This window comes from Candidatus Effluviviaceae Genus V sp., assembly GCA_014728125.1.
GTDB lineage: Bacteria > Joyebacterota > Joyebacteria > Joyebacterales > Joyebacteraceae > WJMD01.
Genome location: WJMD01000134.1, coordinates 1 through 42,559, shown reverse-complemented (window position 1 = coordinate 42,559; position 42,559 = coordinate 1). Strand labels below are relative to the sequence as shown.

Below are 42,559 nucleotides of genomic sequence, written 5' to 3'. Positions count from 1 at the left end.
GCGACCTCGTAGAGTTTTCCCTCGTCGATCGTGATCCTGATGACGACCCGCTGACCCTCTTCCTCGAACTCGAGGTCGTAGCCGGTCGCCCTCGCGTTGATGTAACCCTCCGCACGATAGCGCTCCGCGATGCGCAGAAGGTCTTCCTCCAGCACATCCTCATCGAGGAACGCGTCGGTGCGCCACCAGCGGTCCTCCTTCGTCTCCATCGCCTTCTCGAGATCTGCCCCCTCGAGGGCCTCGTTGCCGACGAACTCGATGCGGCGGACGACGACACGCGTGCCCTCGTCGACGACCACGCGGAGTCTGACGGCGTCGGCCGCCGTCCGGTCCGATTCGATCTCGACCGTTCCCGACACGAACCCCTTCTCCCGAAGGAGCTCGACGATCGCAACGCGGGAATCCTCGACGCGCCCCCGGTCGTACGGATCGCCCTCGGTGATCGCCATCTTCTCGAGGACCTCGTCCTCGGACAGGTCGTCGACGCCCTCGACCTCGATCCCGGCGACCCGCGGCCGCTCCTCGACCGTGACGATCAGCCTGAGACCGTCAGCCGCCTGCTCGGCGTAGACGTCGACGTCGGAGAACTGCCCTGTCTCGTAGAGTCTCCGGATGCCCTCGCGGAGACTTTCGGGCCGCAGTTCCTCGCCCGCACGAACGCCGAACGTCAGGAGAACGCGGTCTCTGCTGACGCGCGAGTTCCCCTCGACATCGACGACCGACACCGTCTGAGCGAACGAGAGGACGGTGGTCGCGAGCAGGAGCCCCAGAACGAGAGCGGGCACGATGTAGCAGCGTGTTCGCATACAGTTACCCCCGTGTGACCGGCTGGTCATCCGCGAATGCTAGCACAGCGTTCCGAACGTGTAAACCCTGAGTTGGAACGCGCAAATCAAGATGTGATAAGGGCTTCCGGCCTTCGGCGGGTCAGAACTCGTAGCGGTTCTCGATGGAGAGCCGACGGTCCCAGTCCTGGATGACCGGGTCGTACACGACCCGCATGGAGAGAGACGTATTGCGGGACACCTCGTATTCAATGCCGAGCTCGTGACGGAGCCCGAGGCTCTGCTCGGCGACGTCGTCCTGATAGGCTCTCGTGGTGCCGACGTACGACATGAGCCAGTCGCGCGATAGGTACTTGCCGAGCGTTATTCTCGACCTTACGAGGAACGGCAGGTACTGCGCACTCCCCTCCTGTGCACGCCACAGATCGAGCTGGGACAGGAAGTGCTCGACGAAATCGACGTCGATGCGCACGAGATCGAGATTCAGGTTCCTGCGGATCCGGGTCTCGACCGGCGCGAGGATCGGCCGAACAACCCTCATCGAGAGCTGCCCCCCGACCACATCGAGCGCCTGTCGCCGCTCCAGCGCGGCCTGTTCCTCGCCCTCGAGCAGGGCGAACCCCATGCCGTACTGGAGGCGCGAGAGGATCTCCTCCTCCGAATCGTCCTCCGGCGCGTCGGACGCGAGCGTGATGGCGCTCTCATCGAGCGTCGCCCCCGTACCGGCGAAGGTGAGGGCCGGCTCGTACGAGTCCATCGTCAGCGTGACGGTCGTCCCGTCCTCCACTCGCGTCTCCGCCTCCACGAAGAAGCGTGGCGGCTCGCAGAAGAACGGGAAGTCGACGAAGGCCGTCCGGAGGTCGAAGTCCCTGTTGAGATAGGTCACTGTTCCTCGGGTCGACTCGAGACGCCCGCGAACGCAGAGGGTCCCTCCGTCCGGGCTGCCCCTGAACTCGAGAGAGCCGCCCTCCTCGACCTTCACATCGGCGTCCGCCCTCCTGTACCAGACATTGCGCCCGGCCCGCATCGTGATGGCCCATTCGGCGTCCATGATCGGGTTCGTCCCGCCGTCTTCATCCCCGTCGTCATCTTCGAAAGGGTAGATGAACGATAGGTCGGAGAACTCCACCTGCCCGAGAAGCGTCGCCCGGCTCCCGGGGCCCGTGAAGTAGAAGTGGTCTCCGCCCGCCGGCCCGGCGACATCCAGTCTGCCGTACTCCCCCTCGGTCATGAGCCCCGGGATGTTGACGCGGACACCCCCGTCCGTGCCCAGCGCGAGGACACCGGCATCGACGCCGCCGATGTCGAGCGGCGGGAGTATGCGGCCGTCCACGACCCGCCGACGGACGCTCTCGAGTGTCCCAGTGCGGCCGTCGATCGTACCGGAGACGGACCCGTCGACGACGGCCCCGTCGACGATCTCAAGCTCGAGCGACACGTCGCGCAGCTCCTCGATGATCTCGGACGGCCGCACGAGCGTGGCCGTCGCGTCGACCTCGGCGTTCGCCACCACCATCTCATCGGGTTCTCCCACGAGACTGGCGTGGAGCGAGCCGCGTCCTCCGTGGCTCGTCCCGAGTCCCGACGCCTCGACCAGGAGGGCGATGGGGTCACCATCGACGGTGATGTCGAGCGTCGCTTCCCCGTCGCCCTCCCCCTCTCCGAGAAGCTCGAGCGGCATGTTTCCCTCGGCGGAGAGCCTGTAGGCGTTCCGCCGCTCGAGAGCGAGCGGGTCGAGTGTCAACGTCCCGCGGGCCCCCGTCACGCGCGCGACCAGATCGTCGAACGGGATCCCGAGGAACGTGCCGCCCTCGGACTCGAGGCGCGCGTCCACCGTCGGGTCGGACGTCGTTCCCCCGATGCCGACCGTCGCATCGAATCGCGTCCGTTCTGTGCCCCGCAGAAGCTGTCCAGGCACGCCCTCCCCGGCGATGGAGAACGACAGCGGGCCGTCGGCTACGGCCGACCCCGCACCCCGCAGGAACACGTTCCCGCCTTCGCGGACGGTGAGTCCCTCGATGCGCAGCGAGTCACCCTCGATCGCGACCTCGCCGCTCGCAGAGAGGTCGCCTACCGCGCCTACAACGGCGTCCGCAATCTCAAGCTGCCCCGTGACGACCGGCCTCTCGAGAGTTCCGGACGCGGACGCCGAGACGAACACGAAGCCTGCGAGCCCGGGGGGCGGGACCCCGCCCGTGGCGACGGCGAAGACGTCCTCGAGACGCGCCTCGGAAACGACGAGACCGGCCGAGAGCGTCCGGCCGGGACCCGGCCCCACCTCGGCCTCGACACGACCGAGGCGGTCGACCGTCGCCCAGCCCCCGAGACCACCGTCACCGTTGATCTCGAGACGTCCGCGGAGCTCGGTCTCGAAACCTCTGATCTCGAACGGTACTGCAGCGAAGGCGGCTGCCAGACGCCGCTCCGCACCCGCCAGGTCGGCCTCCCCGTCGAGGTCGATGTCCGCGGCGAACCATGGGCTCAGGGCTCTGAGTGTCCCCGAGAGGACCAGGCTGTCGGCCGGCCCGCGGAGGCCGGCCTCGCCGTCGAGCACCGTTCCCGAAAGTGCAGGCGGAAGCGGGGCCAGAGAGTCGACCGCGAAGTTCTCGAGAGCAGCGGAGAGCGCGACGTTGGGTTCCGCGCCTACGAACTCGACCTCCGCGGTCACGCGCCAGTCACCCGAGCGTGACTCCAGCGTGGCCGCCAGGAGTTCGTCGGCCAGGACGACCCCTCCGGCGCCCGCACCGGGACGGAGCTCTCCGACTCGCAGATCGCCCCACGCGACGAGCGCCTCACCTTCCAGACGTCCCCCCTCGTAGCGGGCGAAGAGGTCCCTGACATCGACCGAGCCGTCGGCCTCGACATCGCCCACAAGCTCCGCGAGCTCACGGGCGTCGACGCCGAACGCGCCGCCGGTGAGACTCACTTCACCGGCGTCGAGGTCGGCCGTTCCACTGAGCATGAGGTTTCCGCCGAGTGCCGCCGACGTCAGTTCCCGGACCGTCAGGACGCCGTCGCGGAACGCCAGCTCGGCGCGCAGCTCCGAGAACGCCACGCCGCGCGCCCTTCCGCGGGCCCGCCGGACGACCGCTGCCGCCCCCGCGTCGTCGAACGGCCCGTCGAGCACGACGGTGGCGTCGGCGACGCCGCGGACTTCGAGGCTCTCGGCCCCGGCCAGCGTCAGCAGCCGATCGATGGCGACGCCGTCCAGTTCGACCTTGAAGCCTGCGAAGCGGCCCCGGGCGACGTCCGCCTTTCCCCGGAGGGCGACCGCCGTCCCGTCGAGATCGCCGTCGAACCTCCCGACCGTCAGCGTGTCGCTGCGGTAGGACGCCTCCGCGGAGACGCCGGTCAGGCGCGCCTCGGGTCGTTCGAACTCGAGAAGGCCCTCCTCGAGCGTTCCCGAGACCGCCAGATCGAAGCCGGAGGTGTCGACGGCGGCAGAGGCCCGGACCGTCGCGACGCCGTCCGTGACGTCGAGCACCATCCCCCGCGGCAACGGGAGTCCGGGACGCAGGGCGGCTTCGTCGACGCTGAGCGTCACCGTGAGCCCCGCCGCGCCGGACACGATGTCGCCCGTCAGGTTCCCCTTGCCCCCGAGCAGACTGCCGCTGAAGCTCCCCGTGACATCGCCCGAGGCATCCCTGGACGCAAGCGCATCGAACGAGCTCAGAAGCAGCGTCCCGCCTGACCGCGACGACAGCCTGAGCTCGCCGTCCGACACCGCGACGTAGTCCGGAATGAGCTCGTCGAGTTCCCTTGGGGACGGAGCGGGAGCGGTCGAATCGGCGTCACCGGCGTCGATGACAAGCTCGGCGCGTGGAGAGTCGATGAGGATGGAGCTGACGGCGCGGCGAACGTCGAAGCCGCTCGTCAGGAGCTTCTGGATGCTGACGTCGACCGACGCGCGCGGTACGCGCAGCGACCCGCGCTCGCCCAGGTCGACGACGATGTCCGACATGGTGAGAGAGGCCAGTCCGAGCGAGAGGTCCCCGACCGACAGCTCGGCGCCCGATTCCGGGAGGATGCGCGCGAGCACGGCCTCGCGGAAGCCGGGCCGCTCGGAGGCGACCCTGACCGATACGACTGCCATTGGAGGAAGCAGTATCAGCACGAGGATGACGAAGATCACCCAGCGGCGGTGACGCATGCGTGCCGCGCTCCTCGGTCGGCGGGAACCCTCCGCCCGGCGCCCCTCGCGCCGGAGGCGGAGGTGCGGGACGGCGGCCCTAGCGGGCCGCCGTCTCCATCTTCTTGCGGGACGTCTTGAACGCCAGTTCCTCGCCCCGGCGTTCGACGAGGATCAGACCGCCCTCGTCGTGCTTGCCCTTGAGGACCTCCTCGGACAGAGGGTCCTCCAGGTAGCGCTGGATGGCGCGCCTCAGCGGCCGCGCTCCGTACGCCGGGTCGAAGCCCTTCTCGATCAGAAGCTCCTTGGCGCTCGCGCTGATCCTGAGCCTGATGCCGGCCTCCTTCAGGCGGTTCTCGACATCCCGGAGGAGGATCTCGACGATGCTGCCCATCTCCTCGACGCCCAGGGCGTGGAAGACGACGGTGCCGTCGACGCGGTTCAGGAACTCGGGATTGAAGACGCGCTTCAGGGCCTCGGTCGCCTGCCCCTTCATCCTCTCGTAGATGTCGATCTCCTCGCCCAGCTTGAAGCCGATGCCGGGACCCTGCGCGATGTCGCGAGCTCCGACGTTCGAGGTCATGATGATGACGGTATTGCGGAAGTCGACCGTGCGGCCGAAGCTGTCGGTCAGCTGACCGTCCTCCAGCACCTGAAGGAGGATGTTGAAGACGTCGGGATGAGCCTTTTCGATCTCGTCGAGCAGCACGACGCAGTAGGGCCGCCGCCGGACCTTCTCTGTCAGCTGGCCGCCCTCCTCATACCCGACGTAGCCGGGGGGCGCCCCGACGAGTCGGGACACCGCGAAACGCTCCATGTACTCTGACATGTCGAGCCGGATGAGAGCCGTCTCGTCCTCGAAGAGGAACGACGCGAGTGTCCTGGCGAGCTCCGTCTTCCCCACGCCGGTCGGACCGAGGAAGATGAACGACCCGATCGGTCTGCGCGGGTCACGGAGTCCGGCGCGGTTCCGGCGGACGGCCTTCGACACGATGTTGAGGGCCTCGTCCTGTCCGACCACGCGCTTCCTGAGCTCGTCCTCCATGTGCAGGAGCTTCTCGCTCTCCTCCTGAGCGAGCCGTCTGACCGGAATGCCGGTCATGCTGGAGACGACCTCGGCGACGTCCTCGGTGTCGACCTGCGCCTTCCTCGTGTGCTTCGACTGGACAAGATCCTTCCGCGCCGTCTCGAGCTTCTCCTGGACCTCGCGTTCCTCGTCACGAAGCTCCGCCGCGCGTTCGAACTCCTGGTCATCGCTCGCCGTCCTCTTCTCACAGGAGATGCGGTCGAGTTCCCTCTCGAGCTCGCGGACCTCGTTCGGAATGGCACTCATCTCGAGGCGGGCGCGCGCGCCGGCCTCGTCGATCACATCGATCGCCTTGTCCGGGAGAAAGCGGTCCGAGATGTAACGGTCGGCGAGCTTCGCCGCGGAGACGATCGCCCCGTCCGTGATCTCGGCGGAGTGATGCTCCTCGTATCGACAGCGAAGCCCCTTGAGGATCCCGATCGTCTCATCGACGCTCGGCGGATCGACGATGATCGGCTGGAACCTGCGCTCCAGCGCTCCGTCCTTCTCGATGTGCTTCCTGTACTCGTCGAGCGTCGTCGCGCCGATCGCCTGCAGCTCGCCCCTGGCGAGAGCCGGCTTCAGCATGCTGGCCGCGTCGATCGCACCCTCGGCGCCGCCCGCGCCGACGATCGTGTGCAGTTCGTCGATGAAGATGATGACGTTGTCGCTGTCCCCTATCTCGCTGATCAGTGTCTTGAGACGCTCCTCGAACTGTCCGCGGTACTTCGTGCCCGCGACCGTCGAGGACAGGTCGAGCATCACGAGCCGTTTGTCCTTGAGCGTCGTGGGAACGTCGCTCGCGACGATCTTCTGCGCCAGCCCCTCGACGATAGCGGTCTTCCCGACGCCCGGCTCGCCGATGAGCACCGGGTTGTTCTTCTTGCGGCGCGAGAGCACCTGGATGACGCGCTCGATCTCCCGCTGGCGGCCGATGACCGGGTCGAGTTCGCCGCGCCGAGCCAGCTCCGTCAGATCCCGCCCGAACTGGTCGAGCGTCGGCGTCTCCGCGGCCCGCTCCGCCGCCTGCTCCGTCGTCTCGCCGCCGGTGCCGCCGCCCAGGACGCGCATGACCATTTCGCGGGCCGTTCGGAGATCGACATCCAGATCGCGCAGGACCTTGGCCGCGACCCCCTCACCCTCGCGGATCAGTGCGAGAAGGAGATGTTCCGTGCCGATGTACTGGTGGTGGAGGATCCGGGCCTCCTCCCGCGCGAGTTCGAGGACGGTCTTGGCCCGGGGGGTCCACTGGCTCTCCTTCATGGAGGTCCCGTAGGAACCGCGAGCCACGTACGACTCGACCATCTCACGGACCGTGTCGAGATCGATGCCGAGTTCGCGGAGAACGGTGGCGGCCACGCCCTCGCCCTCGCGCACGATGCCGAGGAGCAGATGCTCCGTCCCCTGGTAGTCGTGGTGGAGGCGGATCGACTCCTCCCTCGCGAAGTAGAGAACACGGCGAACCCGCGGCGTGAACTCCCTCTGTCGTCTCTGCATCCGTCCCCTCCCTGGGAACCTCGTCGCGCCGAAGGCGCAGAGTGACCATCAGTTCGGTTCGGAGAGCTCGCGTCTGACCAGCTCGGCTCTGGCCGCGTCCCATGCGGCCGACGCGTCCGAGCGGCCGTGGGTCATCATCAGGTGTCCGGGCTGCGTGACAACGAGCAGTCTGTTGACCGTGCCGAGCGACACCTCGTCGATGAGACCGAGCGCCACGCCGAGGCGGAGCACCGAGCAGAGCTCCATGACCTCCTCGGCCTTGAGAAGCCGCGCGTTCCTGAGCGCCCCGTAGGCGCGGAACACCTCGTCCTCGAGGCGGCGCGGCTCCCGCTCCAGGAGGTCCTCCCGGGCCTCCTCCTCGAGGGACACCAGCTGGCCGGCGACCCGCTCCACCGTGTACGCGATGTCGTCCTCCGACTGACCGAGCGTCGTCTGGTTCGATATCTGGAAGAAGCTGCCGGTCGCCTGGCTGCCCTCGCCGTAGAAGCCCCGGACGGACAGCCCGAGCTTCGAGATCCCGGCGAGCACCGACGTGGCCCTCCTCATGCGTGCGAGGGCCGCCAGGTGCGCCAGCACCGACACACGGATCCCCGTGCCGACGTTCGTCGGACAGGCCGTGAGAAAACCCCAGTCGCTGGAGAAGGCATAATGCAAGTTCCGGTCCAGCTCGGAGTCGACTCTCTCGAGGAGCCGCCAGGCATCGACGGGTTGAAGTCCCGAGCGGATGCAGTGCAGCCTGAGGTGGTCCTCCTCGTTGATCATGCCCGAGACGACCTCGCGCTCGCCGATGATGCAGGCCCTTCCCTCGCCGCACGCCGCGAAGGCGGGACTGATGATGTGACGTTCGACCAGCGCCTGGCGACCTGCGGAATCGGCATCGTCCATCACGACGACGCGGGCGTTCATCAGGTAGTTGTTCCTGGCGACCGCGTCGAGCACGCGCTCCCGGACGCGAACGAGCGCGTCGTTCGAGGCCCGCTCGGGGAACGGGACGTTGTCGAGGTTCCGCGCGACGCGCACGCGCGTCGAGAGGAAGACCTCGGAGTGCGGCCCGGCGCCTGAGAGCCAGGCGGCTGGGCCGCTCATGATCGCGTCAAGCCTGGCTGCTGCCATCGCCCTCTTCCCCGGATGCGCGCTCGATCGACCGGATAGCGTCCCTGAGCTCGGCGGCGCGTTCGTACTCCTCCCGGAACACGGCCCTTCGGAGGTCGGCCTTCAGACGCCGGAGTTCCTCTCTTCTGACGGACTGAGCCTCGAAGCCCGACGGCATGCGCCCGAGGTGCTGGGTGCTGCCGTGGATGCGGCGGAGGAGCGGAGCCAGCTCCGATGAGAAACGGTCGTAGCAGGCACCGCATCCAAGCCTGCCCGTTCTCCGGAAGTCCGCGTAGCTCATCCCGCACTCGTCACACGCCGCGTCGGGGGGCGTCTCCTCGAGAGAGTCGTCCTCGAGAAGCCCCATCAGGATGCCGACGAGCGGACCGGCGAACGACGGGAGGGTCGTCGCGACGCCGCGTTCGTGCGCGCACGTCTCGCAGAGCGCCCAGACGGACAGCCGCCCGTCCACGACCTCGGCGTAGTGCACGGCGGCCGGCGCCTTCCCACATCTGTCACACGGCTGCGGCACCGGAGACCTCCCTCTCGGCGTCGACCACCAACCCGTCACGGAGCACGACCACGCGGTCGGCCCGGGACGAGAGCGACCGGTTGTGCGTCACGATGACGAACGTCTGCCCGAAGGAGTCCCTCAGTTCCCAGATGAGATCGTGCAGCTCCTCGCTCCCCGCTCGATCGAGGTTCCCCGACGGCTCGTCGGCGAGCACGACCAGGGGGTCGACGGCGAGCGCCCGGGCGACGGCGACACGCTGCTCCTCTCCGCCGGAAAGCTCGCCCGGGAGATGATCGGCCCTCTCGGAGAGCCCGACGCGTCCGAGGAGCTCCGAAGCGCGCTCGCGGGCCTCGGGCCTCGACCTCCCCGCGATCAGACACGGCATCATGACGTTCTCAACGGCCGAGAGCTCTCGCATCAGATGATGGAACTGGAAGACGAACCCGATGGTCCTGTTCCGGAACGCCGCCACACGGGCGTCGGGCAGATCGAAGACGTCGACGCCGTCGATGCGGACCGACCCTGTCGTCGGCCGGTCGAGCGCCCCCATGATGTGGAGGAGCGTGCTCTTCCCGACCCCGGAGGGCCCGACGATGGCGATGATCTCACCGGCGCCGACGTCCATGCTCACGCCGCGAAGAACCTCGAGACGCTTTCCTCCCGTCTCAAAGCTCTTCGTCACGTCGGCGACCTCGAGCCGTGCCCTCACCTCGTGCACGCGACTACTCCCTCCTGATGGCCTCGACCGGCTCGAGACGCGAGGCCTTCCAGGCTGGATAGAGGGCCGCCGCGAAGCTGATGGCGATGGCGGCGGCCGCGACGACGACGAAGTCGATGGGACGCATCTCGACCGGCAGGGTCTCGATCGGGTAGACGTCGCCCGGCAGCGTCACGAACTGGTAGCGGTCGATGAGCGTCGCGAGTACCCAGCCGCCGACCAGCCCGAGAATCGTACCGAAGAAGCCGACGACCAGCCCCTCGAAAACGAAGATCCTGAGGATCGACCCGGCCCCCGCGCCCATCGACTTCATGATGCCGATGTCCTTCGTCTTCTCCATCACGACCATGATGAGCGTGCTCGCGATATTGAAGGCGGCCACCATGATGATGAGCGACAGGATCCAGAACATCACCTTCCTCTCGGTCCGCATCCAGGTGAAGAGGTTCCTGTTGAGCTCGATCCAGTTGTTCGCTCTGTACGGGAAGCCGCCGAGGGCCTCCACGGCCGACCGCGCGACCGACGGCGCCTCGTACGGATCGTCGATGCGGGCCGAGACGCCCGTCACGCCGTCTCCCAGCCTGAAAAGTGACTGGGCATTCGCCAGGTCAATGTACACGAGCATCTGATCGTATTCAAACATCCCCGAGTTGTAGAGCGCGGCCACCTCGAAGGACCGCACAGAAGGCATGATGCCCATCGGCGTGACCCGGTAGTCGAACGGCGACGAGATCGCCACCGTGTCGCCGACGGTCGCGCGGACGCGCTCCGCGAGCTCGTCGCCGAGGACGATCTTCGGCGTCGCTCCCCCGGGTGCCTCGAGCGTCTCGATCCTCGGCTCGACGTTCGCGTCGAAGTCGGTCACCTCAGACTCCAGCGCGACGTCGATGCCCCGCACGACGACGCCGTCCGAGCTTCCCGGACCCTTGAGAATGGCCTTCGAGTACGTGAACGGGGACGCGGCGACCACGCCGTCGACCGCGGCGAGTCGCTCCGTGACGCCTTGATAGTCGCGGATGGGATCGCTGCCGTACCGCAGCAGGATAACGTGAGCGTTGATCCCGATGATGCGCTCGTGGATCTCCTGTTCGAACCCGTTCATCACCCCGAGCACGACGACGAGTGCCATCACGCCGACCATGACCCCGACGATCGAGATCACCGTGATGATCGAGATGAACTTCGTCTGACGCTTCGCCCGGAGGTACCTCCAGGCGACGAACCACTCGAACGACATCCCCGTCTCCAGGTCCCTTGCCGTACGTCGTTTAGTCCCCCGCCTCGTGCCGCATCGCGGGGAAGAGGATCACGTCGCGGATGTGTGCGGAGTCGGTGAGCAGCATGACGAGCCGGTCGACGCCTATCCCTAAGCCCCCCGTCGGCGGCATGCCGTGTTCGAGGGCCATCAGGAAGTCCTCGTCGATGCCCTGAGCCTCCGCGTCGCCTCCTGCGCGCTGCTTCTCCTGGAGCTCCAGCCTGGCGCGCTGCTCCACCGGATCGTTGAGTTCCGTGAAGGAGTTCCCGATCTCGATCCCTGCGATGAACGGCTCGAACCTCTCGACGATGCCGGGCGTCTCCGGCTTCTCCTTCGCCAGCGGCGAGATCTCCTTCGGGTAGTCCATCAGGAAGGTCGGCTGCACGAGGTTCGGCTCGACGAGTTCGGAGAGAGCCTCCTCGATGAGCCCGGCGCGGTCTGCGTCCTCCGGCATCTCGACGCCTGCCTTCCGGAGCGCGCTCCTGAGGTCGTCGGCCGGGGCGTCCGCCCCCACCCCGAGGGCCCCTCTGAGCGCGTCGTCGACGGTCAGCCTCCGCCACGGCGGCGACAGGTCGATCTCGGTGCCCTGCCAGGACACCGTCGTGCCGCCGGTCGCCTCCGTCGCCGCCGCGACGATCATCGCCTCGGTCAGCTCCATCATGTCCTCGTAGTCGGCGTACGCCTGGTAGAGCTCGAGCTGGGTGAACTCGGGGCTGTGGGTCCTGTCCATCCCCTCGTTCCTGAAGTCCTTGCCGATCTCGAAGACCCGTTCGAGCCCGCCGACGATCAACCGCTTGAGATAGAGCTCGTCCGCGATGCGGAGGTAAAGGTCGGCGTCGAGGGCGTGATGGTGGGTCACGAACGGCGACGCGAAGGCGCCCCCGTAGATCGGCTGGAGGATCGGCGTCTCCACCTCAAGGAAGCCGCGCTCGTCGAGGAAATCGCGGATCGACCGGACGACGGCGCTCCTCGCCAGGAAGACGCGCCGGCTCTCCGGGTTCGCGATCAGATCGAGGTACCGGCGCCTCGACCGGACCTCGACGTCCTTGATGCCGTGCCACTTCTCGGGCAGCGGCCTGAGCGCCTTCGACAGGACGACGACCGACTTCACGCGGACGCTGATCTCCCCCGTCCGCGTCTTCATGACCTCGCCCTCCGCACCGACGTGGTCTCCGACGTCGAGGAGCTTCCACACCGCGAACGCCTCGTCGCCCACATCGTTCTGCCGAACGAAGAGCTGGACCTTCCCTCCGGCGTCGGCGATGTCGGCGAAGCCGGCCTTCCCGTGCGACCTGATGCTCATGAGCCGTCCGGCGACCGTCACGCGCTCCCCCTCGAGCTCGTCGAACGCGTCGACGATCTCACCGGTGAAGTGCGTTCTGGCGAAGCGCCGCGGGTACGGGTCGACGCCCGCCTCCCTCAGTTCCTCCAGGTGATGCCTCATCTCGGCCGTCACGCCGCGTTCGCTGCTCTCCACGGAACTCCCTCCCGCCCGCGCGGCCGACCGACCGGTTCCGGCGGGCGCCTTCTGACCGGAGCGTTCGCTAGCCGGTCGCCTTCAGATACGCCTCGATGAACGCGTCGATGTCACCGTCGAGGACGCCGTCGACGTCCGACGTCTCGGCGCCGGTGCGTGTGTCCTTCACGAGCTGGTACGGGTGCAGAACGTACGACCGGATCTGGCTTCCCCACGCGATCTCCTGCTTCTCCCCGGCCGCCTTCTCCTGCTCCTTGCGCTGTTCCTCCTCCTTGAGCGCGTACAGCCGGGACCTCAGGACCTTCATCGCGTTCTCGCGGTTGCGGAACTGCGATCGCTCGGCCTGCGAGGAGACGACGATCCCGGTCGGCTCGTGCGTGATGCGCACGGCCGTCGAGCTCTTGTTGACGTGCTGTCCGCCCGGGCCGCTCGCCCTGAAGAAGTCCAACTTGATGTCGGCGTCCGAGATCTCGATCTCGACGTCGTCCTCGACCTCGGGATACGCCGCCACCGACGCGAACGACGTGTGCCGGCGGTGCGCGGCATCGAACGGCGAGATCCTGACCAGACGGTGGACGCCCGACTCCGCCCGAAGGTAGCCGTACGCGTACGGCCCCTTGACGAGGAGCGTCGCGCTCTTGATGCCGGCCTCGTCCCCGGGCTGCAGATCGATCACGCTTGACTCGTATCCGCGGCCGTCGCACCACGCCGTGTACATCCTGAGCAGCATTCCCGCCCAGTCGGCCGACTCGGTCCCGCCTGCGCCGGGGTGGATCGCGAGGATCGCGTTCCGGCTGTCGTTCGGTCCCGACAGCATCTTCCGGAACTCGAGCTCGCTCAGGAGCTTCTCCACCTTCTCGGTCTCGGCGCGGGCCGCCTCCTCCGCCTCTCCGCCCTCCTCCTCGGCCATCTCAGCCAGCGCGGCGGCGTCCTCCAGCCGTCCGGCGACCTCGGCCAGCGGCTCGAGCCACGCCTTGACGGCGTTGAGCTCGTCGAGAACGGTCTTGGCCCTCTCCTGGTCGTTCCAGAAATCGGGCTCCGCGGTCAGAGCCTCGAGCTCGGCGCGGCGCCTCTCCTTGTCGGCGACGTCAAAGATGGTCCTCGAGTTCCTTCAGCCGCCGAAGAAGCTCTTCGTTCCTGCGCGTGTGCTCGCTGCTCATGCCTCCTCCTTCCGGGCGAGGGCGAGGATGCGGCGCCAGACCTCGTCCGCGCGCTCCTCGAGCTCGGCCAGCGTCCCCTCGTTCCTTATCACGATATCGGACATGTTCGCCACCGCTTCCGGGTCCATCTGCCGCGCCATGCGGGCCAGGACGTCCTCACGCGTGTACCCGGCGGCGACGAGCCGCTTCACCCGGTCCTCGACCGGGGCCACGACCGCGACGACGACGTCGAACGCGTCGAGGATGCCCCATTCGGCCAGGAGCGCGGCGTCGACGACCACTATCTCTGCGTCGTTCTCGCGGAGCCGGCGCAGGAGCTCATCGACGAGCGGCGGATGGACGATCGTGTTCAGCCGGTCGGTCGCGACCTCTGAGGCGAACGCGAGCTCCGCCAGCCGGGCGCGGTCGAGCGTTCCGTCCGACCGGACGATGTCCTCCCCGAACGCCCCGACGAGGCGGTCGAGGAGCGGACCGCCCGGTTCGAGAAGCTCGCGGGCGATGTCGTCGGCCGTCAGAACGTCCGCACCGTGCGAGGCGAAGCGCGCCGCGACGACGCTCTTCCCGGCGCCCATGCCCCCTGTCAATCCCACCGCGAATCGGGTCATCGGTCAATGCGCCTCGTACCAGTTCGGGCCGGTGAACGTGTTGACGACGATGGGGACGTCGAGCTCGAAGCCGGCCGGCGCCTCCATCTCCTCGCGGACGGCCGCGTCGACGTGCTCGACGGCGTCTGCGTCGACCTCGAGCACCAGTTCATCGTGCACCTGAAGCACCATGTCGGCCGGGAGACCGTCCGACGCCAGCCGTTCGTCGAGTCCGATCATGGCGACCTTGATCATATCGGCGGCGCTCCCCTGGATCGGCGTATTGACCGCGGTCCGCTCGGCGAGGCCGCGGATCCGGGCGTTCTCCGAGTCGAGTCCCGAGATCGGCCTCTTCCTGCCGAGGATCGTCGTGGCGTACCCCTCGGCGGCCGCCCGTTCGACGACCTCGTCGGTATACTCGGCGACGCCGGGATACGTCTCGAAGTAGCGCTCGATGAAGTCGGCCGCCTCGTCGACGTCGATCGAGAGCTGTCTCGCGAGTCCGTACGGGCTCATGCCGTACATGATGCCGAAGTTGACCGTCTTCGCGAGGTCGCGCTCGCCCGGCTCGACATCGCTTTCATCCTTGGCCAGGATGAGGGCGGCCGTCGACAGGTGGACGTCCTTGCCCTCTCTGAAGGCCCTGATGAGCGTCTCGTCGCCCGAGAGATGGGCCATCAGCCTGAGCTCGATCTGCGAGTAGTCGGCCGAGAGGAGCACGCGTCCGCGCTCCGCGATGAAGGCCTTCCTGATCTGCCGTCCGAGCTCGGTCCTGATGGGGATGTTCTGGAGGTTCGGGTCCGAGCTCGACAGCCGCCCTGTCGACGCGACCGTCTGATTGAACGTTGTGTGCACCCGCCCCGTCTCCGGGTGGACCAGCTTCGGAAGCGCGTCGAGGTAGCCGCTCTTGAGTTTGATGAGCTGGCGGTACGAGAGAATGAGCTCCGGAACCTCGTGAAGCCCGCGGAGTCCCTCGAGAACCCGGACGTCCGTCGAGTATCCGGTCTTGGTCCGCTTCCCCTTCGGAAGTCCCAGTCGCTCGAACAGGACCTCTCCGACCTGCTTCGGTGAATCGATGTTGAACTCGACCCCGGCGCAGTCGCAGATCCGGGCCCTGAGGTCGTCGAGCTCGCCGCCGAACCGCTCGCCCAGCTCGTCGAGGAAGGCCGCGTCGATCAGCACGCCCCGCTGCTCCATGTGCGCCAGCACGGGCACCAGCCTCAGTTCGACGTCACGCAGGAGCGGGCCCAGCCCCTCGTCCTCGATCCGGCCCCGCAGGAGCTCGGTCAGACGATAGGCGACGTCGGCGTCCTCGCACGCATAGTCGCGCGCTCCGTCCGACGGGACGGCGTCGAACGAGAGCTGGTTCCTCCCTTTTCCGATGAGCTCCTCGATCGGCGTCACGCGAAGCGACAGGTAGTCCATCGCCAGCGCGTCGAGTCCGTGCTGCCTCCGACCGGGGTCCAGCAGGTACGAGGCGATCATCGTATCGAAGCTGATCGGGGCAAGGGTGACGCCCGCCGCCATGAGGACGCGGTAGTCGAACTTGAGATTCTGACCGTACTTCTCGACCGTCGGGTCCTCGAGGAGCGGCCCGAGACGGTCGAGCACCGGAGCGCGGTCGAGCGACACGCCGCTCTCGTGACCGATCGGCACGTACCAACCCTTTCCGGCGCTCGTCGAGACGGCCACTCCGGCGATGTCGGCCGAGATCGGGTCGAGCGATGTCGTCTCGAGGTCGACCGCGAACCCGCCGGACGAACCGAGCTCGCCGACGAGCCGGTCGAGCGCTTCCAGCGAGTCGACGAGACGGTAGTCGTCGTCCCGCTCGCCGCTCCCGGGGGCGACGCGGCGGACGAGCGAATTGAAGCCGTACCGCCTGAAGAAGTCCGCCGCGCGTCTCCCGTCGAACGGCCCGAGCTCAAGCTCGTCGAGCTCGACCTCGACGGGCGCGTCGGTCGCGATGGTCACGAGCGACCTCGAGCGGAGCGCGTCGTCGGCGTGCGTCGTGAGCTTCTCGCGCCGTTTGGTCCCGCCGACGCTCTCGATGTTCTCCAGGATGTCCTCGACCGCCCCGAACTCCCGAACGAGCGAGACGGCCGTCTTCTTGCCGATTCCCGGAACCCCGGGAACGTTGTCGGAGGTGTCGCCCATGAGGGCCAGGACATCGACGACCCGCTCGGGCGACACGCCGAAGCGCTCGACGACCGTCTCCGGATCGTACGTGATGTCCTTCCGGGGATCGACCACGCTGACCTCGTCGCTGACGAGCTGAAGGAAGTCCTTGTCGCCCGAGACGATGACGGGCCGGAAGCCGCGTTCGACACCGGCGACAGCCAGCGTCCCGATGACATCGTCCGCCTCGTACCCCGGAAGCTCAAGGACGCGGAGTCCCAGGGCACCGACGAGTTCCTGGATGTCCGGGAGCTGGTCGATGAGTTCGTCGGGCGGCGCCTCGCGTGTCGCCTTGTAGTCCTCGTACTCCTCGTGACGGAACGTCGGCTCCGGCCGGTCGAATGCGACGGCCGCGTGCGACGGCTCGAGTTCGTCGAGTATCTTCAGGAGCGAGGTCGCGAACCCGTACAGGGCGCTCACGTTTCTACCGGAGTCGTCCGTCAGTGGGCGCCGGATGAAAGCGTAATGAGATCTGTAGGCCAGAGCGGTCCCGTCGACCAGCGCCAGAACGGGGCCGCCGCGGCCGCTCGTCGCGGGGTTCGTCATGAGTAGAGGCTCTTCTCTCTTATGTAGGACTCGACGGAGGCCGGAACCTGGTAGCGGATCGTGCGGCCCGCGCGGACCCTGCTGCGAATGTCTGTCGCCGAGACACCGACGAAGGGCATGTCGAGCATAACGGTGCGCCCGAGAACGCGTGGATCGGCGTCACCCGGATCGACGCCGGGCCTTGGAACCACCGCGAAGCGGCACTCCTCGAGCAGGGCCTCGGGGTCCTTCCAGGTGAGGAACTGCGTGAGGCTGTCGGCGCCCATGACGAACCAGAGGTCGTCGACGGCGTACCTGGTCCTGACCTCGCGGACCGTCTGGATCGTGTAGGAGGCGCCGGGACGCGACGCCTCGAGATCGGAAGCCTCGAGCGCGGGGTTGTCCGCGATCGCCAGCCGGACCATCTCGAGACGGTCCTCGAACGGTGAGACCGACTCGCCCTCCTTGTGCGGAGGGCGCGCTGCCGGGATGAGAACCACGGAGTCGAGGCCGAGTTCGTCGACGGCCGTCTCGGCGGCGATCAGGTGAGCGACGTGCACGGGGTCGAACGTACCCCCCAGAATACCGAGTGCCAGACCGATCGCCTCCCTCTCGAGGGCCAGCGCGCTATGAACCGGACCCGCCGCCGTCCTGAGGGCTCGGTTCGCCGGCCTCTTCGGGGTAGAGTTCGTCCAGCCGGCCGCGGACCTCGTCGGCCCGCGCCGTCTCGCCCGCCTCCCTCAGGCTCCGCTCCCACGTCCGGAGCGCGCGCGGCGCCCAGGGGGTGTCGGGATAGTCCTCGACGACCTGCTCGAAGTAGACACCCGCCGCGTCGACGTCGTTCAGCGACAGATAGAGCTCGGCCGAGAGAAAGAGCTTCTCCGCCAGACGGGCACGCAGCTCGTCAACGAGTTCCTCGGCGTCCGAAGCGAACGCGCTGGCTGGATAGGTCGCCAGGAAGCTGTTGAGCTGCGAGAGCGCCCTCCGGGTCATCGTCTGATCGAGTGACGCGGGCAGCGACTGCTCATAGTAGGTGACCCCGAGCTTGTAGCGGGCCTCCGGCACAAGCGGCGACTCTGGATACTCCTGCGTCAGGCGAAGGTACTCGTTCTCGGCGAGGGCGTACTCCCGGACCGCTCTGTGCGCGTCTGCGAGACCGAGCAGGGCGTCGTCCGCCTCCGGCGAGAGCGGGTACGTGTCCGTCACGCGCCGGAAGGCCTCGACCGCGATGAGATAGTCCTCGGCGGCCATCGCCGCGACGCCTGCCTCGTAGGCGCTCTCGGCCGTCGCCTCGGACAGGTCGGGCATCGGCGAGCACCCGAAGAACGCCGCTACGATGAGACCGAGCGACAGGGCCACTGTCAGCCTTCTGGATGGTGTCGTCACACGTCCCCCCGTGCTAATCGGACGATCTGCTTGTGTAGAAGAGGTAGATCAGGCCCCCGACGATACCGGCCACGACGACGGGCTCGAGCACCTTGTCCCATCCGCCGGCTTCGAGGGGCGGCGTCGTGAACTCCTGCCCGGGCGTCACAAGCTCGGGGATCCTCGACCCCCGGACGACGTCCCGTCGCTCCCGCTTCGCGCTTCCGGCCCAGAGCACGGACTGCGAGAGATCGGAGAGCTGAAAGTGGATGTCGACGGCCGCGCGACGCTCGACCTTCCTCGTTCCGACGAGCCACTCTCTCCAGACCCTCGGATAGGACATCTCGCAGGCGACGATGCGGTACGAGACCTGATAGGTCACCTCCGGGTCCTCCGAATCGTCGGCGTTCCCGCCGGTCATCTTGCCCGAGCGAACGGGATGCCCGCGGTCGGTCAGCTCCGCCGTCAGAAGCGACTGCACGAGCCAGCCCGCCCCGTGCGACTCCGACTGCTGAATGTAGACGGGGGCACCCTCCGGGATGTTCATCCGGTCGACCGCTTCCTCGATCGTCTCCGCGACGAGGTCGCTGAGCACCGTGAGGTTCGTCTTCGGTACCGGTGGCTCGCTCAGACCCTCCCCTTCCTCGGTGACGGAGCCCATCGCGGCGGGTCCGCCGAAGGCCGCCGACAGAGCGACCTGGTGCGTGGCGCCGAGGTCCGACGGCCGGTAGGCGTAGTCGAGCATCCAGCTCTCGGACCAGCTGAAGCCGACGCCCGCCGAGTACGGCGAGAGCGCCGAGTCGGCGCCTCCGGTCAGGCCGGCCCGCAGGTCGAGGTACGGCAGCGGCGAGTACTCCACGCCGAACCGCACGCCCGCATCCATGTCGTTCTGCTTCTCGACGTCGAGCGCCAGCAGAACGTCGCGCCAGCGATACGAAGCGCCGCCGACGAGCGTCACCGGGAGCGGGTCGCTCTCGTCGCCGAACTCCATTCCGGGACCGAGGTGTCTGACGGCCGCGCCGAACGACAGCCTGTCGGTTGGAAGGTAGACGACGCCGGCGTCGAGCGCATACGACGAGGCGTCGTCGTCGCCGAGCGTGCTCGCGATGTACCTGACGTCGGCGCCCACCGCGAGGTTCGCGCGAAGCAGGTGCGAGTAGCCGACGGCACCGGCGAAGTCGCCCGCCTCGAACGAGCCCTCTCCCGTGTTGTCCCAGGACAGCGAGCCCTGTTCGAGCGCCACTCCGACGACCCCGCTCGATCCGAGCGGGCGGGCGTAGGTCGCGTACTGGTACGACGCGTCGTCGAGCCAGGAGGCGTGCGCGACCGACACGAGCTGTCCCCCCACTCGGGACAGGCCCGCGGGGTTCCAGACGAGGGCGGCTCTGCCGTCGACGATCGCGGCGGATGCTCCGCCCATCGCCGCCGACCGTGCCCCGAGACCGACGCCGAGGAACTGCGCGCCCGATGTTCCCGCCGACACGGCCTCATCGGCTCCGGCCGCGGCGAGGATGACGCAGAGAAGGACCGCGATGCTCATCTTCGACATGTCGTGAACCTCCCGACCAAGTGATGCTATTTGACGACGGCGACCTTGCGGACGATCTCATCACCGTCCACACGCGTCAGAAGGAAGTAGACCCCGCTCGCGACGGTCTCGCCGTCGGCGTTCGTGCCGTCCCATGTCACGGCGGAGCCGGCCTCCGCGGAGAGCGAGACGATGAGCGCACCCGATATGCTGTAGATGTCGACCTCGACGGCGCCGGACGAGTCGCCCGGATCGACGGTCACGGTCTCACCCTCGCCCGGATCGAAACTGTTCCGGTCGACCGAGAAGCCCGACGATGAGGCCGGCGTATCCTCGACCGAGACGAGAACCGACGAGTCCGCAACGGAGTGGAAGTAGTCGGAGGCGACGATGCGCACGCGCTCGGGACCGACTGGAACGTAGGTGTTCGACGCGGATACCGTGTACGTCACCTCGTAGCTTCCGTTGCCGAAGTCGCTGACCGTCACGCCCTCCTCATCGAACTCGCTGTCGATCTGGTAGAAGAACGCGTCGATATTGTAGCCGCCCTGGTCCCAGATCGTCTCAATCGTGACGGTCTCCCCCGGCTCGTAGACGGAATCGTCGTCGGTGACGGAGGAGGACGAAAGCACGGGAACGGCGACATCGAAGTAGACATCGAACTCCAGAGGAGCGGGCGTGCTCGAGTCCGTGTTGACATGCCCCTTCCCGTCGGCCGTGAGTGTGCCGTCGTACGCCCTCAGTCTGATGCCGACCGACTCCTCGGCCACGTCGAGAGTGCACGCGGGGCAGCTGACGTCGAACGACCACGTGAAGGCGCCGGGCACCGACCCGTGCTCCACGAGGGAAACCCGTGTCCACGTTGAGTCGTCCGCGGTGTACTGGAGCGAGTCCACGCCGGCCCGGTCGTAGACCCAGCCGGTCAGCGTGACCGTGGTCGTGTCGGTCGCGACGATTCCGGTCGTGTCGGGGGCGCTCGAGCCGATCGACGGCGGGTCCGTGTCGACGTCGATGATGCCGCCTTCCATGGCGCCGTTCCCGGCCGCGTCGAGCGTCTCGACGCTGATACTGTATGTCGTGTCGGCGACCGTCTCGCCGCCGCTCATCCCGTCCCATGTCACCGAGACGCTCCCGGCGTTCGTCGACTGGAAGAGGGACTCGACGAGGGATTCACTATCATCGAGGACGTCGACGGTCACCAGATCGCCCGACTCGGCGCCGCTGACGACGAACCTGACGAACAGGCTGTCCGAGACGCCGTCCCCGTCCGGCGTGAAGCGGCTCGGCGTAACGCTCAGCCCCGTGATCTCGGGCGCCCGCGTGTCGAGCACGACGGACAGTGTTCTCCGCTCCTCGTCGGCGGTCGCGGCGAAGGTATAGACCCCGTCGTCGACGACCGTACCTCCCGTTCCGCGCCCGTCCCAGGCGAAGCCGTAATCCCCGGCGTTCTGGAAGCCCGACCAGAGCTCACGGACGGTACCGCCCGCGGTGTCCTCGACGGCGACCACGGTCCAGACCGAGTCGGAGAGCGTGTACGACAGGACCGTCTGGTCGTACGTCCCGTCCCCGTTCGGTGAGAAGGGGTTCGGGATGACGGACAGGTCGCTCAGAAGTGCGCACCGGACGGGCAATGCGGCGGCCAGCACGACCAGGAGAGCCACGCCGCCGGGTCCGAGCGGCTTCGACATCACAGAGCCTCCTCCAGCTTCCTTGAGAGAGCGGTCGTCCCGCGCCCCGAGCGGCGCGTAAGGTGACTTAAGGTGATACTCCGCCAGAGGATACAACGTCCGACGGCGGAGGTGTCAAGAGCAAAGCCTCAGAAATGAAGCACGGCCGACAGGAGATGCCGAGGACGCCCTCCGTCCGCCAGAAGCACCGCGTAGTTGAGAACGTACTCGTCGCCCGGCGGCGCTCCGCGAGCGCGCCAACACGGCCTCATCGGGATCGCTCCGGCCCCGATGCTCAGGACGTTCCGGTCGCCCCCGTCCTCCCTGAACGCCCCGGCGCGCAGTGCGCCGCGGTTCCAGAGATTCCACTCGAGGCCGGCTCTCGGTTCGAGCGAGGTCTCTCCGCTCTTCTCCGCGAGGTCCCTGAGGTCGAGCGTGATGGCGAGGGGCTCCCGCGGGCGCCAGGCGATACCGGCGTTCATCGTCCTCGGCCCGATTCCCTCTATCCTGCTGCGGTAGTCCCCGAACTCCGCGGGGACGTCGACGTAGGTCAGTCCGACGGTGACCTCGTCGTTCGGCCTCAGAAGCGCCCCGTAGGAACGGCCCGTCCCGAAGCGGCGCTCGCCGCCGTCGTCCCGAGTGAAGAGCGTCAGCGCCATCCCTATCGAAACACGGGAATCGAGGCGGAAGGAGACGACGGCGGTCGAGTAGTAGGCGGACAGAAGATCACCCGCGTCGGCCAGGCCCTGCGACTCGACGAGCGCCACCGGATCGAGGTGCTCCTCGAGGAGGACGACGCCCGCCGAGAAACCTCCCCTTCGGAAAGAAGCCGACTTGAGGAGGGCGCCCACCGCGACGAGCGTCCGCTCGGGAAGATCGAGTTCTTCGAACTGATCGCTCTCGACGCCCGTCAGAAGGCCGGTCTCCCGGATGACGGCGGGCCCGCCGAGGATGTTGACATGCGCGCGGAAGCCGCCCGATGTGATGCAGTCCGGCGGACTGAACGCCGCGGGGTTCCAGAGCGCGCCGGCGATCTGGTCCTCGACGGCCATGAAGGCCCCTCCCATGCCGAGCGGCCGCGCTGCGCTGGTGCTTACGCTTCCGACGCCGCGGCAGGCCACCGGCGTCAGGAACAGCGTGGCGACGAGCGCCGTCGAGAGGACCGTTCTGCGGACCTTCACGTCCATCCCTTCCATGGTGCGGAGTATAGCACCCGGCCGGGGCGCCCGCCACCGTCGCGCCTTCTGATTGCCGTTGACAGCCCGCGCGGCCGCTCGTACCATCTGAAGGGAAGCTCAGGCTCGTTCGCGTGCAATGCAGAAAGGTGGGATTCACATGAAACGGAGCATCTACGTCGTGATGCTTCTGGCTCTCGTCGTTTCGGTCGCGGCCGCCGCGCCCCCGTCCGGCACGCCCGATACGGGGTCTTCATCGCCCCCGGCGGGCCGTGCTGCGAGCAGGGCGGGCTTCGGCGGTGCCAGCGAGACGACCATCACAGGACTCGTGACCGGCAAGGACGGTACGCCGATCACCGACGTGACAGTCAAGCTCTACGTCGGCGGCCTTCTGATGAGCGAGGCGCCCGTCGAGGTCGACGGCACCTTCGAGATGACCGAGCTGATCGACTACGGGAGCGACGTGACGATCGACCTCTGGTTCGTCCCCGAGGATCCCGATCTCGTCATGGAGAACATCCTCCTCAAGGAGAGCTCAGCCGCCGTCGCCCACGAACTCTACAGCGACTGCATCCCCAGGTCACGCCTCGACCCGATCACCGACGTCGTCGTCACGCTGGTCGACCTCGATACGAGGAACGAACGGCTGGGTCGCCGGGACTGCCTCGACTAGCACCGACCGCCTTCACGTACGAAACAGGACAACGCCGCGCCCGACCGGGCGCGGCATTGTCGTGTCGGCGACGCCCCTGGGCGTCACAGCGAGTGGATCGAGAGACCGTCGACGGCCTCGCACGCCTCCATGACGGCCTCGGGAAGTGTCGGATGCGCGTGGATCATCTCCGCGACCGCCTCCGCCTGGACCCGCATCTGCACCCCGAGAGCGATCTCGTGCACCAGTTCGCTGGCGCCCGGTCCCGCGATGACGCCGCCCAGCAGGACGCCGTCGTCCGCGTCTGCGATCACCTTGACGAATCCCGTGCCCTCGCCCTCCGCGACCGCTTTGCCCGAGGCGGCGAACGGGAAGCGCCCCGTCGAGATGTCGAGGCCCTGATCCCGGGCCTCGCTCTCCGTCACGCCCACGCTGGCCACCTCGGGGTGCGTGAAGGTGACGCGCGGCACGGTCCGGTAGCTCATCGTCGTCTCCCGGCCGGCCGCCCGCTCGGCCGCAACGATCCCCTCGCGCGACGCGACGTGGGCGAGAAGCCACCCGCCGACGAGGTCGCCGACGGCAGCGATCCCCTCGACCGACGTCCGCATGGCGTCGTCGACCACGACGGCCCCGTCCTTCGTCGCCAGACCGAGCTCCGGGATCCCCGCGCCGTCGATCGCCGGACGCCGCCCCATGGCCAGCAGGACGCGCTCGGTGTTGACCTCGTCGCCCCCCTCGAGCGTCGTCGTGACCGAGTCGTCGCCGATTTCGATCCCCTCGACGCGGGTCCCGGGCCGCACGTCGACGCCGCGCTTCCTGAAAGCCGCCCGGAGCAGCCGTGCCGCACCGGGGTCCTCTCCGGGCAGGATCTCATCCAGCATCTCCACGAGCGTCACGTCGGTCCCCATCGACGAGTAGAAGCCGGCGAACTCACAACCGACCGCGCCGCCGCCTATGACGACGATGCTCCCGGGGATCCGGAGCCCGTCGAGCGCGTCCCGACTCGTCCAGACCCTGTCCCCGTCGTACGGGAAGGACGACGGAACGAGGGGGCCGGAACCTGTCGCCAGGATGATGTGCCCGGACTCGATGTCGACGCGCTCCCCGTCGCCGCTGACGACGACGGCCCCGGGCTCCGCGACGGACGCGTCTCCCCGGACGATGTCGACGCCGCGTTTCGAGAGGATCTTCTCGGTCCCGCTCCTGAGCCGCTCGACGACGCTCTCCTTGCGCTGTCTGAGGAGGTCCTGATCGGGTCTCGCGTCCTCGACGACCAGACCATAGTCCCCGGCGTTCCTCGCGGCGTCCAGTACGGCGGCGCTTCGCAGCAGGGTCTTGGTCGGAATGCAGCCCCAGTTCAGGCAGACGCCCCCGACGTCCTCCTTCTCGACGAGCGCGACGTCGAGCCCGAGCTGTGCCGCACGGATCGCGGCGACATAACCGCCGGGGCCTCCCCCGACGACCACAAGGTCGTATCTCTTCCCCATCGCGTCCTCCCTCTCAACCTGCCGGCACCGGTCCGCGTGCGTCCGTCGCGAGCGTATCGGCCCGCGGCATCCCGTGTCAACGGGCTGGCGGGACCGCGGTCCACGGCATCGGACCCCCGAAGCACGCGCGGCATTGACCCGTCTCACGGGATGTGCTACAGGAGAACGCCGCCAACGGAGGGAGCATCGTGGGGCTGATCGTCAGAAAATACGGTGGCACCTCGCTCGAGGGTCGCGACCGCATCATGAACGTCGCAGAGCGGGTCGCCGCGCTCCGCGCGGAGGGCCACGACGTGGTCGTTGTCGTGTCGGCACGCGGCGGCACGACCGACCTGCTGCTCGAGGAGGCCCGCGCCATCACGCCGGCTCCGGTCCAGCGGGAGCTCGACATGCTGATGACCGCAGGCGAGCGGATCTCCATGTCGCTTCTGGCCATCGCCCTCAACGCCATCGGCTGTCCCGCGATATCGTTCACAGGCTCACAGGTCGGCATCATCACGGACACGCGCCACACGGCGGCCCGCATTCTCGAGGTGCGTCCACATCGCGTCAGGAAGGAACTCGAACGAGGAGCGGTCGTGGTCGTCGGGGGCTTCCAGGGCGTCAGCACCACCAAGGAAGTGACGACGCTCGGGCGGGGCGGCTCCGACACGACGGCCGTCGCGCTCGCCGCGGCGCTCGAGGCCGAGCGCTGTGAGATCCTGACCGATGTCGACGCGGTCTACACGGCCGATCCGCGACGCGTGCCGGAGGCGCGCCCGGTGTCGGAGCTCTCCTACGAGGACATGGCCGAGCTGGCGCGCTTCGGCGCGACCGTGCTCAAGGAGGACGCGATCCTCTTCGCCGAGCGTAACGGGATCGCGCTCAGCATCGGCGCCAGCGACCGCGACGTGCCCGGGACGATCGTCCTCGAACGCCCCGCGTGCGACGACGGCGTGACGGCCGTGACGCACCTGACGGGAGCCTGGCTCGTCGTCTCCGACGAGAACCGTTCGGCCGACGCGGTCTCGCGACTCGAGGACTCAGGGCTTCGTCCCGTCGCGACGTTCTCCGTGGAGGGACGCACGGCCGTCGCGGTCGAGGGCGCGCCCGGAATCGCCCGGCCCGACGGGGCGCTCGACGTGACCCTCGTGTGTCTGACGGGATGTGAGGCCGGCTCGCCCCGGTCGATGAGGGCTATCCTCTCAGGCGTCGAGCGTGCCGGAGGGCGCATCGTGGCGGCGGCCGGCTCCGCCAGAACCGCCAGGGCGGCCGTCGAGACGGAGACGCCCGACGAGGTGCTTCGGGCTGTTCACGAGGAGCTCTTCTACGACGGACCGGAGTAGACCCGCCTTCCACGCAGGTAGACACCCAGCACCGAGATCCCGTCCACTTCCCCACCCGCCTCGACCGGGTCGCGGCCCAGGACCGTGAAGCTGGCCTCGGCGCCCGGCAGCAGCGTGCCGACCCTGGCCTCGTCGAACGCCAGCCGGGCGGCGCCCCGCGTGAAGAGGTCGAGCGCCTCGGCGGGCTCGATGCGGTGCTCGGGGGTCGGGTGCGCGACGGCCGCGGCCATCCCGCCGAGCGGGTCGATCGGGGTGACGTACGAGTCCGAGCCGCCGCCCAGCGGGATCCCGGCGTCGAGCATCGCTCTGAGTGGGTTCGTCGAGCGCATGCGCGCCGCCCCCAGGCGCCGCTCGTAGAGCCCACCGGGTCCACCCCAGAACCGCTCGAACGCCGGCTGCACGCACACGCCGACCCCGAGCCGGGCGATCCGGCTCAGTGCCGCAGGGCCGACGAGTTCGCAGTGTTCGATCCTGTGCCGCGCGTCGGCCGCCTCGCCGCCGGCCGCCCTCTCGAGACACCGGACGGCCTGGAGGATCGCACGGTCGCCGATGGCGTGGAGCGCGGTCTGCATCCCGCGGGCGTGCGCCCTCCTGAGGAACGAGACCAGCTCATCGTCGTCGAAGTAGAGGGTGCCGTCGCCCTCGCCGTCGTCGTACGGGCTCATCAGCGCTGCGCTGCGCGACCCGAACGAACCGTCGAGGAGGATACAGCCGCCGATCCTCGGCAGGCCGAGGGCGGCCACGCGGTCGACGTCGGTCGTCTGTGGATAGACAACGACGTCGACCGGGAGCTCGTCCTCGACGTCGAGCACGAGTTCGATCTCCCGGTCCTCCGGGTCGGAGCGTCCGACGAGGGCGTGAACGACGCCCGCCCCGGCACGAAGCGCCGCCTCCGAGGCGAGACGGAGCGCCCCGACCGCCTCCTCCCGCGTCACGAGCTCCGCCGAGACGGACGCCGCGAGGGAGTGCGCGTCGCGCGTGAGCGTCCCGTTGGGCGCTCCGGCGGCGTCGGTCACGACCCCCGTCGTCTCGGCCGTCAGCCCCATCAGCTCGAAGGCCGCGCTGTTGACGGCCGAGCTGTGACCGTCCCTCCGGCGAACGAAGACCGGGCGTTCTCCGACGGCCGAGTCGAGTTCCGACATCGTCGGGTAGCGCGGCTCGGTCAGCGTGTCGGGCTCGAACGAATGTGCCCTCAGAACCGGACCTTCGTGGTCTCGGGCCGCGGAACGCAGCAGCTCCAGTGCTTCCGCGACCTCGGAGACTCCGGAGAGGTCGACGCCGAGACCGAGAAGTCCCGTGCCCATCAGATGGACGTGTGCGTCGTGCAGGACGGGGACGGCAACGGCGCCGCGGGGAAGAGAGAGCGTTCGGCAGACGGAGTCCGGCTCGTCGGGCGGGCGTCCTCGGCCCGACCGCTGGACGCGACCGTCCGAGAAGATCAGCCAATCGGCCGGGTCATCGAAGGCGGTCGTGCGGATGGTGCCGGTGAGAAGGGTCTTCGAGTGCGGCAAGGGAGCGTCCTAGATCCTCGTTCTCTCGACGAGCGCGAACTCGCCGAAACCCTCGCGATCGACGAACACGAACTTGGTGTGCTCCCTGTAGTAGTACCAGACCTCCCAGGCGTTCAGCATGCGGCCGACCGGCTGAGACTCGACGTCGTCGGGCTCGCCGTACTGTATGTAGATGCGTCCCATGTCGGTCCGCCAGCCCGGCACCGTCGAGCGGAAGTGCAGGTTCGCGTATCCGATGCGCCGGATGAACTCGCGCCTGAACTCGTTGACACCGTCGTCGGGCGTCGGGTCGCGCGAGGCCCAGAACGCCTCCCATGCCTCGTCGCGCTGGTCGGGGGGCGTGTCGAGGAGCCGCTCGACCTCGTCCCGCGAGGCGACGTACCCTATCTGCTCGATCATCACATCGAAGTCGCCGCCCCAGCTCTTCGGCGAGGTCACCACGCGGAAGCTCGCCCGCACAGATGCGGAGGGTTCGTCGTCCCGCTCGTCCGCCCGGATCCTCAGGTCGTACGCGCCGACCTCGTAGTCGAGCACCCCGAACTCCCGGATAAGATCGGTCCTGAAACCCGACGGCTTGACGGTGTCGGTGAACGTCTCGATGTGCTCGCCCCGCTCGCTCAGCACATCGGTCGTCACATCGTAGACAGCCGCGCTGTCGCCGTAGACCGGAACGCGGACCCGGACCACCGGACGGTCCTCGCCGTAGTCCCTGAGCGGGTTCGGCACGTAGGCACCGCGCTTCCCGTCCGGTCGGATCGAGCGGGCCTCGAAGATCGGCGTACCGAGCGTCACCTTCCCCCGCTCGATCTCGGGGACCATAATGACCCGCTCGATGTAGCCGAAGGCCGGGGTGTCGACGCTCTCGAGCTCCAGCTTCAGGCTGTGCCGGCCGGGACCGACGCCGAGCGAGAGCACGCCGCCGTGGCTCTTCGCGCGCGAGTTCGTGTCGGCATAGCGGTCGACCCGCACCGTCTCGCGCCAGCTGTCGCCCGCGATCTGACGCCCGTCGCCGTCGTAGGCGATGGCCGTCAGGTCGTATCGGGCCACGTAGCCTTCGGGCTCACGCAGGAACACGAGCTCGTCGTAGGGAACCTGGTAACTGATCTCGATGGTGGCCGTGCCGTCGGGGTGCGGTATCGCCGTCGCGTCGCCCTGGAACCGGATCTCACCGAAGCTCGCGGACCCGCCCCGGTCGACCGGCTGGGCCGCGGCCGCGACGGTCAGAAGCGGTATCAGGATGAGGGGAAGGGCTCGATGGAGGGTCATCACTCGTACCTCAGGGCGACGATCGGATCGAGGCGCGCCGCCTTCGACGCCGGGTAGAGTCCGAAGAAGATGCCGACGGACACGGATACTCCTATGGCGAGCGCGACCGACCAGGGCTCCACGGCCGCCGGGATCGGCGTGACGGTCGACACGAACTCGAGAAGCCCGACGGCGACACCGAAACCGAAGAGGCCGCCGAGACCCGAAAGCACCGACGACTCGACGAGGAACTGCGAGAGGATGTCCCTCGAGCGCGCTCCGACGGCCTTCCTGATGCCGATCTCACGCGTCCGCTCGGTCACCGAGACGAGCATGATGTTCATGATGCCCACTCCTCCCACGACGAGCGCGATCGCCGATATTCCTATCATGACGATCCATGTAACGCGGGTCAAGTTCTCGTACATCTCCACGAGCTGCGCCTGTGTGATGAGTTCGAAGTTGTTCGGGTCGTCGGCCCGGAGCCCGCGGCGCGAGCGCAGCAGCCGCTCGACCTGCGCCATGGCATCGTCGATCTCGTCGCCGCTCGTCGCCTTGATCGACAGGCGGGTCGTCAACCTCTCTCCGTAGAGCTTCCGGACCGTCTGGAACGGGATGATGCAGTAATCGTCCATGCTCTGCCCGAACATCTCTCCGAGCGGCTCCATGGTGCCGACGACCCTGAAGCGGCGGCCTCCGATGCGGACGTCCTCGCCGATCGGGTCGTTCGACCCGAACAGGTGCTGCCTGACCGCATCGCCGAGAACCACGACCTGCCGGCGGCGCTCGGCCTCAGGCCTCGCGAAGAAGCGTCCGTCACCGACCTCGCTGTCGGAGATGTACTGCTGTTCCGGCGTCGCCCCCATGATCGCGATCTCACGCGTGGAGACGTTCCGATAGCGCACCTTCTGGCTGACGATCGATTGGGGGGAGATGGCCTCGACCGCGGGACAGGTCTCGAGGATCGCCTCGGCGTCCGCCATCGTGAAGTCAGGACGCCGGGAGTACTCGAGGTACTGCTCCCAGTTGACGTTCGCCGCCGGGAACTTCTGAACGATGAAGGTGTTCGTGCCGAGCTGGCGAAAGACGTCGAGGACGCTCTCGTTAACGCCGGAGATGAGGCCGACCATGGCGACGACGTTCATGACGCCGATCAGGATGCCGACCGAGGTCAGAAGCGACCGCATCCTGTTCGCCCAGATCGCCTTGCCGGCCGCGATGACGTTCTCCCGCATGCGGTCGACACCCGAACGGGGCTCGCGGTGAGCTGCGCCTGGGTTGTCGTTCGGCTGCGTCATCACTCGTACCTCAGCGCTTCGATTGGATTGAGTCGGCCGGCTCGGGACGCCGGGTAGACGCCGAACAGGAGCCCCGTCACCAGCGCGAACCCTGCAGCGAGCGCGACGGAGGTCGGCGTGATCGTAGCCGGGAGCGGCGTCGCCGCCTTGACGAGGAGTCCGAGTCCGGCCCCGACGCCGATCCCCACGGCGCCCCCGAGGAACGTCAGGATGATCGACTCGACGAGGAACTGCATCGTGATGTCGCGCCGCTTCGCTCCGATGGCCTTCCTCACGCCGATCTCCCGCGTCCGCTCCGCGACCGAAACGAGCATCACGTTCATCACGCCGATGCCGCCCACGAGGAGCGCGAGCCCCACGATCCCCGTCATGGCGATGTAGAGCACGCCTGTCAGCGCTTCGTAGGAGCTCATCAGGTCGTCCTGCGTGTTGACGGCGAAGTCGTCCGGCTCGCCCCGCGGCACCTTCCGTCTGAGCCTCATCAGCTGCCGGATGTCGTCGACGGCCTCATTGACAGGCACGCCGTCGGCCGGCTGCGCATCGATCACGACGGAGCGTCTGCTGCCGAAGGCCTTCTCGAAGGTCGTGATCGGGATGATGACGATGTCGTCCTGGCTCGACCCGAGGATCTCCCCCTTGGCCTCGAGAATGCCCACGACCGTGAACCGCTTCCCGCCGATCCTCACGTCGCTGCCTATCGGGTCCCGCACGGGGAAGAGCTCGGCGACGATGTCGGCCCCGATGACGGCGACCTGGCGCCGCCTGTCGACGTCGATGCCTGTGACGAAGCGCCCCTCCTCGACCGGGAAGTTGTCGATCGTCTCGTACTCGGGTGTGCTCCCGCTCACCAGCGTGAACCGGAGCGTGGTCCCGTCGTGCGAGACGTTTCTGCGCGTGTGGATGTTGGGGGCGACGAGACCGATCGACGGCAGACGGCCGACCGCCTCACTGTCCTCCAGGGTGATGTCCTTCCTGCGACCGTAGTCCTCCTCGTCGCCCATCTGGACCCAGGGGTACTTCCCCACAGAGATGATGTCGGTCCCGATCGACTGGAACTGGGCCGCGACGCTGGAGTTCAGGCCCGCGATGAGCGACATGACGGCCACGAGCGCCGACGAGCCGATGACGATGCCGAGCATCGTCAGGGCCGTCCTCAGCTTGTGTGACAGCAGCGTCCTGACCGCGGAGAAGAGCGTCTCACGGAGGTCCATGTCGCTCCCTCATGTGGCTACGTCGCCCGGTCGCTCTCGATGCGGCCGTCGCGAAGTCGGATGATCCGGTGCGCATGCTCTGCGATGTACTCCTCGTGCGTTACGAGGATGATCGTGTTCCCACGCGCACGAAGCTCGTTGAAGATGCCCATGATCTCCTCGCCCGTCCTCGAGTCGAGGTTGCCGGTCGGCTCGTCGGCCAGGATGATCGAGGGCCGGTTGATGAGCGCACGGGCGATGGCCACGCGCTGTCGCTGACCTCCGGAGAGTTCGTTCGGTCTGTGGTGCGCGCGCTCCCGGAGACCCACGGCATCAAGGGTCTCCCACACGCGGTCGGCACGGGACCGGCGGTCGCCGTGACCGTAGATGAGGGGTAGTTCGACGTTCTGGAAGGCGGTCATTCTCGGCAGGAGGTTGAAGGTCTGGAACACGAATCCGATCTCGGCGCTCCTGATGTCGGCCAGGGCGTCGTCATCGAGGGTCGAGATTCCGTGTCCCTTCAGCCGGTAGATCCCGGCCGTCGGGGTGTCGAGACACCCGACGATGTTCATGAGCGTCGACTTGCCCGAGCCCGAGGGGCCCATGATGGCCACGTACTCGTTCTCGTCGACGTTCATATCGATGTCCATGAGCGCGTGGACCTTCTCCGTGCCGACCTCGTAGACCTTCGCGAGGCCCTTCAGCTCGATGAGCACGTGCCGCTCCTTCGTGCGGTTGCCGGTGGTCTACTCGGTCGCTTCATCGGGCGCGTCCTCGGCGTCGATGTTCCCGCCCTCGGTCGTCACTTCATCCTCGTCGTACTCGAGCGCGTCGCCGTTCCGGAGCTCTCTGAGCTCGCGGTAGGGACCCGACACCACGAGCTGTCCGTCCTCGAGCTCGCCCTCGACCTCGATGGAAAGCTCGTCCGCGATGCCGGTAGCGACGGGCACGAAACGGGCCTCCTCGTCCTCGACCACGAAGACACCCTCGATCTCCTCCTCTTCGTCGTCGCGATCACTGCGGAGCCTCCTCGGCTCCTCTGCCTCGTCTTCGTCCTCGCTCCTCTCGAGCTCCGAGGGCTTCCTGAGCGCGACCGCCTGGATCGGGACGTTCAGCACGTCCTCGTGCACGGCCGTCGTGATCTCGACGGTGGCCGTCATGCCGGGCTTGAGAGCCTGGTGCGGCCTGTCGACGCGAACGGTCACGAGGAAGTTCGTCACCTCCTCCTGGGTACCGGCCATGCTCGTCACACCGGAGTTCCCCACCTCGGTGACCGTGCCCGGAAGGAGCGTGTCGGCCAGCGCCTCGACCTCGATCTCGGCCGGCTGGCCGACGCGGACATCGACGATGTCCGTCTCGTCGATCTCGGCCTCGACCTCCATGTTCGGGAGGTCGGATATCGTCATGATCACGGTGCCCGGCGCGTTCATCGTGCCGGTGACCACGTTCTCGCCCTCCTCGACGTTCAGACGCGTGACGACGCCGTCGATCGGCGAGTGGAAGACCGTCTTGTCGAGCTGGTCCTCGGCGGCCCGAAGCGACGCCTTCGCAGACTCGAGCGACTTGGTGAGAGCCTCGACCATGCGCTGGGCGTCATGCAGATCCTTCTCCGAGGCCAGGTCGAGCCTGTACTGCTCCGTCAGATCCGATAGCTCCCGCTCGGCCGTCGCCAGCTCGGCGCGGGCGCGGTCGACCTGGGCGCGCGACTGCTCCACCTGCGACACGTACCAGACGTCCTCGAGCCGGAGCAGGAAGTCGCCCCGCTCGACCATGTCACCCTCGTCGACACCCAGCTCGGTGATGCGTCCCATGAGGCTCGAGCTGATCTGGACGGTCGTCACGGCCCGTACCCGGCCGGGGCCCGAGACCTTCGCGACGATCGTACCGCGCTCGACGCGGTCGACGTCGACCTCGGTCCGGTCCTTCCGGTCGATCCCCAGGTTCGCCCAGAGCGTCGCCCCGACGATGACGGCGATCGCCACGAGGACCAGGATGTTCCGTCTCTTCTTGTCCATCGGCTCACGGCTCCTCTTCGAAGGTGACGCTATTCCAGGCCGATCGCGTTCAGGAGCTCAGCCTTCGCGATCTCGTAATCGTACCGCGCCTCGACGAGGTCGACACGGGCCTGGGAGTAGGCGACCCGCGCATCGATGAGCTCCAGCATGCTGGCGGCCCGAAGCCTGAAGCGCTCCTCGGAGAGCCTCAGGTCCTCCTCCGCCGACTCGACCGACTGCTCAGCCACGGCGACGCGCTCGCTCTGCTCGACCACCCCGAGACGCGCCGTCTCGATCTCGTATTCGGCGTTCAACCGCGCCTCTCTCAGCACGATCTCGTACTCCCTGAGATTCGACTTGGAGGCGTCGATCGACGCCTTCGTGGCCAGTCCGTTGAAAATGGGGACCGAGACCGAGAGACCGATCGAACGCGAGTAGTTCTCCTTGAAGTCGTCCGTCTCGAGGACATCGCCGAGGTCCTCTCCGGTCCTCGAGTACGACACGGTCAGATCGAGGTCAGGCCACCTGCCGGCCTTCGCCGCCAGAAGCGACCGACGGGCCGCGGTGTAGCTCTCCCTGTATGCCCGGATGTCCGGTCTCCGGGCGATCGCCTCCTCGAGATCGAACTGGAGCATCTCGCGCTCGGTACGCGTTTCCTCCGGATGAGCCACCTCGACAACGCCGTTCGCGGGCACGCCCATCGTCAGGCGGAGCGAGGCCCTGGCCGTCTCGGCGCTCCTCTCGGCCGTGATCAGCGCGAGCTCGGACTGGGCGACCTGGACCTTCGCCTTCAGAAGATCCGACTTCGAGGCCGAACCGAGATCGTAGAGGCTCTGCGTCTTTCTGAGCTGCTCGCGGGCGAGTCCGAGCGCCTCCTCCTGAACGTCTCTGAGTTCCTCCGCCTTCAACAGGCCGTAGTACGCGGACTTCACGTTGAGGATGACCTGCCGGCGTGTCTCCTCCAGACTGAGCTCGGTCGCGGCCCGGCTGTGCAGCGCTCCCGAGATGTTCGCGAACGTCGTTCCGTCGAAGAGCGTCTGCCGGAGCGTGAGACTCCCCGAGGCGGACGTCCCGGACAGCTCATCTCCGTCGGTGACGGTCAGGTTGTCGCCGGTCGAGAGGCCCGCCGAGATGCCGGGGAGGACGCCGGACCAGCTGGAGAGCACGCCGGCATCCGCACTGGAGACCGACTCTCTCGCTCGTGCGAGCGTCGTGTTCCACTCGAGGGTCTGCTCGATACACTCGTCGAGCGTGTAGACCCCGGCGGACGCCGTGCTCCACGCGGCCGCGATCACTACGAGCGCCGCCAGCACGATCATGCCGCGCGGCGCGTTTCCTTCCTTTCTAGCCACCGTATCCTCCAAGGTTCGTAAACGTGAACAGGGCCGTCATGGCGGCCCAGATGATGATGGACGCGGCCGCGGCCTTGCCGGCCTTGACGCGATAACAGACCGCGACGCCGACGGCGATGACCACGTACCACCAGAGCGAGAAGATGTCGAAGCCGCTGAAGAGGAACTTGTAGAGCGTGTCCGACGGCTCGAGGTCGCGGAAGAAGGGGAGCACGGTCGGGCCGGTCTCGACGAATATCGTCTGCCGGGCCACCATGATGGGCAGTTTGACGAGCGGGGCGATGATGCCGGAGATGACCATGGCATAGGCGACGATTGCTCTGGCCCCTCTGAACCCACCCTTGCCCCCCAGCATCTTCACGATCAGATGCAGGACGCCGGCGATGATGAAGAGCATGACGAACACCTGCGCCGCCGCCCCGATGATCCCGGCCGGCACGCCGATGGTCGATGACATATCGATGGCCTCTTCGGCCTGTTCCATCGTCCCGCCGCGCTCCAGCACCGATTCCCGGATCGTATCCTCCTGCATCGGCATGACGATGTTCGGAACGGTGTAGACGGCTACGACGGCGCCGACGACGGCTGCCATGACAACGGGTATCCACCATCGGGTCCGGTCGGTCGTCTTCGCCGGATCGGTCGGATGCGGCCGCCTGAGATTGGCCTCGATTGCCTGGAACGTCCCTTTCGGATCGGTGATGATCCCGAGCATCCACTCCCACGGACTCGGCTTCGCCTCGTTCGGCGAGCTCTCTGCCATCGTCCTCTCCTCGTTCATTGTCTGGCTCCTCCAGCGACAGCGGGCCCGGAACACAACAAAGGGCAGCACGAAGGCCCGCGCTGCCCCTTGAGACTCACTCAACACCTGTCGGGTTTGCCGGTCGTTTCCGCCGCCGACGGCTGCGAGGTGCGCGGCGCGGAAACACGACCGACGGTCGTCTGTTCGCTCGAACCCGGGCCGACTCCCCCGAACCGCCCGGGTCCGGACCTCTGAGGTCCCTGGAGAGCGAACTGGTCTGGACGACGCTCCGCACTGGAACCGGCATGTTGCGCCGTCCGGCCGGTTCGAACTTCCACTGCGATGATTCGACGACAGCCGCGTTCACTCCTCCGCCGCGGCGCGCTCGAGAGCGCTCGCGCCCGTGCGACTGCATCGCCGGTGCGCCGCTCGCGCCCTCTCTAGCCCCGGAGGACGAATCTGATCGGCACAACGATGCGCACCGGTACCGGCACATCGCGCTGCTTCGCCGGCGTGAACTTCCACTGCATGACCGCTTCGATCGCCGCGTCGTTCAGCCCCTCGATGCCCTGAAGGACCTTGGCCTCGACGACGTTGCCGAACTCGTCGACGCCGATCTGCACCATGACGACACCCTCGAGCTCGGACATCTTCGCGAGCTCGGGGTACTCGGGCGGCACCTGCCTCACGACCTGAGGCGGGGTGTCGTAGGCAGTGAAGAACTCGGTCCTTGTGGGCGGCGGCGGAATCTCCGGCGGCGCCTCGATGTCAAGCTCCGTCGAGGCAATGGTCTCCTCTGCGGTCGCCTCCTCGCTCGGCTCGATCTCCGTCGGGACCTGGGGCTTCGCCTCCTCCTTCGGAGGCGGCGGCACCTTGATCTGGTCCGGGATCTCGACCGCCACGATCTCCTGTCGCTCCCGGAGCTTGTAGGGCTTGACCTGGATCTCCGGGATGAGCAGGAACATCAGAGCGTGGATCACGATCGCGACGATGACCGCCAGACGGAACGTCCTCGGGTAAGCGTCCTTGAGACGCTGTTCCGCGGTCATGTGCATCTGAAGATAAGGACTCATCTATCTGCCTCGCGATTCCTGGCGTCCGCGTTCGCTGAGGGCGAAACCGCTACCCTTCCTGTGGCTGCGTCGTGAACGAGACCCTGAGCGCGTTCGCCAGCTTCAGCCTGTCCATAGCCAGGTTGACCACCTGGTATGAGGCATCCTCGTCCGTGTTGAACGAGACGATCAACGCGGGGTTCTCACGGATCTTCCTGAGGATCATCGGCTCGATGTCCTGAACGTCGATGATCAGATCGTCGATGGAGATCGTGCCGTTCCTGTCGATCCAGATGTGCGCCACCTTCTCACGGGGGATCTTCTCGCCGGCCTCGGACCTCGGCAGCGTGATCGCCAGGCCCTGCTCCAGCTTGAAGATCGTCGTCACCATGAAGAAGATGATCAGCAGGAACGCGATGTCCGCCATCGACGACGTCGGGATCCTCGCGCCACTCCCTGCTTTTCTGTTCAGCTGCACTTCTTCACCTCCGACCGCCTACTGCACCTCGAGCATCTTGAGCGAGATGCGTTTCTCTCTCTTGACACCGGCAGCCTCAACCTCGTTGTAAGCCAGCATCACCTCATCGAGCGCGTTGATCATGTTCCCGTACGGAGCCTCGGGATGAGTCTCCAGGGAGATGATCAGATTCTCGTTCTCGGTGAGCCGCTCCCTCACGAGGCCCTTGAGCTGCGAGAGGGGCGTCGACGTCTCCTCGACGTCGATGAAGTAGGCGCCGGTTCTGCCTGTGACGATCTGCAGGACGTTCGACCGCTTCACCTGCTTGACGTCGCCCTGCTTGCTCGGAAGGATGAGCGGCAGGCCGACCTCCGGGAACGTCGTGCTCACGATGAAGAAGACGAGAAGCAGGAAGGCGACATCCGACATCGAGGATTCGCCGACCAGTTCGGCCGAGATCTTCGATCTCTTCTTGAAGTGTGCCATATCGGTAGCCTTCCTCGTGCTGCTCTGTCGCGTGTCCTCTGGACGAGCCGCGGACCCGGTCCGCTACTCTCCGGACTCCATGGTCGCCAGTGTGTCGACCAGCTCGGCGGCGCTGTCCTCCATCTCGACCACAAAGCGGTCGATGCGCTGCACGAACAGGTTGTGACCGATCTGCGTCGGAACGGCGATGATGAGACCCGTCATCGTCGTGATGAGGGCCTCGGAGATACCACTCGCGACGAGCTTGGCGCTGACCTGCTCGGCCTGCGCGATCGCCTCGAACGCCGAGACCATGCCGGAGACCGTTCCCAGGAACCCGACGAGCGGCGCGACGTTCGCGACCGTCGCCAGGATGATCAGGCCTCGCTCGAGGAACGACATCTCGATGATGCCCGCCGTCTCGATGGCCTTCTCGACCGCGACGGTGCCCTTCTTCGCCTGACGGAGTCCCGCGTGCAGGATCTGCGGAATGGGACCGGTCGTGTCGGCGCAGATCTGGACGGCCTCCTCGTACTTCCCGCGCTTGAGCGCTCCGACCACCCTCTCCATGAGGCTCTTGACGTCGGCCTTGGCCCGCTGGAGCGTGATCGCGCGCTCGATGATCACGGCCAGGCCGATGATCGCGAGCACCAAAAGGGCCCACATGAAGTTGCCGCCCTTATTGAAGAACTCGACGAGCCCGCTCTGAGCGAAGCCGGACTGCGGCTGCGGCTCAGGCTCGGTGGGTTCCTCTTCCATGGCGGCGGCCAGCGTGTCAACGGCCGTCGTGTCGACAGCCGCTGTGTCCACGGCCGTGGTCTCGGTCATGGCCTCTTCGCCCATCGTCTCATCCATCTGGGCCGAAGCGGGCATGACGGTGCAGAGAGCCACAAGCACCACGAGCGCCGTCGAGATGATGAAGTGTCTCTTCATTGCCGCGCATCTCCTCCCCGATCGCGCCGTCCGCCCCTTACGGACTGCGCGAAGCCTCGGTTTGTCACCTGCTCTCAAGAATGCCTGCCGGGAACCTGACTCCCGGACGTCACCTCCGGATCCCCCTGCGGTCCGCGCCCTTCGGAACGCCCAGACGGGAGCGCCGCACGGGACTGAACCTCGGCACCGGCGCTGCCGATACCAGAGCACACACGGGCTCAGCGCACACGATCGCACGCCTTCAGTCCGGTCTTGGTTCAGGGGAGGGATTCTACACACCGGCTGATGAAGTGTCAACCAGTTTTGTTCCAACTCAAAGCTAGCACAACTCTTGCGGGCGCGCAACCCTCACGTTCGGCCGCCCTTTTTGGGTTGACACCTCAGGGGCTCAGGGTATAATGATTTGTGTATCCCCCCCATGCCCGGAGAGGTCTCCGTGGGGGGGGCATGACCATCCGGCCGTGGAGCACACGGTCGGCGGCGGCCCCGCCCCGCTCGGCTGACCCGCGGATCACTTATCGATTCCGGAGGACACGCTACCATGACGTTGTACAGAACACCGGCAGCCCGCGTACTCATGTTCCTGGTACTCGGCGTGGCAGTGGTCGGGATGCTCTTCCTGAGCGGATGCCGGAAGAAGGACGAGGTCTTCATCGACACGAACCTCGCCCCCGACACGCGCCTCACCAGCGCACCGGGGCCGCTCGACCAGGCGAACTACCGTGTCCATATGTACTGGGAGGGAAGCGATCCCGACGGGTACGTGAACGGCTTCTTCTACGCGTGGGACGACACCATCGGAACGGCGTGGGAGTTCACCTCGGCCACCGACAGCCTTTTCAAGGCCGTGATCGACACGGCCGGCGAAACGCGTCGCCACACGTTCTACGTGCGCTCTGTCGACAATGAAGGCAAGCTCGATCCGTCTCCCGCGAGGATCCGGTTCGACGCCTGGACCGTCGTCCCGGTCGTGGACTCGCTCCGCCGCCTCGAAGGTCCCCTCGACCCAACGAGTCCGATCTACGATCCGACGGCCAAGGACACCGTTCTCATGGGCACGCCGTGCCAGTTCGCCTGGACGGGATACGATCCCGACGGTGAGGGTGCACCGGTCGAGTTCAGCTACCGCCTCGACAGCAACCCGTTCACGGACTGGAACGACGTGACCACCGCCGAGGTCGACGACATCTCGAGCGGAACGCACTTCTTCTACGTCAAGGCGCAGGACGAGACGGGCGCCGAGAGCTTCCCGGAGAACTACAAGTTCGTCATGAACTACTCGCCCGACAGCCAGCTCATACTCCCCGAGGAGGAGAGCGGGACGCTGACGGTGTCCGACGGCGACACCATCTGGTTCGAGTGGGAGCTGCGGGACAGGGAGGAACTCGAGGGCCTCGAGGGAGGCGTCGTCGAGGTCTGGATCAGGCTGGACAGAACGCTGTTGCTCCGCCTGCCGCTTGACAACCCCGGGTACGAGAACCGCTGGTACTTCACATCGTCGGTCAGCCCTGATGACCCGCACTACATCAAGAGCCAGAACGAGCCGACCGGCGGCAACCGGCCGCACACGTTCACGATCTACGCGAAGGACGTCGAGAATCGCTTCGAGACCCCGAGTCAGAATCCGGACGACCGCGAGCAGTACGTCTTCTGGTACAACTACCCGCCGACCACGGAGATCATCCAGCCGGCACCCATGGAGACCGTCGCCTGCTGGAGCTGGGCGGACAGCACGCTCACCCCGAGCACCTTCACGATCGAGTGGGATGGGACGGACGTCGACGGTTCGATCGAGGCGTACCAGTATGTCTACGACCCGCGGTTCTGGGGCTACGTGTCGTCCTCGGACAACAGCGTCACCTATCCCAACGAGCAGCTCCCGCTCGTGACACCGGACGGCGCGCTGCCGTTCACGCCGGGAGTGCATGAGTTCCGGGTACGCTCGAGGGACCAGAGTGACTGCTGGGAGGAGAACTACCAGATCATCCAGTTCTACATCGGCGAGTGTGAATAGCCCCCCTTTCGAGCAACGCTAGCAGGTCCTGGCGACAGGAAAGAAAGGACGAGAGAGACATGCGTTCGGCCAGACGATTCCTCGGACTGCTCGCACTGATCGCCCTTGTGGCGAGCGCCTTCATCGGGGGGTGCAGCAAGTTCGACCCGGGCGATCCGAATGACAACATGGCACCCGAGACCACGCTTTCGTTCTCACCGGACGAGGGAGACACCGCGAACTATGAGGTCCGGATGAACTGGTTCGGGTGGGACGTCGACGGGAAGATCGACTACTACCAGACGGTCTGGGACTGGCCCGACTCGCTCGTCGACCCCGTGGAGGGCGTCGATTGGGACCAGGTCGAGTGGCGCACCGTCATCAGTACGGATAGCGTCTTCTACGTCGACGCCTCGGCCGAGACGGTTACGACCGCCAAGGGATTCCAGCAGCACCGCTTCGCTGTCCGCGCCGTCGACGACGAGGGCGCCTGGGATCCGACGCCCGAGGAGGTCGCCTTCACCGCCTTCACATTCGTGCCCGACACCGACATTCTCAGGGGACCGGCGACAGTGACCGGAACCATGGTGTCGTTCGAGTGGACGGCCGTCGACCGCGACGGCGTCATCATCGGCTACATGTACCGACTGTCGCGACAGGAGGACGGCGAGTGGTTCCCGGTGGTCGAGAGCGACACGCTCTCGGCGGAGGAGACCGAGGTCATCTTCGGTCCGATCTCCGGCAAGCACCGCTTTGAGGTCTGGGCGATAGACGACGCCGGTGCATTCGACAGAACACCGGCCACGTCGATCTTCACATCGAACCCCGACCTGGCTCTCGGTCCCCAGCTCTTCGTCAGATCCAATGTGTTCGGGACCTTCAGGTTCAGAGGCCCGACCTGGCCGACGGAGTTCAACATCCCCGAGCCCATCTTCCTCGGCGAGCGCCTCCGCTTCGATTGGGCCGCCACGGCGGAGAGCTACGGCGGCGAGGTCGTCGGCTACCGCCACGCCTACGATGACACGACGATCTGGCCCGCCTGGTCGATCTTCGACAAGGAGTTCGCTGTGACGCCGGATGTCGGCGTCCACTCCCTGTTCGTCCAGTCGATCGACAACGCGAACGCGGTCACGAGGTCCCGCATCACGTTCGAGGTGGTCGAGGCGAGCCTCGACGACTACATACTCATCGTCGATGACTACGACCTCAACGAGGGTCTGGGCCTGTGGGAGACCGACAGCGCGAGGGACCTCTTCTACTTCGAGCTCACGGCGCCCTTCGAGCGTGAACGCGTCGTCTGGACGCCCGAGCAGCAGCTGGAGGAGAACCTCCCCCAGCCGCCGGACGTCGAGGCTCTCGCCAACGCGTCGACCGTCATCTGGTACGCCGACGGTGAGCCCATCGACGACCCGGGTAGCGCGCCGGTCCTGTGGAGGACATTCCACGCCTCCGACGTCGTCTACAACGCCCTCTCCGGATACGTCCGAGTCGGCGGGAACCTCGTACTGAGCGGGTTCAAGGGCATCGGGGCCATCGCCGACGTGGCGACCTACACACCGCAGAACGGCGACCCGATCGAGCCCACTGCGTCCGACACCCTGAAGAACATGACCTTCCTCAGGGACTTCCTGCACGTCGGCTACGCCGTGAACAGCGGGAAGAACTCCAACAAGAACGCACCGTACTCGTACGGCTACTGCTTCCACGGCGCCGAGCCGACCGCGGAGGGCGCAGCACTCGGCTTCAACGGCGTCTACATCGACAGCGTCGGGCCGTCGGGATGGCCCAGCCGCGGGAAGTGGCCGTTCTACACGTTTGGCGGCGGAGGTGGAGCCTACCTGAGGTGCGGACCTCTCGAGGTTGAACGGGTCGAGCCCTATCAGAACTCGGCCGTGACGATCTTCGAAATGGACTCCTTCATCAACCCGCAGTTCGAGGGAGCCCCGTGCGGGCAGCTCTATCTCTCTGGGACGAATCACAGCAACGTCGCCTACTTCGGGTTCCCGTTCTACTATCTGCAGACCGCCCACGCGCGCGACCTCGTCGACAGGCTGCTGACCTACATGGGCGAGGAGAAGGTCGCGGTCGAGTAGCGCAGGACCCACTGACAGAACAGACAGCGACGCGCCGGAGCCTCAGTGAGGCTCCGGC

33 protein-coding genes are annotated in these 42,559 nt (G+C 67.1%); 4 read left to right on the top strand and 29 right to left on the bottom strand.

The features are described 5' to 3' along the window. The 16 genes from GF405_08375 to GF405_08300 all read right to left on the bottom strand — a co-directional run. Positions 1-836 (bottom strand): hypothetical protein (locus GF405_08375; GenBank protein MBD3368167.1); only part of this gene is annotated, 836 nt, incomplete at its 3' end. Positions 837-927: 91 nt separating this feature from the next. Next, entirely contained in the window at positions 928-4,935 is a 4,008-nt protein-coding gene (locus GF405_08370) for a hypothetical protein (GenBank protein MBD3368166.1), read from the bottom strand. Between the two features lie 79 nt (positions 4,936-5,014). Further along, entirely contained in the window at positions 5,015-7,477 is a 2,463-nt protein-coding gene (locus GF405_08365; protein ID MBD3368165.1) for an AAA domain-containing protein, read from the bottom strand. A 48-nt stretch (positions 7,478-7,525) separates the two neighbouring features. Next, entirely contained in the window at positions 7,526-8,590 is a 1,065-nt protein-coding gene (locus GF405_08360) for an ATP--guanido phosphotransferase (GenBank protein MBD3368164.1), read from the bottom strand. Further along, positions 8,571-9,101 carry a hypothetical protein gene (locus GF405_08355; protein MBD3368163.1) on the bottom strand — a complete coding sequence of 177 codons (531 nt, stop codon included), beginning with the start codon at positions 9,099-9,101 and terminating at the stop codon, positions 8,571-8,573. The genes GF405_08360 and GF405_08355 overlap by 20 nt, the downstream gene beginning before the upstream one ends. Beyond that, positions 9,085-9,708 (bottom strand): ATP-binding cassette domain-containing protein, encoded by a 624-nt coding sequence (locus tag GF405_08350; GenBank protein ID MBD3368162.1) that lies wholly within the window; start codon positions 9,706-9,708, stop codon positions 9,085-9,087. The genes GF405_08355 and GF405_08350 overlap by 17 nt, the downstream gene beginning before the upstream one ends. Before the next feature lie 97 nt (positions 9,709-9,805). Next, the gene (locus GF405_08345; protein MBD3368161.1) at positions 9,806-11,038 is read right to left on the bottom strand and encodes a lipoprotein-releasing ABC transporter permease subunit; all 1,233 of its coding nucleotides are present in this window, start codon (positions 11,036-11,038) and stop codon (positions 9,806-9,808) included. A 31-nt stretch (positions 11,039-11,069) separates the two neighbouring features. Next, complete coding sequence (lysS, locus tag GF405_08340; GenBank protein MBD3368160.1) at positions 11,070-12,500, bottom strand: lysine--tRNA ligase; 1,431 nt, start codon at positions 12,498-12,500, stop codon at positions 11,070-11,072. Between the two features lie 100 nt (positions 12,501-12,600). Then, positions 12,601-13,693 (bottom strand): peptide chain release factor 2 gene (locus GF405_08335; GenBank protein ID MBD3368159.1). Its coding sequence is split into 2 segments (ribosomal slippage): positions 12,601-13,623 and positions 13,625-13,693, totalling 1,092 coding nucleotides; the frame shifts between segments, so codons are not numbered across the junction. Next, positions 13,690-14,298, bottom strand: coding sequence for a dephospho-CoA kinase (locus GF405_08330; protein ID MBD3368158.1), 609 nt, complete (start codon positions 14,296-14,298; stop codon positions 13,690-13,692). The genes GF405_08335 and GF405_08330 overlap by 4 nt, the downstream gene beginning before the upstream one ends. 3 nt (positions 14,299-14,301) lie before the next feature. Beyond that, positions 14,302-16,998 (bottom strand): DNA polymerase I, encoded by a 2,697-nt coding sequence (gene polA, locus GF405_08325; protein ID MBD3368157.1) that lies wholly within the window; start codon positions 16,996-16,998, stop codon positions 14,302-14,304. After that, complete coding sequence (locus tag GF405_08320) at positions 16,995-17,573, bottom strand: nicotinate-nucleotide adenylyltransferase (protein MBD3368156.1); 579 nt, start codon at positions 17,571-17,573, stop codon at positions 16,995-16,997. Before GF405_08320 ends, polA begins: the two co-directional genes overlap by 4 nt. A gap of 31 nt (positions 17,574-17,604) precedes the next feature. Further along, a complete protein-coding gene (gene bamD, locus GF405_08315) occupies positions 17,605-18,363 on the bottom strand; it encodes an outer membrane protein assembly factor BamD (protein ID MBD3368155.1) in 759 nt (252 codons plus the stop codon). Between the two features lie 13 nt (positions 18,364-18,376). Then, entirely contained in the window at positions 18,377-19,891 is a 1,515-nt protein-coding gene (locus GF405_08310) for a PorV/PorQ family protein (protein MBD3368154.1), read from the bottom strand. A gap of 26 nt (positions 19,892-19,917) precedes the next feature. Further along, positions 19,918-21,558 (bottom strand): hypothetical protein, encoded by a 1,641-nt coding sequence (locus tag GF405_08305; GenBank protein MBD3368153.1) that lies wholly within the window; start codon positions 21,556-21,558, stop codon positions 19,918-19,920. A 128-nt stretch (positions 21,559-21,686) separates the two neighbouring features. After that, positions 21,687-22,718: a hypothetical protein gene (locus tag GF405_08300; protein ID MBD3368152.1), complete on the bottom strand. Its 1,032-nt coding sequence runs from the start codon at positions 22,716-22,718 to the stop codon at positions 21,687-21,689. Between the two features lie 154 nt (positions 22,719-22,872). On the opposite strand from GF405_08300, the gene GF405_08295 reads away from it, so the two are divergent. Next, positions 22,873-23,385 carry a hypothetical protein gene (locus GF405_08295; protein MBD3368151.1) on the top strand — a complete coding sequence of 171 codons (513 nt, stop codon included), beginning with the start codon at positions 22,873-22,875 and terminating at the stop codon, positions 23,383-23,385. 83 nt (positions 23,386-23,468) lie between these two features. Here the strand turns inward: GF405_08295 and lpdA are convergent, their stop codons facing one another. Further along, positions 23,469-24,851, bottom strand: a complete 1,383-nt coding sequence (gene lpdA / locus GF405_08290) for a dihydrolipoyl dehydrogenase (GenBank protein MBD3368150.1) — start codon at positions 24,849-24,851, stop codon at positions 23,469-23,471. A gap of 188 nt (positions 24,852-25,039) precedes the next feature. On the opposite strand from lpdA, the gene GF405_08285 reads away from it, so the two are divergent. Continuing rightward, entirely contained in the window at positions 25,040-26,176 is a 1,137-nt protein-coding gene (locus tag GF405_08285; GenBank protein ID MBD3368149.1) for an aspartate kinase, read from the top strand. Here GF405_08285 and GF405_08280 read toward each other — a convergent pair. The 12 genes from GF405_08280 to GF405_08225 all read right to left on the bottom strand — a co-directional run bounded on the left by GF405_08280 (position 26,158) and on the right by GF405_08225 (position 38,241). Then, positions 26,158-27,687, bottom strand: a complete 1,530-nt coding sequence (locus GF405_08280) for an amidohydrolase family protein (protein MBD3368148.1) — start codon at positions 27,685-27,687, stop codon at positions 26,158-26,160. The two genes, GF405_08285 and GF405_08280, sit on opposite strands and share 19 nt — an antisense overlap. A 9-nt stretch (positions 27,688-27,696) precedes the next feature. Further along, positions 27,697-28,086: a GWxTD domain-containing protein gene (locus tag GF405_08275; GenBank protein ID MBD3368147.1), complete on the bottom strand. Its 390-nt coding sequence runs from the start codon at positions 28,084-28,086 to the stop codon at positions 27,697-27,699. Positions 28,087-28,952: 866 nt separating this feature from the next. Further along, the gene (locus tag GF405_08270; protein ID MBD3368146.1) at positions 28,953-30,230 is read right to left on the bottom strand and encodes an FtsX-like permease family protein; all 1,278 of its coding nucleotides are present in this window, start codon (positions 30,228-30,230) and stop codon (positions 28,953-28,955) included. Further along, entirely contained in the window at positions 30,230-31,441 is a 1,212-nt protein-coding gene (locus tag GF405_08265; GenBank protein MBD3368145.1) for an FtsX-like permease family protein, read from the bottom strand. The genes GF405_08270 and GF405_08265 overlap by 1 nt, the downstream gene beginning before the upstream one ends. Before the next feature lie 17 nt (positions 31,442-31,458). Beyond that, complete coding sequence (locus GF405_08260) at positions 31,459-32,070, bottom strand: ATP-binding cassette domain-containing protein (protein MBD3368144.1); 612 nt, start codon at positions 32,068-32,070, stop codon at positions 31,459-31,461. A gap of 96 nt (positions 32,071-32,166) precedes the next feature. Further along, positions 32,167-33,435: an efflux RND transporter periplasmic adaptor subunit gene (locus GF405_08255; protein MBD3368143.1), complete on the bottom strand. Its 1,269-nt coding sequence runs from the start codon at positions 33,433-33,435 to the stop codon at positions 32,167-32,169. A 29-nt stretch (positions 33,436-33,464) separates the two neighbouring features. Then, complete coding sequence (locus GF405_08250; GenBank protein ID MBD3368142.1) at positions 33,465-34,766, bottom strand: hypothetical protein; 1,302 nt, start codon at positions 34,764-34,766, stop codon at positions 33,465-33,467. Continuing rightward, positions 34,759-35,547: a hypothetical protein gene (locus tag GF405_08245; GenBank protein MBD3368141.1), complete on the bottom strand. Its 789-nt coding sequence runs from the start codon at positions 35,545-35,547 to the stop codon at positions 34,759-34,761. Before GF405_08245 ends, GF405_08250 begins: the two co-directional genes overlap by 8 nt. A 401-nt stretch (positions 35,548-35,948) precedes the next feature. Beyond that, positions 35,949-36,581, bottom strand: a complete 633-nt coding sequence (locus GF405_08240; GenBank protein ID MBD3368140.1) for a TonB family protein — start codon at positions 36,579-36,581, stop codon at positions 35,949-35,951. A gap of 49 nt (positions 36,582-36,630) precedes the next feature. After that, positions 36,631-37,038, bottom strand: coding sequence for a biopolymer transporter ExbD (locus GF405_08235; protein MBD3368139.1), 408 nt, complete (start codon positions 37,036-37,038; stop codon positions 36,631-36,633). 18 nt (positions 37,039-37,056) lie between these two features. Next, on the bottom strand, positions 37,057-37,503 hold the full coding sequence (locus GF405_08230) for a hypothetical protein (GenBank protein MBD3368138.1): 447 nt from the start codon (positions 37,501-37,503) through the stop codon (positions 37,057-37,059). Positions 37,504-37,566: 63 nt separating this feature from the next. After that, entirely contained in the window at positions 37,567-38,241 is a 675-nt protein-coding gene (locus GF405_08225; protein ID MBD3368137.1) for a MotA/TolQ/ExbB proton channel family protein, read from the bottom strand. Positions 38,242-38,956: 715 nt separating this feature from the next. Between GF405_08225 and GF405_08220 the strand changes: the two genes are divergently transcribed. Both GF405_08220 and GF405_08215 read left to right on the top strand, forming a co-directional pair. Further along, positions 38,957-40,429, top strand: coding sequence for a hypothetical protein (locus tag GF405_08220; GenBank protein MBD3368136.1), 1,473 nt, complete (start codon positions 38,957-38,959; stop codon positions 40,427-40,429). Between the two features lie 59 nt (positions 40,430-40,488). Further along, complete coding sequence (locus GF405_08215) at positions 40,489-42,501, top strand: hypothetical protein (protein MBD3368135.1); 2,013 nt, start codon at positions 40,489-40,491, stop codon at positions 42,499-42,501. Positions 42,502-42,559: the final 58 nt, after the last annotated feature.

Excerpts from the sequence above, each read along its gene's own strand:
- GF405_08370 (MBD3368166.1), bottom strand. The coding sequence starts at position 4,935 with ATGCGTCACCGCCGCTGGGTGATCTTCGTCATCCTCGTGCTGATACTG.
- GF405_08365 (MBD3368165.1), bottom strand. The coding sequence starts at position 7,477 with ATGCAGAGACGACAGAGGGAGTTCACGCCGCGGGTTCGCCGTGTTCTC.
- GF405_08360 (MBD3368164.1), bottom strand. The coding sequence starts at position 8,590 with ATGGCAGCAGCCAGGCTTGACGCGATCATGAGCGGCCCAGCCGCCTGG.
- GF405_08350 (MBD3368162.1), bottom strand. The coding sequence starts at position 9,708 with ATGGACGTCGGCGCCGGTGAGATCATCGCCATCGTCGGGCCCTCCGGG.
- GF405_08345 (MBD3368161.1), bottom strand. The coding sequence starts at position 11,038 with ATGTCGTTCGAGTGGTTCGTCGCCTGGAGGTACCTCCGGGCGAAGCGT.
- lysS (MBD3368160.1), bottom strand. The coding sequence starts at position 12,500 with ATGAGGCATCACCTGGAGGAACTGAGGGAGGCGGGCGTCGACCCGTAC.
- GF405_08330 (MBD3368158.1), bottom strand. The coding sequence starts at position 14,298 with ATGACCCGATTCGCGGTGGGATTGACAGGGGGCATGGGCGCCGGGAAG.
- polA (MBD3368157.1), bottom strand. The coding sequence starts at position 16,998 with ATGACGAACCCCGCGACGAGCGGCCGCGGCGGCCCCGTTCTGGCGCTG.
- GF405_08310 (MBD3368154.1), bottom strand. The coding sequence starts at position 19,891 with ATGTCGAAGATGAGCATCGCGGTCCTTCTCTGCGTCATCCTCGCCGCG.
- GF405_08305 (MBD3368153.1), bottom strand. The coding sequence starts at position 21,558 with ATGTCGAAGCCGCTCGGACCCGGCGGCGTGGCTCTCCTGGTCGTGCTG.
- GF405_08295 (MBD3368151.1), top strand. The coding sequence starts at position 22,873 with ATGAAACGGAGCATCTACGTCGTGATGCTTCTGGCTCTCGTCGTTTCG.
- lpdA (MBD3368150.1), bottom strand. The coding sequence starts at position 24,851 with ATGGGGAAGAGATACGACCTTGTGGTCGTCGGGGGAGGCCCCGGCGGT.
- GF405_08275 (MBD3368147.1), bottom strand. The coding sequence starts at position 28,086 with ATGATCGAGCAGATAGGGTACGTCGCCTCGCGGGACGAGGTCGAGCGG.
- GF405_08270 (MBD3368146.1), bottom strand. The coding sequence starts at position 30,230 with ATGACGCAGCCGAACGACAACCCAGGCGCAGCTCACCGCGAGCCCCGT.
- GF405_08265 (MBD3368145.1), bottom strand. The coding sequence starts at position 31,441 with ATGGACCTCCGTGAGACGCTCTTCTCCGCGGTCAGGACGCTGCTGTCA.
- GF405_08260 (MBD3368144.1), bottom strand. The coding sequence starts at position 32,070 with ATGGACATCGATATGAACGTCGACGAGAACGAGTACGTGGCCATCATG.
- GF405_08255 (MBD3368143.1), bottom strand. The coding sequence starts at position 33,435 with ATGGACAAGAAGAGACGGAACATCCTGGTCCTCGTGGCGATCGCCGTC.
- GF405_08245 (MBD3368141.1), bottom strand. The coding sequence starts at position 35,547 with ATGAACGAGGAGAGGACGATGGCAGAGAGCTCGCCGAACGAGGCGAAG.
- GF405_08240 (MBD3368140.1), bottom strand. The coding sequence starts at position 36,581 with ATGAGTCCTTATCTTCAGATGCACATGACCGCGGAACAGCGTCTCAAG.
- GF405_08230 (MBD3368138.1), bottom strand. The coding sequence starts at position 37,503 with ATGGCACACTTCAAGAAGAGATCGAAGATCTCGGCCGAACTGGTCGGC.
- GF405_08225 (MBD3368137.1), bottom strand. The coding sequence starts at position 38,241 with ATGGAAGAGGAACCCACCGAGCCTGAGCCGCAGCCGCAGTCCGGCTTC.
- GF405_08220 (MBD3368136.1), top strand. The coding sequence starts at position 38,957 with ATGACGTTGTACAGAACACCGGCAGCCCGCGTACTCATGTTCCTGGTA.
- GF405_08215 (MBD3368135.1), top strand. The coding sequence starts at position 40,489 with ATGCGTTCGGCCAGACGATTCCTCGGACTGCTCGCACTGATCGCCCTT.